We start from the raw sequence: 57,671 nt of genomic DNA, 5'->3' as shown, positions 1-57,671 counted from the left end.
GTGGCGGTTTGGGAACCGACGATCGTTATGAATCCAGCGGATTGATCAATTATTTTAAAAATGACCAGAAATTCAGTTTCTTGGGTTCTTCTAATAATATCAATTCGGTAGGATTTTCGATGGATGAAATTTTTGATTCAATGGGTGGTGGCCGAAATATGTATTCCAGCAGTGACGGAAGTTTTAATATAAACGGTCAACAGTTTGGAGGAGGAAGTGGCATAACGCAATCGAATATGATCGGATTGAATTATTCGGATAAAATAGGGAAGAAGATTGACCCGAGTGCGAGTTATTTCTACAATTCGGCCGAGACCGAAAACGATACAAGAAGCAAGGTTGAAAATCTTTTGCCGGAAAATAAATTTACGACAGAATCAGTCGGAACGACTAGGAATGTTAGTAACGGACATAATTTGAATGTGGAATTTGAGGCAAAATTAGACTCATTGACAACTTTGAGCATTCGTCCAAATTTAAGAAAAAACAATTCAAGATTTACGGCAACAAGAGCTCAAAATTCAGTTGATGAATTTGGTGAAGCCTTAAACGAAAGCAACAGTTACACCAACAACACTTCGGATAATATATCCTTTCAAAATGATTTGTATTTATATAGAAAAATAAATAAAAAAGGAAGGAGCCTTTCGTTTAATTTCAATAATGAAAACTCCAGTAATCAATCAGCCAATCAGGACATTTCATCTACTATTTTGTATAAGGAGACTGGAAATGAAACCATTAGTCGGGATTTAATTGAAAATAATGATAACATAAACGACAAATATTCGACTTCTATTACATATACTGAACCGATCACTGATTCGCTAAGTTTTTCTGTTGGTGGTCGATATACTTGGAGGAATTCGGTTAATGATACAGAAACTTTTAACTTTGACGGGGCTAATAATCAATATTCTATCCGAAATGATTCGCTTTCAAATTATATTAATTCGAACAGCAAGATTGTAAATCCGTTTGTGTCTTTGAACGTTCGAAAAAAGAACTACAGCGGAAGAATTAATTTTGGAACCGAAATTACCCGATTCGAAAACTTCTCGAATTATCTTGCTGAAAACACGGTTTTAAACAAAGATTATATTTTCCCATCCGTGAATGGATATTTTAATTACCGGTTTTCGAAATCAAAATCGGTGTATGCGAATTACCGATATTCAGTTAATTTACCAACAGCCAATCAGATTTTGCCTGTTATCAATATCTCGAATCCGTTGAATACCATTACGGGAAATCCTGATTTGGATCCAACCAAAAGACACGGTTTTTATTTCGGGTTCAATAATTATGATTATGCCACACGTTCTGGATTCTATTTGTATTCTGGCGGAACGATTTACAGCAACCAAATTGTTTCTTCAACGGTTTTTGATGATAGTGCCAAGCGAAATACTACTTTTGAAAACACAGGAACGACTTATGATAGTTACATTGGTTTCAGTTGGGACAAGTCGTTCAAAATGGAAGGGCATACTTTTAAATACAGTTTAGGAATAAGTGGAAATTTCGATTTGTCTAAAGGACTGACCAATAACCAGGCCTATGAAGCCGAAGCTTTCTCGTTGAATCCAGAAGTTCGACTGTCTTGGGAATATGGCGAGCTGTTGACGATTACACCAAGCTACAGCTATAATTTCAGAGACACCAAGTTCAAGAATTATACACTTGACGGATCATCAAATTTTACTCATAATTTTAAATTGGAAACCACTTCCTATTGGCCGAAGCATTTTGTTTTTGGAAATGATTTTGGTTATACTTACAATTCAAACATTGCCGATGGTTTCCAGAAAGATTTTTATTTGTGGAACATGAGTTTGGGGTATAATTTCTTTAATGATAAATTACTGGCAAAAGTAAAAGTGTATGATTTACTGAATCAGAACGTGAATGCCACGCGAACCATCACACCAACTGCGATACAGGATGTCGAGAACACGGTTTTAAGACGCTATGCAATGTTTTCGTTGACGTATAAAATTGAAAAATTTGCAGGAAAGAAAAAGAATCCTTGGGATGAATAGGATATTTTAGAATAGTTGTTTAACACAAATTGCACCAATTTTCACTAGTTATTTCGTGAAAATTGGTGCAATTTGTGTTTAATTCTATTTTGGTTTTATTGATAAAACTGTTTGAAATATTCCTGAATTTCCTGATCGAATGCAGGGTTTTTCAAAAGAGCCAAAGTCTGGTCTTTTATCAAAATGAAATCCTCCTGATGGAATTGATTTTCAAAATTATGATTGATAAAATCGGTCAAGCTTTGCAAAACCAATTTGATTTCATCTTCAGAGATTGCCTTGTTTTGGACGTGTCTGTTTCTAATAAGGTAAGCACCGGTATGTGTTGCGACTTCAATGACTTTTTCTATAGAAAGCTGATTTTTGGCCATCAGTTTTCCTATAAAATGATTCATTTGTTGGTTGATTAATTCTTGTATGGTCATTCGTTAAAGTTTTTTAGATTACCAGCTTCCGCCTGAACCTCCACCAGAGAATCCGCCTCCGCCAAATCCGCCACCGAAACCACCGCCTCCGCCAGAAAATCCACCACCAGATGAACCTCCGCCAAAACCGCCACGGCCAAGACTACTCAAAATAATCATGTCAGCTAAATCGAATCCGCCACCTCCACCTCGGTTTCCAGAATTGCCTCCGCCTTTGTTTTTGGCAATAATGATGATAATGATAACAAAGATGATAATGAAAATAAACGGAATCGGACTTCCGTCTGATTTGTTTCCTTTTCTCTGGCCTTTGTATTTCCCTTTTAAAACTTCAAAAATGGCATCTGTGCCTTTGTCAAGACCGTTATAATAACTTCCTGCTTTAAATTCAGGAATAATAACGTTTCGCGAAATCTCTCCACCGATTCCAGCTGTTATCCTATCTTCTACACCATATCCAGCGGAAATCCATATTTTTCTTTCTTTTTCAGCCAGAAGGATAATGACTCCGTTGTCGTTTTTTTCGCTTCCGCCAATTCCCCAAGCGTGACCCCATTTTGGAGTTAAAATACCAATATCTTCTCCTTGCAGACTTTCAATGGTAATCACCACAATTTGAGTTGTAGTCGTGTCAGAATATTTGATGAGTTTTTCTTCCAAAGCCGATTTTTCCGAAGCACTCAATACTTTTGCATAATCATAAACACTCGTCTGCAATTTGGGAACAGGTGGAATGGTATATTGTGCAAAACCGAAACTAACTTGAAGCAAGAAAGCGATCAGTAAGGATTTAAGTTTCCAATTGGAATTTGTATTTTTCATTTTTTGGAATTTCATTCTTTATCCTTTTGATATTTCGTTTGATAATTCGTCTTTGTCGCCATTAAAAGGAAAATATTGCTCTAGTCGTTCGCCAGCTCTCAAGATTCCAGTAACCAAACCGTCTTTGAATTTCCTTTCTTTGAAATTTGAAATGACAACATCTCTTGTGCAGTCCCAAAAATCATCTTCAACAACCTTGTCAATGCCTTCATCGCCAATAATTGCAAAAGTATGATCGGCAACGCCAATATAAAACAAAACACCGTTTCGCAACACTGTTGCATCCATACCTAAAAAATGAAAAACCTCCTGGGCTCTTTCGAGCGGAGGTTTTTCGGTATGGTCTTCAATGTGAACTCTTATTTCCCCAGAAGTATTTTTTTCGGCTTTACTAATCGCCCGAACAATTTCTTGTTCTTCTTCCTTGGTTAAAAAATCTTCAACTTTTGACATTTATTTTTTTTTAGAATTTTACTTCAACAGGTTTTTCTGCACCTTCAGTAGATTTGAAATAAGGTTTTTCTGGATATCCACTCAAGAACCAACTGTTTGGAATAGAAAGTACATATCCATTATATACTTGAACCGATTCGTTGAATCTTGTTCTAGCTGTCAAAATTTGGTTTTCCGTACTAGCCAGTTCATCCTGTAATTTCAAGAAATTTTCATTAGCTCTCAATTGAGGATAAGCTTCAACTGTAACCAATAATCTAGACAAACTAGAAGAAACATTGGATTGTGCTTGTTGGAATTGAGCCATTTGTTCTGGAGTCACATTACTTGGGTCAATAGTCACTGAAGTTGCTTTTGCACGAGCTTCAACAACAGCTGTCAAGGTTCCTTTTTCAAAATCAGCTGCACCTTTTACGGTATTTACTAAATTTCCGATAAGGTCATTTCTTCTTTGGTAGGCTGTTTCAACATTTCCCCATTCTTTTCCAACTGCTTGATTGTGTTTCAAGGCTGTGTTTTTGATTCCAACAACCCAAAATCCGATAATTACTACAACCGCAATAATAATTCCTACAGGTATTAACCACTTTTTCATTTTCTTTTTTTGTTTTAGTTTTTATTTGTTTTTAATGTTCTCTTTTATAATTCATTCTTAATATTCACCAACTGCACTTTTATACTTTCCAACTTGCTGATGATTTCAAATTTATCCAATGTCTTCTTTTGTCCTTCCTTCAAATGTGTTTTGGCACCATCAAGAGTAAAGCCTCGTTCTTTTACCAGATGATAAATCAATTGTAGGTTTTTCACATCTTCAGGAGTGAACATTCTATTGCCTTTTGCATTCTTTTTAGGTTTCAGAATATCAAATTCCTTGTCCCAAAAACGAATCAGGGATGCATTTACATCAAAGGCTTTCGCCAATTCGCCAATACTGTAATATCTCTTGTCTGGGTTTAAATTTATATGCATTTATCTTGTTCTGGTTCAAAGTTTAAATTATTCAATCATTAATCCAACGACTGATTCTCCTGGTTCGCTAATTTAGAAATGACAACAAATTCTGCAGCCGAAATATTTCCATAATAAAAATTCAACGGGTTCACAACTTCACCGTTTTTATGCACTTCATAATGCAAGTGTGGCGCTTCGCTTCGTCCCGTACTTCCAACATATCCTATCACATCACCACGTTTGACTCTTTGTCCGGCTCTCACCTTATATTTGCTCAAATGAGCATACAAAGTTTCATATCCAAAACCATGCCTGATAACGATGTGGTTGCCATAGCCCGAGGCAGTGTTGTCAGCCCGATCCACAACGCCATCACCCGTGGCATAAATCGGAGTTCCTGATTTTGCCGTAAAATCCATTCCGGCATGAAATTTTCGCACTTTCGTAAAAGGATCACTTCTATATCCAAAACCCGAAGCCATCTGTTTCAACTGCTCGTTTTTTACAGGCTGAATCGCCGGAATTGCCGATAGAAGCTTCTCTTTTTCCTTCGCCAATTTCAAGATTTCATCCAACGATTTTGATTGTATCGCCAATTGTTTCGAAAGCATATCAACACGTTTTGTAGTGTTCGTCACCAATTCAGAATTATTATAACCTTCTAAATCCTTATAACGGTTTACACCACCAAAACCAGCCTTTCTCTGCTCTTCAGGAATTGCCGAAGTATTAAAATAGACACGATACAAATTATTATCCCGTTCCTCCACATGCTCTAAAACTTCGTCAATCTGGTCCATTTTCTTGTTCAAGATCGAATACCTCAATTTCAAATTCTCAATCTCACGAGCCTGAAGCCTGTCCTTTGGTGTTTCAAAAAAAGGCGTATTCAATAAAACCACAAATCCGAGTACTCCAAACAAGCCCGAAGACAGCAAAAACAAAGCAATATAGCCAAACCGTTTCCTTTTCTTGGTAACGATTTTTCTATAGGCCAAATTTTCAGAATCGTAGTAATATTTTACCTTCTTCATATTTTAAAATATACTATTTTTGCACCTTCAAAAAGGTTAGTCGAACAAATTTAATAAATGTTTCATTAAAATAATTTTTTAGAGCGAAACATTTGGCATTTTTGGAAACCTTTGTTCCCGCTTTCCGTTGCAATCTTTTCTTTTTTTAAAGAAAAAAAAGAAAAGATTTTCTCTGCAAACACGAAGTGTTCACCGAACACTTATGAAAATAAGTGTAATGTGAGGTAATCGGGGCTAGAGGGAAAACCATTTGAATAAAATAACCATTCACAAAAAATATAATTCGTGCGAATTCGAGAAATTCGTGGCAAAAAAAAATAAAAATGAAATCACAAGACATTCGCAAGCAATTCTTAGACTTTTTCCAAAGCAAAGGACACCTAATCGTTCCTTCGGCTCCAATTGTCCTAAAAGACGACCCAACCCTGATGTTCAACAATTCAGGAATGGCACAATTCAAGGAGTATTTCCTTGGAAACGGAACACCGAAAAGTCCAAGAATAGCCGATACTCAAAAATGTCTTCGTGTTTCAGGAAAACATAATGATTTGGAGGATGTAGGTTTCGATACCTACCATCACACAATGTTCGAAATGCTAGGAAACTGGTCCTTTGGCGATTATTTCAAAAAAGAAGCCATCAACTGGGCTTGGCAATTGCTGACAGAAGTGTATAAAATTCCAAAAGAAAATTTATATGTTTCAGTTTTCGAAGGAAATCCAGCCGAAAACGTTCCGTTCGACCAAGAAGCTTGGGACATCTGGAAAGAATTAATCGATGAAGACCGAATCATTCTAGGAAATAAAAAAGATAATTTCTGGGAAATGGGCGACCAAGGACCATGTGGACCATGTTCCGAAATCCACGTTGATTTACGTCCGGAAGCTGAAAAAGCATTGGTTTCAGGAAAAAGTTTGGTCAACAACGACCATCCACAAGTGGTAGAAATCTGGAACAATGTATTTATGGAATTCAACCGTAAAGCCGATGGTTCATTGGAAAAATTACCAGCACAACACGTAGATACCGGAATGGGATTTGAGCGTTTGTGTATGGCTTTGCAAGGAAAAACTTCGAATTATGATACCGATGTTTTTACACCGCTTATAGAAAAATTGGAAGAAATTACAGGATTCAAATATACTACCAATGATGTCATTCTGAACGATAGTGAAGAATCTGAAGAACAAAATAAGACCAATATCGCCATCCGTGTGATTGTGGATCACGTTCGTGCCGTAGCATTCGCTATTGCTGATGGGCAATTGCCATCCAACACTGGAGCTGGTTATGTTATCCGTAGAATTTTACGTCGTGCGATTCGTTACGGTTTTACATTCTTGGATACAAAAGAACCATTCATCAACAAATTGGTGGAAGTTTTGGCCAACCAAATGGGCGAATTTTTCCCTGAAATCAAATCACAACAGCAATTGGTTACGAACGTAATCCGTGAGGAAGAGGCTTCGTTTTTGAGAACTCTGGAACAAGGGATTTTTAGGATTGAAGGATATATAAAATCTCTTGAATTGGATAATAAATTAGAGTCTGTTTTAGAAATTAAAGAAATCAATACAGACAAAGTTGTTTCAGGTGAAGTCGTTTTTGAGTTGTATGATACTTTTGGCTTTCCTAAAGATTTAACAGCTTTAATTTTAAAAGAAAAAGGATATACTTTTGACGAAGAAGGTTTCGAAAAAGCGATGTTCGAACAAAAAACACGTTCTCGTGCAGCATCCGAAACTTCTACTGACGACTGGACAATTCTAGTCGAGGGAAACACCGAAACTTTCGTTGGATACGATCTTTTAGTAAACGAAGTAAAAATCACACGTTACAGAAAAATCGATTCTAAAAAGGATGGAAAATTGTATCAGATTGTTTTGGATCACACTCCATTTTATCCAGAAGGAGGAGGTCAGGTTGGTGACAAAGGAATACTTACGAGTGCAAACGAAACCATCGAAATTTTAGATACAAAAAAAGAAAACAACCTGATTTTGCATTTCACGAAAAACCTTCCTGAAAATGTAAATGCCACCTTTATTGCTCAAGTTGATAAGAACTTAAGATCGGATTCAGCAAGCAATCACTCGGCTACACATTTGTTGCACCAAGCCTTGAGAACGATTTTAGGAACACATGTGGAGCAAAAAGGTTCGCTCGTGAGTCCGAATTATCTGCGTTTCGATTTTTCGCATTTTGCAAAAGTGACCGAACAGGAATTGCATCAGGTGGAAATGTTTGTAAACGAAAGAATCCAAGACCAATTGCCTTTGATTGAAAGAAGAGACATTCCATTCACTCAAGCAGTTGAAGAAGGAGCAATGGCTTTGTTTGGAGAAAAATACGGAGATAGCGTTCGTGCCATCAAATTTGGCGAAAGCATGGAATTGTGTGGAGGAATCCACGTGAAAAATACCGCTGATATCTGGCAATTCAAGATTGTTTCGGAAGGAGCAGTTGCGGCAGGAATCCGTCGAATTGAAGCGATTACAAACAAAGGTGTAAAAGAATTTTATACTTCACAGGAAGAAACCTTGAAGGAAATCAAGGAAGCGTTGAAAAATCCTCAAGATTCGGTTAAGGCTGTATTTTCGTTGCAAGAAGAAAATGCGAAGTTGAAGAAGCAATTGGAAGTTTTGCAAAAGGAAAAAGCAAAAAACTTAAAAGGTGATTTGGCAAAAGAAATCCAGGAAATCAATGGCGTGAAATTCCTAGCCAAGCAAGTTGATTTATCTGCTGAAGGGGCAAAAGACTTGGCTTATGATTTAGCAACTTTAGGAAACAATGTGTTTTTAGTTTTGGCTACAGCCGAAGAAAATAAACCAATGTTAACCTGCTATATCTCTAAAGAATTGGTTGCTGAAAAAGGATTAAATGCCGGACAAGTAGTTCGCGAATTGGGAAAATTCATCCAAGGAGGAGGCGGTGGTCAGCCGTTTTTTGCTACAGCCGGAGGAAAAGATGTTTCTGGGATTGAGAAAGCATTGGAAAAAGCAGTTGATTTTATAAAATAAATAAATATGAAAAAATTACTATTTCTTTTAAGCGGAATCGCACTTTTGTTTTCCTGCTCAAGTGATGATGGCGGTACTACTAATTCGGATTTCACTCTGGTAAAAAAAGCCGTTTCGGTTGAAGCAGACGGTAGTGAGGGAATGACGTTTAATTATTCTTATAACGGCAATAAAATTAACACGGTTCAGGTTTTGAACGGTCAACAAGTAAAGTATTTTTATACCGGAAATCTAATAACCAAATTAGAGCGTTATCTTACCGCTAATGGTACATTAGAAATTGAAGTTATTTATTATTATGATGCTAATGACAGACTTGTGAAAGAAGAGTCTAAATATTTTATAAATTCAAATTTGACAACTCGAAACTTTACTTATGAACCAGATGGTAGTATTTCTTTTTTAGCGTATTCAGGCGAGATTGGGAGTATTACAGAGCTGGTATCAACTGGCAAGTATTTTTTTAATGAGGATCAGGAAGTGGTTAAAATCGAAACAACCAATGTCAATACGAATAGTACATTGACTACTAATTTTACCTACGACAATCAAAACAATATATTTAAGAACGTTTTGGGTTGGGATAAATTGTTTTCTCTAACAGGCAAATACCATAACGTGGTAACGACAACCTATCTTGATGCCAACCAAGTTGTTCTTGATTCCAATTCTAAACAATATGAATATAATAGTGCAGGATACCCAACTTCGGTTATAACTACAATTGGTAGCAGTAGTGCTAAAGTCAATTATTTCTACTAAAGAAAGCTAAAAAGTATATCGTTTAATGCAATTCAGAACCCAAATACCCATTTCAAGAAGTAATCAACCAATAGATTACAATTCAAAGGTGGTGTCTTTGGGTTCTTGCTTTGCAGTGAATATTGGTGAGAAATTTCAATATTATAAATTCCAAACCACAACAAATCCGTTTGGGATTATCTTCAATCCCGTTTCGATTGAAAAGATTGTAAGGAGAATCGTTGAGAAAAGGTTTTTTATTGAAGATGATATCTTCTTCTTTAATGACAGATGGCATTGCTTTGAAGTGCATTCTGAATTGTCACATCCAAACAAAGAAGTTTTTTTAAGTAGTCTAAACGAATTAATCGATTCAATGTATCAGCAATTAATCGATTCAACCCATATCATCATTACCTACGGAACTTCGTGGGTATACCGCGAAAAAGAACAATATGAAGTGGTAGCCAATTGCCATAAACTGCCCCAGAAACAATTTGACAAGGACTTGCTTTCGATTGAAGCTATCGAAAAAGCAATTCATAATACAATCGATTTGATCCAAAAAATAAGTTCAAATTGCAACATGATTTTTACGGTTTCGCCCGTTCGCCACATCAAGGATGGTTTTGTAGAAAATCAATTGAGCAAGGCACATCTAATTACTGCTTTGCATTCTTCCATCCCCCAACTTCCAACTTCCAACTATTTTCCTAGCTACGAAATTATGATGGATGATTTGCGTGACTATCGTTTTTATGCCCCAGACATGCTTCATCCCAATCAAACCGCAATTGATTATATCTGGAAGCTTTTTGCGGAAGCATACATTACTAGTGAAAGTTTTTCTACAATGAGTGTTGTAGAAAATATTCAAAGATCGCTCCACCATCGACCGTTTAATGAAAATGGCGAGGAGCATCAGAAATTCTTATCCCAACTTCAGGATAAGATAAAAAATGTGGAGACAAAGTTCCCTCATATCCGTTTTCATACGTAATTTTTATTCCATATACTTCTAGTAAAAAAAATAGGGCATTTGCCTTATTGATTTGGTTTTCAGATAATCGCAATTTTGGAACAGGTTTAACTAACAAAATTTTTATCATGAAAACACTCAAAAAAATCAGTATTTTATTTTTAGCGACAGTATTGTCAACGGCTGTCATTTCTTGTTCGGGAGATGATGATGGCAACCCAACACCACCAACAGCACTTGAAGGACAAATCACGGCCAATGTTGGAGGAGCTAATTTTACTTCAATAACACAGGGAACAACAGCTGTGAAAGTGGCAACAGGTGGAGCATTCACAATTACAGTTCAAGGAACCGACTTGGGAGGAAGACAACTTCAATTGATACTTAATGGAGTTGATGCAACAACTGGCACCTACCAAATCAGTCAGGAGGCAGCTATTTCTGCAATCGGAAGCTATACAGAAGTAAACACCACAACCTTTACTTCTCAAACATGGGCGGCTCCAAACGGAACAGATGATGTTTCAGGATCCATCACAATCACTGAAATTTCAGATACCAACATCAAAGGAACTTTCAATTTCACAGCAAGAAATCAAGAAGATGCCAACAATGTAAAGGAAGTGACTGGAGGTTCATTCAACGTGAATTTCATGCAATTCTAAAACGGATAAACCCTAATTTATCAAAGCCCGACAGTTTCTCTATTAAAATTGTCGGGTTTGTTTTCAACCAAAAAAAATCCAGATATGAAACATCTTTTAACAGCAATGGTTTCCTGTGCTTTCCTGTCCTTCAATGCTAACCACTTGATGGCTCAAAAAGCAGAAACTCCAAATTTCACCTATAATTTCGGAGGTAAAATCGATTTTATGAAACTCACCGATTCAGGTGTTTTGGTCGTGGCAAATGGCGATGGTTTTGCCGGAATCAAGCCAGGACAAGACAAGCTTCATTTTGATTTTAGCGATTACGGAAAAGTAAAAGAAGAAGAACTTGAGTTTATTCCGCTTTCGCCTTATGTGATTGTTTCCCAAGGCGGTATTTTCAGTTCAAAGAAGAGTGTCATTGATTTTGTATCAGGAAAAAAACTTTTTGCTACCGAAGATAACGGTTGGAAAATGACCTATACCTTCAACATTCTTTTGCCACAAAACAAGCTTGTTGTAAGCGGTCAAAGAAAAGCGACTGATCAATATGCAATGGCAGTTGCGGTTTATGATTTGGCTACCGGAAAAGAAGAAAAATTCTTCAAATTAAAAGGAGCTGCGACAATAGTTACAGGACGGCCTTTGATGGTTGGCGACGGATTGATTGTGCCAACAAGCAAATCATTGATGCACATTGACACAAAAACGGGTAATGTAACTTGGGAAGCAAAAGTGGACGACATTACTTGGATGACGGCCGATGCAACAGGAAAAGAAATCTATGCTTTCGAAGAAAAACCAGGTGGCGATACAAAAATCCATAAAATCAGCAACACCGGACAAGTGCTTTGGAAAGATGCCCAAAAGGTAAAAGGAAAAGTCAGTAATTTTCAAATTCTTCCGCAAGGTTTGGCGGTCGTGAGCGATGTTGCCGATACGGGAAGTAAAAGTGTTTTTGCCGCTGCTGCAGAATCAAAAATTGGATTTATGAGTGCCATAAATGGAGAAGATTTGTGGGATAAGGCTCCAAAAACAAAAGGATATGTTCAGCATTTCTATGTAATGGAAGATGGAATTTTATTCGGAATCAGAGAAGGTGGTATCAACAAGATTTCTTTTGATGGAAAGACACTTTTTAAGAAACCATTAAAGACTGGAGAAAATATTCATACCATGGCTTTAACGCCAAAAGGGATGATTTATATCACTGATACCGATGCTGATATTATCAATCTTTCTACAGGCGAATCTATCTGGAGCAAGCCAATCAAATATAAAAAAGCCAAGTCGGTTTGCAGTACCTATGATGAAAAAGGAAAACGATATTTGATTTCTACTGGAGAAGAAATGCTTGCCATAGATGAAAATTCGGGTGACATCAGTACTTTTTGCACCTATAAATTTGAAGAAAAGGAAGCTCCAAACACTTTGCACGTTCGCGAAGGCGGATTTTTGCTGACTTCCGATCAGAATGTGATGATGCTTAATTTTGATGGATCTAAAAAATTCCACGAATACCACAGATCTCCAGGTAAGAGTGCATTTGGTGCCATCCTTTCAGGAGCATTGGCGGTAACGTCGATGGCAGTTGCAACATCGGCTGCCTATGAAGCCGGAATGAACAAAAATACTATCGGTCAATACAACGCTCGTGGACAAAATGCCAAAAACATTCAGGATAATTTTACTCAGATTGCATCGGCTTCGTTTGCCGAAATGAACAAACGTTTCAAGGCAACTGCAGCAACCGAAAATGCACAGTTTATCTTGACAAAACTGGATGATGGTGTAGGTTTGGTGAAAGTTCATAAAGATTCGGGAAAAAAGGAAAAAGAAATTGTTCTGAAAGATAAAAAACCAAAATATGTGGTAGATGAGGTTGCTGGACTTTTGTATTACAGAGCAAACGACAAATCAATATACGGTTATGATTTAATGAAATAGTGTTTAGGGTGGTTGAAAGTCCTTTTTCATAATGGAAAGATGTGTAGGATCATTTTTTCAGACCTGAAAAGGGCTTTCTCCTTTTGTAAATAGTAAAGAGTAGGAAGATGGTTGTGATTCTGATTTTAATAATAGTTGCATTATTGACTACTATTTTTTTTATGAATAGGAGGTATGGAAAAATGCAGGAGATTCATCTTCAAAAAATTGAAGATTTACATTTGATTATTTTGGAATTGACGAGAAACCAAAGAGTCAATCAGGAAAAGATTCGATTGGCAGATGATTTTAAGGAGCATTTCAAGGACTCAAGATTGATATTGAACGATAAAATTTTATCCCTGCAACACGAATTCCTGGAAATCATTTCAAAAAAATAATCTAATGTGATGTTATTTTTTAATTTGAATGCTGAAGTTTTATATATTTAATAAATTTTAACAAAATCAACCTTGTAAAAACCATGAAAATATGAGAAAACTTTACATTTTACTTTTTATATTTTTCAATTCATTGAATTTTGCACAAGGTTTGACTGTACAGAAGATTGACAGCCTGAAAAAGGCAACTACGAAAGGAGATGTCAAAAACAGATGCAATTCACTTTTACTGTTGTCCGATGAATACAGCAACACGGATTTGAATGTTGCCTTGCGGTATGCAAAGATGTCACTAGAAAATGCAAAAAAAGCAAAGAACGATACGCTGTTGGCAATTTCCTATAACTCGATCGCCAATGCCTATCAGTACAAAAGCAAGCTCGACTCGGCTTTGATTTTCCATCAAAAAGCATTGCATCACAGAAAGAAAATCAAGGATACTATTGGTATGGCCGATTCCTATAATAACCTCGGAATTGCCTATGATTCAATGGGTTTGTTTTCGGAATCGTTGCACAATTATTTTAGGGCTCTTTATTTTTATGATAAGAAAAAAGACCTTGAAAAACTGGCAATGACCTACACCAATATCGGAATCATCTATAAAACCCAGAAGGAATATCAAAAGACATTTCAGTATTATAAAAAGGCAAACGAGTTATATAAAAAAGTAAAATCTGATTTTGGAATTACGGTTTCATCTGGAAATTTAGGTTCCATTTTAATCGATTTTGGAAAATACGAAGAGTCTATAAAATATTCTCAAATTGCCAAGGAAGGCTATGAAAAGATGGGTTATGACCGATATGTAGGCTATCCGGTTTCAAATATTGCAGTGGTTTATGATAGTTTGCATCGATTTGAAGAAGCCAATAAAAATTATATCGAAGCCATAAAATTACACGAAAAATATCTGAATTCCTACGAGGTTGCAAATATTTGCAATGCTTATGCAAAATGCCTCATCAAGCAGGAAAAATTTCAGGAAAGTATTCTGATTTCGAATAAATCAAAGGAATTTTCGAAGAAAGTAAATGCTTTTTTTCTGGAAGTAAATGCCAATCAAAATCTGGCAACAGCCAATTCTAAACTTGGAAATTTTGAGGAAGCCTATAAGTATTCCAACCTTTACACGACGGGAATCGACAGCCTGTTTAAAACCGAAAAAACCAAGGCAATTTTTGAACTCGAAACAAAATACAACACCGAAAAAAAGGAAAAATTACTAATTCAAAAAGAAGCCGAAGCAAAACAGCGAAACGCCTTGCTGATTGTATTGTCAATACTTGTAATCTCGGCAATTTTGTTGGGTTATCTTTTCTACCGTCAGCAAAAATTAAAAAACAGGCAACAAGAACAGGAGTTTCAACTCAAATCGGCCATTGCACAAATTGAAACCCAGAACAAATTACAGGACCAACGATTGAGTATTTCGAGGGATTTGCATGATAATATTGGAGCCCAGCTGACTTTTATAATTTCATCTGTGGATAATATCAAGTATGTTTTTGATTTAGAAAATACTAAGCTCGACGGCAAGTTGCAAAGCATCAGCAATTTCACAAAATCAACAATCGTAGAACTTCGCGACACGATTTGGGCAATGAACAACGACGAAATTTCGTTTGAAGATTTGAAGATGAGGATTTTTAATTTTATCGAAAAGGCAAAAATCGCAACCGAGGAAATTGAATTCAAGTTTAATATCGATGATAATTTAAGCCAGCAAAAATTCACTTCCGTAAAAGGGATGAATGTCTATCGGACAATTCAGGAAGCCATCAACAACAGTATTAAATATGCGAAAGCGACTGAAATTAGGATTGATGTAAAAAGCATTGACGATAAAATAAACATCATTATCTCCGACAACGGAATTGGTTTTGATGAAAATGCTATTGTTCCAGGAAATGGCATTCAAAACATAAGAAAACGTATAAAAGATATTGGAGGAACTTTCACTTTGCAATCGGAATTAGAAAAAGGAACAACCATATCCTTGACAGTTCCAAAGTAAAATGGATTAAAAATTAAAGCAAATGATAAAAATAGCAATCGCTGATGATAATTCTTTTTTGATCAAAACAGCACAGGAAAAACTGTCTTTTTTTGATTTGGCAGTGAAATTAATTGCTGTTGATGGAAAGGATTTAATCGATAAGCTTGAAATCAACCACAACATAGATTTGATTTTGATGGACATCGAAATGCCTGAAATGAACGGAATTGAAGCCACAAATTTCATCAAAAATAAATACCCTCACATCAAAATCCTGATGCTTACCGTTTTTGATAACGATGAAAACATCTTCAATGCCATAAAAGCTGGAGCCGATGGATATTTGCTGAAAGAAATCAACCCGAAGGATTTGCATCAGGGAATTCTGGAAACCTTGAATGGTGGTGCCGCTATGCATCCATCAATTGCATTTAAAACCTTGAAATTACTTCGAAATCCACAAGATTTTGAAAATAGGGAATGTCAGGAAGAAATTAAATTGTCCACACGAGAAATAGAGGTTTTGGAACAATTGAGTAAAGGATTAAATTATAATACCATTGCTGATAATTTAATTCTATCGCCAAGTACGGTCAGGAAACACATCGAAAACATCTATGCAAAACTGCAAGTTCACAACAAGCTTGAAGCAGTTCAGAAGGCGAAAAGCAATAACTTAATCTGAAAATTATAAAACTTGATTGCTTCTTTTTTTTCTTATTTTTATAAAAAAATAAAAATGAAAAGAATTCTAATTGGAGTAGCGATTATTGTTGGCGTGATTTTGTTGTTCAAATTTTGCGATTTCAAGAAAGACGAATCCAATATTGAATATAATTCGGATCTTATCCAACAACAAATCCTAAATGTTGGAAAACTGGTTGTCACCGAAGGTCATTTCTCCGAAGTACTCACTTATAAAGACCAAGATAAGTATTTGATGGATTTAATTTCGTTCGAGAAAAAAGCACTGATAGTTGTCAATGCAGACGTCACGGTTTCCTACGACTTACGTCAAGTTAAATATGATATCGACGAAAAAAACAAAGTCATCACGATTACAAATATCCCCGAAGAAGAAATAAAAATCAGTCCCGATATCAAGTTTTATGATGTCAATCAAAGCCGATTCAACCAATTTACGGGAGACGATTATAACAAAGTGAACAAGACCGTAAAAGCAAATTTGGCGAAGAAAATCGAAAAATCTACTTTAAAATCCAATGCCAAAAACCGCTTGGTCAGCGAATTATCAAAGATATTAATTCTTACAAATTCTATGGGATGGACTTTGAAATTTGAAGGGAATGTGATTGAAAAAGAAGGCGATTTGAATAAAAATATTAAAGGATAATTCCACACAGATTTACACAAATAAAAATTTGCGTTTATTTTTTTAAAGAAACATTTTTAGCTTTTAACGTCCAAAGCGTCACGCAAAGCATTTCCCATCATCATAAAAGCGAGAGTGAGAAACATAATGGCAAGTCCAGGAACCATTGCCAAATAGGGTTTTCCTAGAATAATATAGCTGTAGTGGTCCTTGATCATGCCACCCCAACTTGGAATTGGCGGTTGTGCTCCAAGTCCGAGGAAACTCAAACCACTTTCTACCAATATGGCTGATGCAAAATTGGCAGCCGAAATAACAATTACAGGAGCCATAATGTTAGGAAGGATATGGTTGAATATGATTCTGAAATTCCCAAAACCCAAAGCTCGTGCGGCCGTTACATATTGCATTTCTTTTACGCTAATGACTTGACCGCGAACAACCCTTGCCACTTCGACCCACATGGTTAATCCAACAGCAACAAAAACCTGCCAGAATCCTTTTCCAAGTGTCAGTGTAATTGCAATAACCAATAAAAGTGTGGGAATAGACCAAATTATATTGACAAGCCACATAACGAAAGCATCTGTTTTTCCGCCGAAATAACCGCCAATTGCTCCAAAAAATATTCCAACAATCAAGGAAATAAAAACCGCAACAAATCCGATGGATAATGAAACACGCGAGCCAATCAGCATCCGACTCAAGAGGTCTCTTCCGTATTTGTCGGTTCCGAGGCGAAAGGTCTGGGTTCTTATAAACTCGTTTTCAACTTCCTTTATGCTTTTATATCCAGAAAATTTATCCAAATTAATTTGTTTGCTCATGTTTACTGATGGATCATCGGAATATTCAGTATATTCAATACTGTTCCCTACTATTTTATAATTCTTTATAGGGATTTCAGTAACCGTATTCGGAAATCCAAACAGATAGTTTGAAAATGAGGTTTCAGGTTTTTCATCTAATGGAATAGAAAGCATTTTCACTTCAAATCCTGGACTTTTAGAATGTATGGAAAGATGCATCTGATTGGCATTTTCAGAATTGTCTGGTGCAAAAACGTAAGCAAATAGTGAAAGAAAAATCAATAGAGCGATAAACCAGAAACTAAAAACGCCCCAAAAATTCTTTTTGAATTTTTGGAGCGCGATAGCTGTTAAAGATTGGGTTCTATTTGTCATTAAATAACTTTATAGAGAACCAACTAATTTACCTTTCTTTGCTTTAGAAGGCAATTTTGCTTTCACTACATTTTTAGATTGCATGTCGCTTAAAACATTTAATGCTTCTTCAACATACACGTCTTTGGATAGGCTTTCGTGCCAACGTACTCTTTTTTCCTTGAACAAACTGTCTTTTTCCATCATAGCCATTTCGTTTGGCAATGATTTAAATTCTAGTTTATTTTTATAATCAGAAATCGGTTTGTATTTTTTGGCTTCAGCATCAAGATTTTCTTGTTCTTTCTTGAATTTATCCAGCTGCAAGCTGTAAACATTTTCATCTCTACGTTTACTGATCCATTTTGCATTTTCGTCAATCAATTGAAATTGCGGATTTTTTGCCAATCTGTTTTTGCTGTTTGCAATCACGGCATCGTAATTTTCAATTTTCCAAGGTTCGAATTTGGCTGCGTCAATCTTGTCCCAAGGCATTGCATTTTTCATGTCGCGTTCTCCGATTTCAATGTGTGAAAATCGATCTGGCATGTTCACGTCGCTGCTAACGCCTTTCAATTGAGTAGATCCGCCGTTGATTCTATAGAATTTTTGAGTGGTTGTTTTCAAAGCTCCCAAATCGCCAACAGAGCTGTTCCTGATAAAGTCGTTCAATCCATAAACATTCTGAACAGTTCCTTTTCCATAAGATTGTTTGCTTCCAATGATTACACCTCTTTTGTAATCTTGGATTGCAGCGGCTAAAATTTCTGAAGCCGAAGCAGAGAAGTTATTGATCATTACAACCAAAGGTCCATCCCATTGAATTCTACTGTCCTTGTCGGACAAAACTTCTTTGTTTTTGCCAGTAGTTTTCACCTGAACAATTGGACCTTCTTTGATGAATAATCCAGCAATGTCAACAACTGTTCTCAAAGAACCTCCGCCATTGTCACGAACATCCATCACAATTCCTTGAACACCTTCTTGTTTTAGTCTTTCTACTTCGATGGCTACATCTTTTGCAGCATCTCTATCATCTTTATTTTCAAAATTGATATAGAATTTTGGAAGATAAATGATTCCGTATTTCTTGCCATCTTTTTCTACAACGCTCGATTTTGCATACGTTTCTTCAATTTCAACTTCGTCACGGATGATGGAAATTACTTTGATTGTTCCGTCAGATTTTTTAACCGTCAATCGAACTTCGGTGTCTTTTGGTCCTTTGATTTTCTTTACCACATCATCAAGACGCATTCCAACAATATCAACAGGTTCTGCATCGCCTTGAGCAACTTTCATCACAACATCACCGGCTTCCAATTCTTTTCCTCTCCAAGCCGGACCGCCAGAAATCAATTCTGTAATTTCGGTAAAATCATTTTTCTTTTGAAGGCGTGCTCCAATTCCGAAAAATTTACCACTCATGCTCACGTCAAATTTTTCTTTGTCGTCTGGAGCCATATAGTTGGTGTGAGGGTCAAAACCTTCGGCAATTGCATTCAAATAGATTGAGAAATAATCGTCGCGGTTCAAATCTTTCATGAAACTATACAATTCATTTAAAGATTTTAAAGAACTTTCACGCGTTTCTTTTTCCAATTCTTCATAGCTTTTTGGGCCTTCTTTATCTTTTTTGGCTTTTTCGGCTCTCTTTTTTTCTGATGCTGTCAAAGAGTCATTTGCCTTTTCAAAAACGCCATTCTTTTTGTCTTCCTCATACTTTAATTTGTCGTTCAAAGAAGATAGAGTTGATAGTTTTATTTGTTTACGCCATCTATCTTTAAGTTCTGTTTTATTAGCAGCGTAAGGCGTTTTTTCATAATCCGTATTGATTTCTTCATCGATGGTATAGTCAAAAGGCTTGTCGAGAATTTCTTTGTAGAAGGCTTCGCTTTCCTTTGTTCTTTGCATCAAACGGCTGTAAGTCAGATCAAAGAAAGATAGATCCTTGTTTTTGATTTGATCATCTAGCAGCGTTTCATATTTTGCAAATTCATCAATATCCGATTGAAGGAAAATCCTTTTAGAAGGATCCAATCCCATGATGTATTCCGTATAAACACCTTTCGAAAAATTATCGTCAATGTCTTTTGGATCATAATGTCCTTTTTCAACAATGAACGTTAACAATTCAATCAGCATTTTATCTTTTTCCGGGTCGTTTTTTTCTTTTAGGGGAAAAAAGCTCAATAGGGCGATTGACAATATTGCAACAACTCCTATTATTTTATAGTTTCTTTTCATAAAGCTCCAAATTGCATTCATCAATTTTTTTTAAATCTAATTTTCATCTAAATTAAGGAAAAACTATGCCAGTTGTCGCAATGTCCCTATAATTTTTTGTTAAAGATGCTAAAGTACTAACTTCCTATTAAAAATGCTTATTTTAGCCTAAATTTTTGCATAGAATTAGGACTTGAAAAATTATCTTAAGATGGATATAAATGAAAAATAAACCTTTAATTTTAGTAACCAACGACGACGGAATTACAGCTCCTGGAATCAGGACTTTGATTGCTGTAATGCAGGAAATTGGAGAAATTGTAGTGGTTGCACCAGACAAGCCTCAAAGTGCAACGGGACATGCCATCACGATCAATAATACTCTTTATTTGAATAAGATTTCAGATGATAACTCGCCTTTTTTGGAATACAGCTGTTCGGGAACTCCGGTTGATTGTGTTAAATTTGCCGTGAATGAAGTCTTGAAGAGAAAACCAGATTTGTGCGTTTCGGGAATCAATCACGGATCGAATTCTTCTATCAATGTGATTTATTCGGGAACGATGAGTGCTGCTGTCGAGGCTGGAATCGAAGGAATTCCAGCAATTGGATTTTCGTTATTGGATTATGACTGGAATGCCGATTTTGAATCGGCCAAGAAGTTCATTAAGAAGATTGCCTTGGAGGTTTTGGAAAATGGTTTGCCCGAAGGCGTAATTTTGAATGTAAATATTCCGAAGTTGAAAGAAAAGGAAATAAAAGGTATAAAAATATGTCGTCAGGCGAAAGCGATGTGGATGGAACGTTTTGATAAGCGAAAAACACCACAAGGAAAGGATTATTATTGGCTTACGGGTGAGTTTGTAAATCAGGATAAAGGAGAAGATACCGATGAATTTGCATTGGAAAAAGGTTTTATATCGGTGGTTCCCGTGCAATTTGATTTGACGGCCCATCACGCTATTCAAACATTAAATACTTGGAAGTTAAATGAGAAAAATTGATTTGTTTTATGGTGTTATAATTGGTTTGATAACTTCTTTTGTCGGAGTTTTTCTGTTTGTGTCATTGTTTACCGATTATGATTTTCAAACGGCAATCCAAGCGACAAAAGCGGAAGGCAAACTCGGGAAATTGATAACGGTAGGTGCTATTTTGAATCTGGTTGTTTTCTTTTTGCTATTAAAGATGAATAAGGAATTGATGGCGAGAGGTGTGGTTTTGGCTATGATTTTGCTGACGATTGTCACGATATTGGTCTAGGTTAAGGCTCAAGGTTTAAAAAGTGCCTAAAGTTTGTTTTTCTAGCCCTGATGGAAGTGGTCTCGTCTTTTGGGACGAGAGGAACGTACAGCAGGAACATTGATGGAGTAGAAGCCTACTGTTTTGCTCCTAAAAATAAAAAGTAAAAAGATGAAATATTATATCATTGCCGGTGAAGCTTCGGGCGATTTGCACGGTTCGAATTTGATGAAGGCGTTGTACAAGGAAGATGCTCAGGCTGAAATTCGGTTTTGGGGTGGCGATTTGATGCAAAAAGCGGGTGGGACTTTGGTGAAGCATTATCGAGAGCTTGCTTTTATGGGTTTTATTGAGGTGGTTTTTAATTTGAAAACGATTCTGAACAACATTAAATTCTGCAAAAAGGATATTGAAAATTTTAATCCAGATGTGATTATTTTTATCGATTATCCTGGCTTCAATATGCGGATTGCAAAATGGGCAAAGGAAAGAAGGATCAAGACACATTATTATATTTCGCCTCAGATTTGGGCTTGGAAGGAGAATAGGATCAAGGACATCAAGCGCGATTTTGATAAATTGTATGTGATTTTGCCTTTTGAAAAGGATTTTTACGAGAAGAAGCATGGTTTTCCTGTTGAGTTTGTAGGTCATCCTTTGATTGATGCGATTCACAACAGAACTTCGATGGACGATGCGACTTTTAGAAAAGAAAATAATCTTGATGAAAAGCCAATTGTAGCCTTGCTTCCAGGAAGTAGGAAACAGGAAATCTCCAAAATGCTTTCGCTGATGTTGAGCGTTGTGAAGGATTTTCCGGATCATCAGTTTGTGATTGCTGGAGCTCCAAGCCAGGAATATTCATTTTACAGTCAGTTTTTGAAGGATGAAAATGTACATTTTATAGCCAACAAAACATATGATTTGTTGAGTGTTTCACATTGTGCTTTGGTAACTTCCGGAACGGCAACTTTGGAGACGGCTCTTTTTAAAGTTCCTGAAGTGGTTTGCTACAAAGGCAGTTGGGCTTCCTATCAGATTGCGAAGAGAATCATCACGTTGAAGTATATTTCTCTGGTGAATTTGATCATGGACAAGGAAGTTGTGACGGAATTGATTCAGGACGAATGCAACTCCAAAAACATTAAAAGAGAATTAGGGAAATTGATGCAACCAGAATATAGAAAACGACTTTTGAAGCAATATAATGAGCTTGAAGAAAAGCTTGGAGGCGTTGGTGCGAGTGTGAAAACTGCCAAAATGATTGTTGATAATGTTAAAGCCTAAAATTGAAAAATTGAATTTGTAAGATGTTTTAATACAGTTGGTTAAAATAATTTTTCCGTTCTTTTTCGTTAATTGCTAACAAAAAAATAACGTTAAAACTTATGCTTTACTCGTTTTTTTTAGTAGTTTTACAATCTCGAAATAAATACTGCGTTATATCTGTAGTATCAAAATCCTTAAATTCTTTCGGAATTTTATTTCATAAATCTAATAGCAACAACTATTTGGTTTTGCTAGAAAAATAAAAAAATAAAATATGATAAATTCAAAAAATCTACTTCTAACGGCTGTTTTATTGTCAATTACTTCCTTGAGTTTTGGGCAAATCATAACTTCAAAGAAGGAAGCTGTAAAGAAAGGGGTTTATCAAAAACCAGAAGACAAAAAGAAAGAATCGGAAGCTATGGCTTCGCTTTCTAAAAAAACAGAGACTGCTGTTGCTTACCAAGAAGTGAAACAACCGGAAGTGAAATCGACTACAAAAGGCACTCCAAAACCCAAAAAATATTCTATCGACAAAAGTGAACCGGACGACAAGGATTTGCTTATTTCGCCTCCGGAAAATTACCTTGCCATGCAGATGATTAATAATGCGATGGAATTTCTAGGTGTTCGATACCGTGGTGGAGGAACAACTACTGCTGGAATGGATTGTTCTGGAATGGTTACTGCTGTTTTTGATATTTTTGATTTGAAATTGCCAAGAAGTTCTCACGAAATGGCAACTGTTGGTGAAAAAATCGACGAAAAAGAAGCCAAGAAAGGCGACTTGATTTTCTTTAAAACCAGTAGAAGAGGAATTAGTCACGTTGGTATAATTACAGAAGTAACGGATGATAACGAAATAAAGTTTATACACTCTTCGACTTCACAAGGTGTTGTTGTTTCTTCAATGAATGAGGCTTACTACAAGAAAACTTTCGTTCAAATCAATAGAGTTCTACAATAAAATTATCACACATCTAAAATATTTTGTTATTTTAGATGAATGAAAGTACTGCAATTTCCTTTAGCTAGAATTACGCTGTTTTTTATAGCCGGTATTTTATCCGCTTTTTATCTGAAGCCTGATTTATCGAGCGTTTTTTTGTTTTTGGGTTTTTTCTCCGTTGTTTTTATTCTCTCTTTCTTCTTATCAATAAAGAAAATCAATCAGAAGATTCACTTTGCGATTTCGACTTATTTGCTTTCTTTTTTAATTGGTGCAACTACTTTGGTTGTTCATAATGATTATTTCGATAAGGAGAATTACATTCATCTTGTCGCCGAAACAGATAGAGAATATACGATTGCAGTTACTCTAAGAGAGAAATTAAAGACGACCAGCTATAATGAACGTTATGTAGCAACTGTGAATTATATTGACGGAATCAAGACGAACGGCAAAATATTGCTGAACATCAGGAAGGATAGTTTGAAGCATAAATTGGAAATTGGTTCTAATTTGCTTCTAAAGGAAAACATCTACAAACACAAGCATCCCTACAATCCCGACCAATTTGATTATGGGAAATATCTTGAAAATAAATCCATCCTTTCGCAGGTTTATGTTGATGTTCAGGAAATCAAGATTAACGATAAGATCACCAAAAATCTGTGGTATTATTCTTCGAAATTAAGAAATAGGATCATTGAAAATCTTGAAAAAAGTAATTTTAATAATACCGAATTGAATATTGCAGTTGCTTTGATATTGGGACAAAAGCAAGATATTTCTCCCGAAGTGATGCAGGATTATCAATATGCCGGAGCTGTTCATATTTTGTCGGTTTCGGGTTTGCATGTTGGTTATATTTTACTTTTTTTAAATTTCTTGTTAAGGAGAATACCAAAGACAAGAGTTGGAAATCTGACAAAACTTTTCCTCATCATTTCGTGTTTGTGGTGTTTTGCCATTATTGCGGGACTTTCGCCATCGATTGTGAGGTCGGTGACAATGTTTTCTTTTATTGCCATTGGAATGCATCTCAGGAGGAAAACCAATATTTTTCATACCTTGATTGTTTCGATGCTACTGATTTTGATATTCCAGCCATCCTTTCTGTTTGATGTTGGATTTCAGTTGAGCTACTTTGCCTTGTTTTTTATTCTTTGGTTGCAACCCATTTTGAGTGGCTTTTGGAAACCTGAAAATAAGGTTTGCAAGTATTTATGGGACATACTCACAGTTTCTTTTTCGGCTCAAATTGGAACTTTCCCTTTGAGTATCTATTATTTCCATCAATTCCCAGGCTTGTTTTTTTTAACCAACATGATTATTCTGCCTTTCCTAGGTTTTATAATGGGACTTGGTATGGTTGTAATGATTTGGGCTTTGTTTGGTTTGGTTCCATTAATTTTTGTCAAAGCATTGGAATATAGCATTTTTGGACTTAACTGGATTATCAATTGGATTGCTTCTTTTGAGAGTTTTATTTTTAGGGATATTCCGTTTAATATTTACATGGAAATTAGTTTGTATGTATGGATTGCGATGTCGGTTCTTTGGATGGAAAAAAGAAGTTTTAAGCGATTGGTTTTTGTTTTGTCGGCATTTATTTTATTTCAGATTTCACTCTTCGGAACCAAATATCACACTGAAAACCAAAATGAAATGCTGGTTTTTCATTCCAGAAAAAATTCCATTTTTGTGGAGCGAAAAGGAAAACAATTAAAGGTTTTTGCAAACGACAGCATTTTGAAAAATTTGGAACAGGACAAAAACCTAAAATCATTCACAGTAGCCAATTTTATTGAAACTATTAAAAAGGAAAAGAGTAGTAATTTTTATTATTTCAATCAGAAGAAAATTTTCGTAATTGACAGTTCTGGTGTCTATCCGAAAAACATTAAGCCCGATGTTGTCCTATTGATTCAATCTCCAAAAGTGAATCTCGACAGATTTCTTTTGGTTCATAAGCCGGAAATTATTGTAGCCGACGGTTCTAATTATAAGACTTACATAGAAAGGTGGAAGGCAACCTGTGAGAAGCAAAAAATCCCTTTTCACGCAGTTGGTGAAAAGGGATTCTATAGAATTGAATAAACTGTTATTTTTTGTTGGCAAGAATTTGATTGGCTCCAGCCAACCATTTTTCTGGTCCACCAGCTACATAACCTGTACTTCCTAATTTTTCGAAGCTCACTTTTTTATCTACCATAGTTGGCGTTACCATCCAAACCGTTGGATAACCTCGAACAGCAAACATTTGTTGCAATTCGTTATTTTGTTTGGTTAATTCTGGCGAAAGTTGTTTTCTTCTCGGAAAATCTAAATCTACCAAAACAACATTTTCTTTGGCCCAAGTTGCAAATTCCGGTTTCGTGAAAACCTCTTTCTGCAAACGGATGCACCATCCACACCAATCGCTTCCTGTGAAGAAAAATAATAAAGGTTTTTTAGTTTTAATGGCAATTTCCGATGCTTTGTTCACATCTGTGTGCCAAGTCAATTCCTGGGCTTCGATGGTCATCGAACCAAGAACTAAAAGTAATGTTAGAACTATTTTTTTCATTTTATAATTTTTAAAAATTAGCTTTCAAAAACGATGCCGTTAAATTATCTAACTCCGTGCATTAGTTTTTTTAGAATTGGATTTAAAGAAATTACCAATAGACCGGCTACTGCTGGAACAATAGTAAATATCAAGAAAAATGTTGATAGAGAATATTCGTTAGTTATATTTTCAATTTGTCCACCCAAAACCGCGGCAAGTTTGTTCCCTATTGCAATAGCCAAATACCACATTCCAAACATAAAGGCAATCATTCTTGCTGGAACCAATTTAGATACATAAGACAAACCTACAGGAGATAAAAATAATTCACCAAGTGTATGGAATAAATATGCAAGAACCAACCATAGCATAGAAACTTTTATACCGGTTGCAACACCGTAAGATCCAAATGCCAGTAATCCAAATCCGATTGCCATAATAATTAGTCCTAAACCATATTTCACGGCTGCAGGAGGATTGTATTTGCTATCCCATAATTTTGAAACTGTTGAAGCGAAAGCAATGATAAAGAAGGAGTTTAAGATGGAAAACCAACTTGGATCTATCTCTGAAGCTTCTTTACTAAATTCATTATTAAGCATCCAAATTGCGATACCCCAAATAATTAAAAAAGTGATTGCCAAAACAACATTTGACACTAAAGCTTTCTTCCAAGTTTGTTTTGCAAGAAGGATTAATACCCATGAAATGATAACTAAAGGTACAACAGTTAGAAGTGTATTGATAGTATTGAAAATGGTTAATGAAGATCCTTCAAGTGTTCTGTCAACATTATCACGAGCGAAAATCACCAAAGATGAGGCACCTTGTTCAAAAGACATCCAGAAAAAAACGGTAAAGAAGGCAAAAATAATTACAGCAATCATTCTGTGTCGTACAATTGTGGTGTAACGCATCAATCGAGAAATAACTAAATAAAGGAACAGGAATAAAGCAACTAATATCATAAATATAGAACCATCCAAACTGCCAATTTTAAAGTTGAAAAGATTGATTCCGCCAATTTTAGACAAAGGATCATTAAAAGCATAAAGAAGACCAATCACGGTTGTAACTGCTATTAAAATAAAGTCAACAGTGGTGTAAGGATTTGGTTTATCATCCTCATTTTTGGACAAGGCAACTCTTGCTGATTCTTCGGCTTTCTTTTGTTTAGACGGAACCTCTCCTATGTCGCCAAAAAGAGGTTTTGCTAACCAAAATTGTATGGTTCCCAGAAGCATAAAAATTCCAGCTAAGCCGAATCCCCAATGCCAACCTAAATTTGCTGCCAAATAGCCACAAAGCATCATTCCGAAAAAAGCTCCTGCATTTACACCCATATAGAAAATTGTGTAAGCTCCGTCTTTTTTCTCCGGAAAAAGCTTGTACATCTCAGACAAGATTGAGGTCATATTAGGTTTAAAAAATCCTGTACCAATAACTAAAAGGCCTAAACCTAGATAAAGCATAAATGGTGTATCTAAAGCCATAGCCGCGTGACCGAGTGTCATTATTATCGACCCAATGACTACAGCCCAACGGTAGCCAATGAACCTGTCGGCTATGATTCCACCAAAAATAGGGGTAATATATAAAAGCATTGCATAAGTTCCGTATAAAGCACCAGCATTTTCAGCACTCCAACCCCAGCCTGGATTGTCTCCTGTTAGGGCAGCAGTTAAAAATAATATTAATAGAACCCTCATTCCATAGAAAGAGAATCGTTCCCACATTTCTGTGAAAAATAAAACGAATAATCCCGAAGGATGTCCTAAAACTTTTGATTTGAAAAAATCTGGGTTTCCAGCTTCTGTAGTCATTTAATTTAATTTTAAAAAATATTTTGGATGCGAAAGATAATCAAAAAATAATTAATTTATACGGCTGTGCTTACTTAGCTGCTTTTTTCTCAAGAGGTCTAATAATCATTTTGTCATAAATGGCTAAAGAGATGATTGAAAATATACCAATTCCCACAATCACAAACCATATTTTGTTTGGATTATAGGTTTCCCAAAGCATATTGGTCATATCCCAATGGCTCATTCCTAATTTTTGTTCGGCTAAAGCAAAATATTCGTTTTTTGAGAATGGAAAATGTATCTGATTGATATCAATACTTTTAGAAGATGCTAAATCTGTAAAAGATTGTTTCACGGTTGTCCAATCAATTGTTTCTGCTTTTAAATTAAATTGCTTTTCAAAGCCAGAAATAGACATGTTTAATGCTTTGGATCCTTTTTCTATAAACTCTTCTTTGGTTACAACTTCGGGCATTTCAATGTTTCTACCTGCCATTTCTTTTTTCAATAGCGATAATTTATCGGACCAGGACTGATAAAGGCTTCCCGAAATAATGCTTGTAACAAAGTAGCTTGCTGCAACAGGTAGAAAGTAAGTTCCTTGGTACAAACCTTCTTTCCCTTTTGGTGTAATCAATGCAATAAATGATGATACGGTTGGACTGCTCATCATTTCACCAATAGCAAAAATCATCGTTCCAATGATAGTAAACCAGACACTTCCTGAATAAAATGTTAAACCGATACCAATTGTTGCAATTATGGCACCACGGATTACCGCATTGATATGACGCATTTTAATAACAAAAAACGATATCGTAATCTGGAAAAGTATGATCATCAATGAGTCGATATTTGTAAACCATTCGGGTTTTACCTGACCGTCTTGTGTTATTAAACTTCCTAAAGCAGGAAGCTTTTCATTTAGCCAATTGCTAATTGAAGCAGAGTTTACCCAGTCTTCTATAAAATTCGGAAGGGTATTAAATAATTGGTTAAACATCGTCCAGAAACCAATCATTAATAAAAGTAATATTCCTAATCGTACATCTTTAAGGGCTTCGAAAATACCTAAAATAGATTCTTTAATGGCTTCAAGAATGGAATTTTTTGGTTTTTCAACCTTTGGTTCGTTATAAAAAAGCAATAAAAGAATAAGGTTTATACCAATTACAATTGCGGCCTGGACAAAAATAATCTTCCATCCGTAAGTAGTTCTTAATCCGGAAGACATCGCAGGACCGATAAATCCACCAATGTTTACCATCATATAGAAAATGCCAAATCCCATAGTTCCTGTTGTTTCATCGGTGTTTCGAGCTACAATTGCTGACGCTACAGGCTTAAAGAATGCGGCACCAACAGCAACAAGTAGGAAAACCATATAGACACTCCAATAGGTGTTTACTTCACCTAAAAGATAATAACCCGAAATCATAATGATATAAGAAATGATTAAAGATACCTTGTAGCCTATACGGTCGGCAATTACTCCAAAAATCAAAGGAAGAAAGTAAAGTATCCCGACAATGTTCCCCATGATATTTCCTTTCTGGATGTGATCAAAACCTAAACCACCGGTATCAGTTGACCCTACTAAATAAAGTCCTAAAAGTGTATAAATTCCGTACCAAGCCCAACGTTCCATAAGTTCCATAAAACTGGCTATCCAGAAATTTTTATTAAAAGATTTAATTGTAGTAAATAGTGAAGTTTTAGTATCTGACATTTTGAAAATTAGATTTTAATTGAAAAGATATAGACCATAAAAAGCGACCCAAAAGTCGCTTTTTATGATGAATAGTAGGATGTTATTTTACTTCTTGCATTAGTTTTCTAATCAAAGGCGAAACAATGATAAGCAACAAACCTGCTACCAAAGCATAAATTGCCAATTGATAATATCCTTCAGTGTAACCTTGTAATTTTGTCAATAAGGTTGCATTTTCGTCTGGTGAAGACATTCCTGCTCCAAGTAATCCAGCAGCATATTGTCCGTAAGCACTAGCCAGAAACCACATTCCCATCATCATTCCCGAAAGACGTTTTGGAGAAAGTTTCGTCATAATGGATAACCCAATTGGGGATAAACATAATTCTCCAAAAGTGATAATCAAATAGGCAAAAGTGAAAAGATTTAAAGAGGTTATTCCTTCACTGTCGGCGAAAAAACGTGTGTAATAGAACGTGTAAAAAGAGGCTGCTAGGAATAAAAATCCGATTCCGAATTTCATTACGGTATTTGGTTCAATTTTCTTTTTAGCCATTGCCAGCCAAATCAAACCAACAATCGGACTGAAAATGATAACAAACAAAGAGTTTGATGTATTGTTTACAATGTTCGGATTAATTTCGAAGAACAATAAGTTATGATGAAGGTTGTTTTTTGCAAATAATGCCAATGAACCACCACTTTGCTCGAAAAATGCCCAAAATACAACAGAGAAAAGAATAAAAACAAATGCAGCAATCAGTTTTTTTCTTGCTCTTTCATCACTTTCTTTAAACGTTTCAAATAAGAAATACAATACTGCCAATGGTCCGATGGTGTACATGAAATAATCGGTATAATCCGTATTCTTAATCATCATAAAAATCAAGGGAATGCTAAGTAACGAACCTACATAAACTGCAATTTCACGAGTAGTTCTTTTAGTAGGTTCTAGGTTAAGAAGCGGAGAGTTTCCAATTGGTCCCAAAGATTTTTTTGTATAAATAAAAGTAATCAATCCAATAACCATTACAATTGCAGCAGACAAGAAAGCATAACTCCAGCCGTAATCAGGACTAGTTCCTAAATAAACACAAACAGCTCCACCAAGTAAAGCTCCGATATTAATTCCAGAGTAGAATAATCCGAAACCAGCATCACGTCTGCTATCTCCCTCTTTGTAAAGTTCTCCAACCATCGACGAAATATTTGGCTTGAAGAAACCAGTTCCGATGATTGAGAGTGTAATTCCTAAATAGAAGAATTCCTGTGGAGAAAAGGCAATGATTAAGTTTCCAAGAATCATTACAGTTGCACCAAAAAGAAGCGATTTTTTAAAACCTAAAATTTTATCAGCAAAAATTCCTCCGATAAAGGTAAAAGCATAAACGAAAGCCTGAATGGCACCGTACTTTAAATTGGCTTCTTTGTCAGATAAAGCCAAACCTAAAATTTGGTCGGCCATAAAAATGGTCAAAACACCACGCATTCCGTAAAAACAGAAACGTTCCCACATTTCCACCAAAAACAAATACCATAATTGCTTTGGATATTTGCCTTCAAAATTTTGAATTTCTTCTAAAGTTGGGCCTGCATTTGCAGATGACAACGGGTAATTGTTTTCCATTTTATGTTGTTTTTGTTATCGTTATTTCATGGCAACAAATTAATTGATGCCTTTTTCTCTCATTACTTTATTTAAATTTTTCACCAATGCAAACATCAGCAAAGTAGCAAACATCAAGAGCCCAAAGTTGACCCAGAAAAAGTTTGCTTTATCATCGTAAGTGTCCCACATGCTGGCCAAAACACCACTCAATTTATTTCCAATAGATGTAGATAGAAACCAGCCACCCATCATTAATGCAGTTATGTTTTTTGGAGATAATTTTGAGACGATCGATAATCCCATCGGACTCAAAAATAATTCTCCAATTGTGATGATTCCGTAATTTGCAACAAGCCACCAAACACTTACTTTTTCTGTTCCGTTGCTTCCAATATTTACCGCGGCAACCATAACCAAAACAGATAGTGCCGAAATTAATAATCCGAAAGCAATCTTAGTTGGTGTTGAAGGCTCTTTTTTCTTGCTTCTTAGATAAGTAAAGAAAGCTACAATCAACGGTGTCAAAATAATCACCCAACCAGGATTTATTGATTGGCTTAAATTGGTTGCCCAAACGCTAATTTTCGTTCCTTCTTCTGGTAGTTTTTCGGGAGCTACATTTCTAAAATAGACTGGATAATCTATTGTTTTCTTTACTTCTCCGTTTTCTTTTTGCAAACGAAATTGCTCATCGTATAACTCTGTTTCGGCTTTTGCGTAAGTTATTTCCTTTGATTGTACTAATGTCGAAAATACTTTTTCAGTGGTTCCTGTAACTTGTCTATCGGTATATCTATCGGCCCAAGTTGTGAGTGCCGAACCGTTGAGTTTGAAAACCGCCCAGAATAAAATCACGACTGCAAATATGGAAAGTAAAGCTCCAATTGGTCTTTTCTCGTCAGCTTTTGCCTTGAAATATAAGCTTGCATAAAAGTAAATTACAGGAATACATGCAAATATAAAAGCATCGGTACTGTCCGAACCAAAAATAGAACTGTCCAGATTGACTTCAGATTGAACTCCTTTCAAAAACCATCCAATGATTCCAAAAACAACCGATGGAACCAATATGAAAAGAACGATTTTATAAAAAGGCATGTCGCCTTCCTGTGTTCCTTTTTTCTGGTCGAAACCAGTATAATGTTTCGTGCCTAGAAGAAAAACGACAACGCCAATAAACATCCCAATTCCGGCCGCCATAAATGCATATTGCCACCCTAAAAGGATTTGCAAAGCGGCACCAAAGAAGTTGCAGATAAATGCCCCAACGTTGATTCCCATGTAGAAGATGTTGTAACCTTCGTCTTTCTTGTCTCTATATTCGTCAGTAGAGTAAAAATTACCTAACAGTGTAGAAATATTCGGCTTGAAAAATCCGTTACCCACAATTACAAGCGTCATTGCAATATACAACATGGTCAAACTATGGATGCCCATCATAAAATAGCCGGCACCCATCATCAATCCGCCCAAAACGATTGATTTTCTGTAGCCTAAATAACGGTCGGCCACCAAACCTCCGATAAAAGGAGTGAGGAAAACCAAGGCGATAAAGGTTCCGTATAAGTCCGAAGCTTCTTTTTCGGTCATGGCGAAACCGGCTTCAACATCTTTAAGATAGAGCGTGAAAACTCCAATCATCAAATAATAGCCGAAACGTTCCCACATTTCAGATAAGAACAAATAGGGTAGGGCTTTAGGATGCGATTTCCACATAATTATAAATTATCTTTAATAAAGTTGGTCATTTTTGTATAAAGGTGCAATCTAGTCTTTCCACCGTAGATTCCGTGGTTTTTGTCGGGATAAATAGCCCACTCAAATTGTTTGTTGGCTTGAACCAAAGCTTCCACCATCAACATTGTGTTTTGAACGTGAACATTATCATCGGCAGTTCCGTGGATTAAAAGATATTTTCCTTTCAATTTGCTTACGTGATTGATCGGAGAGTTTTCGTCATATCCTGAAGCATTTTCTGCTGGAGTTTGCAAGAATCTTTCGGTGTAAACCGAGTCATAAAAACGCCAATTCGTTACTGGAGCAACAGCTATTGCCATTTTGAACACGTCATTTCCTTTTAGGATACAGTTCGAAGACATGAAACCTCCATAACTCCAACCCCAGATTCCAATTCGGCTGTTATCTACATAATTGTAGTTTCCAATCACTTTCGCAGCGTCAATTTGGTCTTGAGCTTCCAAGTTTCCTAAATCTTTGTAGGTCACTTTTTTGAATTCGGCACCTTTAAAACCAGTTCCTCTTCCATCCACACAAGCCACGATATAACCTTGTTGGGAAAGCATCATATACCACATGTCATTAATATCCAACCAAGAATTTGTAACTTCTTGAGAACCAGGTCCTGAATATTGGAACATCAAAACTGGATATTTTTTTGAAGCATCAAAATTCTTAGGCTTGATCATCCAAGCGTTCAATTTGTGTCCTTTTTCTGTAGTAAATTCAAAGAATTCCTTTGAAGGCAAATCGTAGGCTTTCAGTCTTGAAGAAAGTCCGTCGTTCTTTTTGATGGATTGTACTTCTTTTCCTGTTTTGGCATCATTTAAAGAATATTGGGTTGGTGTCGTAGCATTTGAAAAAGTATTAATGTAGAAATCAAAATTCGGACTGAAAGTAGCGGAGTTTGTTCCCGTTGCAGAAGAAAGTCTTTTTTTTCCGCTTCCGCTTAAATTAATCGAATAAATATCTCTGTTGATCGAACCATTTTCTACGGATTGATAAAAAACTGTTCCCGATTTTTCATTCAAACCATAATATTTCGTGATTTCCCAGTTTCCTTTTGTAATCTGATTTTTCAATTTTCCAGTTTTGTCGTAATGGTAGATGTGGTTGAAACCGTCCTTTTCACTCGTCCAGATAAAGCTGTTGTCTTTCAAAAAAGTAAGATTGTCTGTAATGTCAACATAAGCCTTGTCTTTTTCATTCAAGACCACTTTTGCAGTTCCAGAAGTTCCATCTACGAAAAGCAAATCTAGATTATTCTGATGTCTGTTGATGACTTGGGTACTCAAGACATTGGCTTCGTTCGTCCATTTTATTCTTGGTATATAAAAATCATTGTAGTTTCCAAGATTGATTTGCTTGGCATTATTTGCTTTTAAATCATAAATATGAAGCGAAACCAAAGCATTTTTTTCTCCTGCTTTCGGATATTTGAAAACCTGCTGAACAGGATATAAACCTTGGTTGTAAAGGTCCATCGAAAACTCTGGAACTTCAGTTTCATCAAAACGGATATAGGCAATTTTATCACTCGAAGCATTCCAGTCGAAAGCTCTTACGAAAGCAAATTCCTCTTCATAAACCCAATCCGTGATCCCGTTGATGATGGCATTTTTCTTTCCATCGGTTGTGATTTGTTTTGAAGTTTTGTTTTGAAGATTATACACAAATAAATTATTGTCTTTTGCATAAGCGATTTGAGTTCCGTCAGGCGAAAAAGTTGGTTCCTGAACTTTGAAATCAAATAATTTAGTCAATTGTTTTGAAGTAATGTCGTATAAATAATAATCAGCAACGAATGAATGGCGGAAAATTTGTTCCGATTCGCACGCCAATAAAATTTGATTTTCCTTTGAATTGAAGGTGTAACTGTCAATCATCGGAAGACCTTGATGATTTTTAGTATCAATTAAAGTCGAAACTTTCTTCAAAGTTGCATAATCATACAAGTCGATTTGCATACTTCTCGAAGCTCTGTCAAAGTTTAAAACTGTGTATTGGTTGGTGTTTTTTAAGGCTTGGAGTTCGTCCATTCCTTCGGTTCTAAAAGCTCCACCCCAAATTTCTTCCAAGGTGAGTTTTTGTTGAGCTGTAGCTGATAAGGAAACCAGTAAAAATAAGAATAAAGACTTTTTGATGCTGTTCATTTTCGGTATGTTAAAAAACGTTCAATTTTAGTGAAAAAAAAGCAATAAAGACTATTTTTTTCTGTTAAAAGCGTTTTTACAGAAATCGGATTTGTTGAATAAATTTAAAAAGAGCCATTGCTTAAACCGCAACAGCACCTTTAATATGTGGATGAGGTTCATAGCCTTCTAAAGTGAAATCCTCAAAAGTAAAGTCTAAAATGTTTTTCACATTTGGGTTAAGCACCATTTTTGGTAAAGGTTTTGGCTCACGCGATAATTGAAGTTCAAGCTGTTCGAAGTGATTGTTGTAAATATGAGCATCTCCAAAAGTATGAATAAAATCTCCAGGTTCTAAATTGCAAACTTGAGCAATCATCATCGTTAGCAAAGCATAAGAAGCAATGTTGAAAGGTACTCCCAAGAAAATATCGGCACTTCTTTGGTACAATTGGCATGATAATTTTCCGTCGGCTACATAAAATTGAAAGAAAGCATGACAAGGAGGCAAGGCAACTTTTCCGTTGGCTACATTTTCTGCAAATGATTTTGTAGTATCCGGCAAAACGGATGGATTCCAAGCGGAAACCAACATTCTACGGCTGTTTGGATTTGTTTTTAAAGTTTCAATCAATTCCGTAATCTGGTCAATTTCTTCGCTGTTCCAGTTTCTCCATTGATGACCGTAAACAGGACCTAATTCTCCTTCTTCATTGGCCCATTCGTCCCAAATTTTTACTCCGTTTTCCTTTAGATAAGCAATATTGGTTTCGCCTTTCAAAAACCAGAGCAATTCGTATATGATGGATTTTAAATGTAGTTTTTTGGTCGTGACCATCGGGAAACCTTCGCTCAAATCAAAACGCATCTGGTAGCCAAAAACGCTTTTGGTTCCTGTTCCTGTTCGGTCTCCTTTTTGTGTTCCGTTTTCTAAAACGTGTTTTACAAGGTCGTGGTATTGTTTCATATTATTTTATTTTTGCCACAAAGGCTCGAAGGCACAAAGTTTTATTTTATTAAACTGTAAACTGTAACTGTAAACTGTAACTGTAAACTGTAACTGTAACTGTAACTGTAACTGTAAACTGTGACTGAATACTAAATCTCTCTTCTCGAAATTTCGTCTCTTATCTTCGCTGCTTTTTCATAATCTTCATTTTCAACGGCACCTTGAAGCAACTCGTGTAATTCTGACAAGCTGTGTTTTGCATAGGTTTCGCCTGACTGATTGGTTTCTTCTTCCATTCCGAAGGTTTCCGGGTCCGAGAGGATGTCGTCGTTGTCCTGTGAAGGATTATCAGACTCAAGCGGATTTGCTTTTAGATAAATTCCGGCCTTGTCCAATATGTTTTTATAGGTGAAGATTGGTGCCGAAAATCGCAAGGCCAATGCAATCGCATCTGAAGTTCTCGCATCGATGATTTCCTCGATTTTATCTCTTTCGCAGATGATGCTGGAATAGAAAACGCCATCCACCAATTTATGAATGATTACCTGTTTGACAACAATATCAAAACGGTCGGCAAAATTCTTGAACAGATCGTGTGTCAAGGGACGTGGCGGTTTTATTTCCTTCTCTAAAGCAATGGCAATAGATTGTGCTTCGAAAGCTCCAATGACGATTGGTAGTTTTCGGTCGCCGTCAACTTCATTCAAAATTAGAGCATAGGCTCCGTTTTGTGTCTGGCTGTATGAAATTCCTTTTATGGTTAGTTTTACTAAACTCATTTTTGAATTTTAGATTTTAGATTTTAGATTTCAGAATTGTGATAATATTCTGAAAAAAAAATCGAGTTGTTTTGTTGTTAAATCCTGCAAGGTTTTTGAAACCTTGTAGTTGTTTTTGTTTTATACCTACAAGGTTTTGAAAACCTTGCAGGAAATCTGCTACTTGCCAAAAATTATGGATAACGATTGGCGGTTTATGCTTTCCTCTCTAGCCCTGACTGGAGGGAATCTCGTTTTTTGGAACGAGATGGAAGGAAGGCAGGAAAATGGATTCCAAAGAAGCCTAAACCTTTCGCTCCTAAAAATAGTAATCAGTATTCAGTTTCAGTTGGCAGTTGATGTGCTAAAACGTGAAAATTGTGGACTGAAAACAAAAAAAAAGGGCTATCTAAAAGTGGATATTTCTATCTAGATTTAGATAGCCCTAATATGGGCACAATTTAAAAAATTATTTACGAATTATTCGCTTTGAATTCTTTTAATTTTTGAGTCAGTTTTGGAACAATATCGAAAGCATCTCCTACAACTCCGTAATCGGCTACTTTGAAGAAAGGTGCATCGGCATCTGAATTGATGACCACTTTTACTTTAGAGGAGTTGATTCCGGCAATGTGTTGGATGGCTCCAGAAATCCCGACAGCGATGTAAAGATTGGTGGCTACAGGCTTTCCTGTTTGCCCAACGTGTTCACTGTGAGGTCTCCATCCAAGATCTGAAACGGGTTTAGAACAAGCAGTTGCCGCTCCAAGTACCGAGGCTAATTCTTCCAACATTCCCCAGTTTTCAGGACCTTTTAAACCACGACCTCCAGAAACTACCACTTCTGCATCGGCAATGGTTACTTTTCCTGAAGTTTTGTCAACTGATTGTACTTTTACACCAAAATCATTGTCGCCAATGGTTGGGTTGAAGTCTTCTTCGGTTAAAGAAGATGCACTTTCGAAAACACCGTAAGAGTTTTTGGCAAGTCCAAGAACTTTTGCATCGGTAGTGATTTCGGTAATATTGAAGGCTTTGTTTGAAAAAGCGTTTCTTTTTACTTGAAATGGTGAAGTACTTACTGGAAGTCCGACAACATTTGAAGCATAACCAGCTTCCAAAGAAACGGCAACTAGTGGAGCCAGATATAAACTATCTGTAGTTGAAGAAAGCAAAACTAATTTTGCACCTTCTTTTTGAGCGGCTTGCTTGATTACATCTGCATACGCTTTTGCTGTAAAACCTGATAGTTTATCGTTGTTTACTTTTAATACTTTATCTACTCCGTATTTTGATAGGTCAGAAACGTTTGCTGTGTTTACCGTTACAGCTGTTACAGTTGTTCCTAATGATTCAGCTACTTTTTTTGCGTAGGAAGCCAATTCGAAAGCTACTTTCTTGAATTTTCCTTCTGCTGATTCCGCATATATTAATATTGACATAGTCTTAAATTTTAGATTTTAGAATTATGATTTTAGATTTTGGAACAATCTTAAATCACTTTCGCCTCGTTGTGTAATAAATTGATTAATTCATCCAGATTATCCGCACTTACTAGTTTCACCGCTGATTTTGGTGCTGGTTTTTCGAATTTTACTGCTTTTGTATTGTTGTTTGCAGCAACTGGTTCAAGTACAGTCAAGGCTTTAGTTCTTGCTGTCATGATGCCTCTCATGTTTGGGATTCTCAAGTCTTTTTCCTCAACAAGACCTTTTTGTCCTCCAATAATTAAAGGTAAAGATGTTGCAACGGTTTCTTTTCCACCGTCGATTTCTCTTGCAGCTGTCGCTGAAGTTCCATCTACTTTTAATTCTGTGCAAGAATTCACGAAATTGTATCCTAAAATTCCAGCTAACATTCCTGGAACCATTCCGCCATTGTAATCCAAAGATTCTTTTCCGGCTATAACTAAATCATAACCACCATTTTTAATTACTTCTGCCAATTGTTTTGCAACGAAAAAACCGTCAGTTGGATTTGCATTTACACGAATTGCTTCGTTGGCTCCAATTGCCAATGCTTTTCTCAAAGTTGGTTCCGTATCAGGGCCTCCAACGTTTACCACCGTAACATTTGCTCCTTGTTGTTCTTGAAACCAGATGGCTCTTGTCAATCCGAATTCGTCGTTAGGGTTGATTACAAATTGAACGCCATTGGTGTCAAATTCTGAATCGCCATTGGTGAAATTAATTTTTGAAGTAGTATCAGGAACGTGACTGATGCAAACTAATATTTTCATCTTTTTTATAATTTAGATTATCGTATTTCGGTGACGAAAATACAACTATATTTTCAAAAAAGAACTATGCGTGCATAATATTTTTGTGAATTATAACGTTTTCGTAGGTGGTTTTATGACAGATTTAGTAAAATCAAACCATGAAGGGCTTTATCGATATTGTCAACGAAAGAATCATCTGCTTAATGATGCTAATTAATTTAAACTTAATTATGCTTTTATATACGTTTTAATTTTTATTTTTGCGTTTCAAAATTTAAGAAGATAATAAACTGATATATGAAAACAATCCAATTTAGAGAAGCTATTTGTGAAGCGATGAGTGAAGAAATGCGTCGTGATGAATCTATTTATTTAATGGGTGAGGAAGTTGCCGAATACAATGGTGCTTACAAAGCTTCAAAAGGAATGTTAGATGAATTTGGACCAAAAAGAGTGATTGATACTCCGATTGCCGAACTTGGTTTTGCCGGAATTGCAGTTGGTTCAGCAATGAACGGTAACCGTCCGATTGTGGAATTTATGACGTTTAACTTTTCATTGGTTGGTATCGACCAGATTATAAACAATGCGGCAAAAATGCGTCAGATGTCGGCCGGACAATTTCCAATGCCGATGGTTTTCAGAGGGCCAACAGCTTCTGCTGGACAATTAGGAGCAACACACTCACAAGCTTTTGAAAACTGGTTTGCCAACACTCCAGGTTTGAAAGTTGTAGTTCCGTCAACTGTTTACGATGCAAAAGGATTGTTGAAGTCAGCCATCCGTGATAATGATCCGGTTATTTTTATGGAATCTGAGCAGATGTATGGTGATAAAGGTGAAGTTCCAGAAGGAGAATACACAATTCCTCTAGGAGTTGCTGATATTAAAAGAGAAGGGAAAGATGTAACAATCGTTTCATTTGGTAAAATCATCAAGGAAGCTCATATTGCTGCTGACGAATTAGAAAAAGAAGGAATCTCTTGCGAAATCATCGATTTGAGAACCGTTCGTCCGATGGATTATGAAACCATCTTGACTTCTGTTAAAAAAACAAACCGTTTGGTAGTTTTGGAAGAAGCTTGGCCATTTGCAAGTGTTGCTTCGGAAATCACTTATATGGTTCAGGAAAAAGCATTCGATTATCTAGATGCTCCAATCCAAAGAATTACAACTGCAGATACACCAGCTCCTTATTCTCCAACTTTGTTGAAAGAATGGTTGCCAAATTCTGGAGATGTTGTAAAAGCGGTTAAAAAAGTAATGTATAAAAAATAATTAGATAATTTTATCCACTAGAAAAGCTGTTAATTTTACAATTATCTAATTAACACAATTTCTAGAATTTCAATTATCGAAATAACTATATTTGAGGCTTCATCAGGGAACAACTTTGATGAAGCTTTTTTTATTTCCGATGTTGCAAAAACATTTGTAATTCGTAAGGTGTTTTTGATTTATAAATGTGACTTTTAGACGATAAATTTCTATATGAAGAATATATTTTTAGGACTATTTTTATTGCTAGCCAATTTTTTGATAGCCCAAACAAAAGTGAGTGGTGTTGTGTTGGATGAAAATAAACAACCGGTTCCTTATGCAAGTGTAGCTTTTTTAGGTACATCCGAAGGAATGATTACCAACGAAGACGGACGTTTTTATCTTGAATCTCCTCAAAACAGAAAAACTCTTTCCATCTCCTTTATCGGTTATACAACTCAAGAAATTCAACTCGAAAAAGCGGTAACCTACGATATGAAAATCGTGCTGGTTTCTGGAGAAGAATTAGCCGAAGTAAAAGTATATAGCGGAAAAACATCCAAAAAGAACAATCCAGCCATTGATATCCTCCGAAAAATATGGGCTCGAAAACGCAACAACGGTTTGCGTCAATTCAAGCAATATGAAATGGAAAAGTATGAAAAGGTAGAATTTGATATGAACACGATTGATAGTGCTTTTATGAAAAGCCGTGTGTTCAAAGGAATGGAGTTCGTGTTCAATTCTATTGATACTTCAAGCGTTACCGGAAAAACCTATTTGCCAATTTTTATCAATGAAGCACTTTCAAACGTGTATGGAGATAATGTTCGTGGAAAGGTAAAAGAAATTCTGAAAGCCAACAAAAATTCAGGCTTCAATACCAATCAGCAGATTATCGCTTTTATCAAGGATTTATATGCAGAATATGATATCTATGACAATTACCTGAAATTTTTCGACAAAGCTTTTACGAGTCCACTTTCTCGAACAGGAATTGATGTCTATAATTATCGATTGGTTGACAGTGCTTTTATCGATAAAAAATGGTGCTACAATATTGTTTACTATCCGCGTCGTCCAAATGAACTGACTTTTAAAGGCGATTTTTGGGTAAACGATTCCACTTGGGCGATTAAAGAGATTAACCTTCAGGCTTCAAAAAGTGCCAACATCAACTGGGTCAAGGAAATTTATATCGAACAGGAATTTGAAGTGTTGAATGATTCCGTTTTTCTCTTGAGAAGAGATTATATGATGTCCGATTTTGCCTTGAATAAAAAGGAAAAGTCGCGAGGTGTTTATGGGAAAAGAACCACGATGTTCCGAAATCATGAATTCGATAAAGAAAAACCAACTGATTTCTACAAAGAGGAAGTCAATTATTATGATGATACGGTTTATACTCGGGACGATGATTTTTGGGAGGAAAACCGCTTTGAAAATCTAAATAAAGATGAAAAGGGTATTTATAAAATGCTTGATACCTTACAGACCAATAAAAAATTCAGGCAACTTTATGACATTGTTTCAATTTTGGGAAGTGGTTACATCCAAAAAGGGAATTTTGATATAGGTCCTATATTTTCAACCTTCGGTTTCAATGAAGTTGAGGGAATACGAGTTAGAGTTGGTGGTCGAACCTATTTTGGGCCAAATGACATGTGGCGTCTTCAAGGCTATACTGCCTATGGTTTTGATGATAATAAATTTAAATACGGAATTTCTGGAAAATGGCTCTTGAACCGCAAAAACAGATTAATCATTTCTGGAGGAAATAGAAGAGATGTGGAGCAAATTGGTGCCAGCCTAACCACGACAAACGATGTTTTGGGTAGAAGTTTTGCCTCATCAGCACTTTTTACGACAGGAAATAACGGAAAATTAACCAATATCAACCTCACTTCTGTTGCATTAGAAATAGAACCTGTTCGAAATTTAACTCTTCAAACGGGATTTTCCTATCGAACATTAGAATCGGCATCCAATACTTTTAGTTTGGATTATTATACCGATGATAGTTTTACAACCACAAGGGGCGATGTAAAACAATCCGAGCTCAACTTCCAAATTGATTATACACCAGGACGAAAAACCGTTGGTTATGGTGTGGAAAGAAGTATTGTAGATAATCCTTTTCCAAGGTTTTTTGTAAATTATAGCCAAGGTTTGAAAGGCGTTTTGGACAGTGATTTTAAATATGAAAAGATCCAGTTTTACTACAAACAACCTATCAATATTGGAGGAATTGGTCGATTGGATTATATTATGGAACTCGGAAAAACATTTGGAGATGTGCCACTTGGTTTGATGAGTATCGTTCCGGGAAACCAAACGTATTTTGTGATTGAAAACACCTTCAACTTGCTTGATTTCTATGAATTTCAAGCAGATACGTATGCTACTTTTCAATTGCAACACAATTTTGGCGGACGAATTTTTTCTAGAATTCCGCTGTTGCGAAAATTAAACTGGAGGGAAACTATTGGTTTTAAAGGGGTTTACGGAACTATCAGTGAGGGAAACAAAGCTATCAATGCTTCAGGATTGGTATATCGAGCTCCAGAAGATTTCTATTGGGAATACAATGCCGGAATCGGGAATATCTTTAAAGTATTCAGAATCGAATTTGCTTGGAGAGGAAGTTATATCACACCACAAACCACTAATTTCGGAATAAAAGGTTCGTTTGGATTCCATTTCTAAACTTAACGAAACTTTACGCTAATTCAAAAGTGATTAAGAATCTGTAAATTGGAAAATAATTTTCTTATTTTTGAATATACAAAAATTGCCGATTATGGATACGACCGCCCAAATTAAAAAGAATTTGATTGCAAGGATAAAGAATTCAGAGGACTTGAATTTCCTTAGTGCTTTGCAAACTATTTTTGATTCTTCTGAACAAGCACTGTATAAATTGTCTGCCGAGCAACAATCTTCAATTGAGGTTTCGAGAAATGAAATAAAAGAAGGAAAGTTTCGTGAAAATGAGGAAGTAATTTCCAATATGAGGCAATGGCTAAAAAAGAAATAGTCTGGTCCAGTCTTGCAGAAATACAATTGCAAACCGTACTTGAGTTTTATTCTGAAAGAAATGGAAATTCAAATTACAGTCTTAAACTTTTAGACGAAGTTGAAAATCTATTGGAAACTATTTCCCATTCAGAACTTATCGGTAGATTGACTTCAAATAAATATACACGCGTTATTCCTTTAAAGACCTATTTGATATTCTATGAGGTAAACAATGACAGAATTGAAATCGTAGCTTTTTGGGATAATCGTCAAGATTCAGAAAGCCGAAAAGTCAAGTAATTCTTTTAGTTTCTAAATTTCTTGAACCTTTGCGAACCTTTGTGACCTTTGTGTCTTCGTGGTTAAAACATTATGAAAGAAGCACTAGATTTTCTGCTACAAATAGACCCCGTTTTTAAACGAATCATTGATCAATACGGATTACCCATCATTCCAAAACGACCTCAAGGTTTCGCAACTCTTGCCCTATTAATTCTCGAACAACAAGTTTCCATCGATTCTGCGAAAGCAACCTTTATCAAATTAAATAATAAAGTAAGAGAATTTCATCCACAGGAATTACTTTTATTATCTGACGAAGAATTTAGAAATGCAGGAGTAAGCCGTCAGAAAACCAGCTACATCAAAGCATTGGCGACAGCCATCCTCGATAAAGAGCTCGATTTGGAAAGCCTTCCCGAAAAACCAAGCCATCGAGTCCGCGAAGAACTCATCAAGATAAAAGGAATCGGTAACTGGACCATTGATGTCTATCTGATGTTCTGTCTTCAAAAGCCCGATATTATTCCGCTTGGCGATATTGCCATCGTCAACACCCTGAAAGAACTGTTGGATATCCACGATAAAATGGAAATGGAAGCTCATTCTGAAAAATGGAGCCCACATCGTTCACTTGCAAGTTTCATTTTGTGGCATTATTACCTCGAAAAAAGAGGTAGGAAAGTAAATTATTAATTTTATTTTTAATGAAAATCGCATAAAACCGTATATTTTTTTTAAGAATATTCATAAAATAGTTTCCAAAATTATTCAATCTATTTTATTGTTGAACTATTTTAAATTTGAGCAATTTAGCCCGATTTATTTACATAAAAATTATACACATATAACACCATTTTTTTGTTGTAGAACACCAATGTTTGCTTACTTTTGCAGTCTGAAATTTAGAAAAGTAAAACAAGTAAAATGACAGCAGACAAACTAACAACTTTCGATGTTTTGATCGAAATACCAAGAGGAAGCAGAAACAAATACGAATACGATTTTGAAATAAAAAGAATGCGTTTTGACAGAATGTTATTTTCGTCGATGATGTATCCTGCAGATTACGGATTTATTCCAGAAACATTAGCATTAGATGGAGATCCTCTAGATGTTTTGGTTTTGGTAAACGAACCAACTTTTCCTGGATGTGTAATGGAAGTGAAGCCAATTGGAGTTTTCCACATGGCAGATGACAAAGGACCAGACGAAAAAATCATCTGTGTGCCGGTTTCTGATCCAATTTGGAATTCTTTGGAAAACCTGTCCGACATCAACCCACATTTATTAAAGGAAATTGAACACTTTTTCCAAGTATATAAAGACCTTGAAAACAAGAAAGTAGATGTTGAAGGTTGGGGAGATGTAAATGAGGCATATTCCATTATCGCAGAATGCACCAAACGTTTTGATGATATTCCGAACAAAGCAGAAGGTTTGTTCAGCATCAAGTAGTTCTAAAACGATTCATATTACCATGATAAAGCAACATTCGAAATTCGGATGTTGCTTTTTTTTGCTAGCAACTTTCGAGGTGGAAAGCAATGATACGGCAGTTCTGCATAAGATAAATTTTAGTATAAACAATTTGATACTGCTAATCTGATAAAAAAAGCAACATTCTATTATAATGTTGCTTTTTTATTTATATGTGTTTTGTTATATTTACATAATATTAACAAATACCAAAAAATATTTATATGGAATCATTCATGATTTATGTGCCGTTAGTAATGGCATTTATTGGGTTGGCCTTTATGGCTTTCAAGAGATCCTGGGTTTTAAAACAAGATGCCGGAGACGGTAAGATGAAAGAAATTTCAGATTACATTTACGAAGGTGCCTTGGCTTTCCTGAAAGCGGAATACCGATTATTGGCCATTTTCGTAGTTGGTGCAAGTATCGCTTTAGCAGGAATTTCATTCGTTGTCCCAACAACACATATCCTAATTGTAGTGGCTTTCGTTTTCGGAGCCTTTTTTTCTGCCCTTGCAGGAAATATGGGAATGAAGATTGCCACCAAAACAAACGTTAGAACCACCCAAGCTGCACGAACAAGTTTGCCTCAAGCCTTGAAGGTTTCCTTCGGTGGAGGAACCGTGATGGGGCTTGGTGTTGCAGGTTTGGCCGTTCTGGGACTTACAGGATTTTTCATCATTTTATTCCATTATTTTATGGGTGGCGTTTGGACGTCAACCGAACAAATGACCATCGTTTTAGAAACATTGGCAGGTTTCTCTCTTGGAGCTGAATCCATTGCCTTGTTTGCCCGTGTGGGTGGAGGTATCTACACAAAAGCGGCCGATGTGGGTGCTGATTTAGTGGGTAAGGTAGAAGCAGGGATTCCAGAGGACGATCCTCGTAACCCTGCTACAATTGCAGATAACGTGGGAGATAACGTAGGTGACGTTGCAGGAATGGGGGCCGATTTATTCGGTTCGTATGTAGCAACAGTTCTAGCGGCAATGGTTCTAGGAAACTATGTTATTAAAGATATGGGCGGAAGCATTGCTGATGCTTTCGGCGGAATCGGACCGATTTTATTGCCAATGGCAATAGCTGGTTTCGGAATCCTTTTTTCGATCATTGGAACCATGTTGGTAAAAATATCAAGCGATGATGCCAAAGAAGCACAAGTTCAAAAGGCATTAAATATTGGAAACTGGGTTTCTATTGTCTTGACAGCAATTGCTTGTTATTTCTTAATTGACATGATGTTACCAGAAACGATGAAAATGTCCTTCTTCGGTGAGGGATTACAAGAAATTTCTTCAATGAGGGTTTTCTATGCATCCTTAATCGGATTGTTTGTTGGCGGAGCCATTTCATCCGTAACAGAATATTACACAGGATTGGGTACAAAACCAGTCTTGGCAATCGTTCAAAAATCATCAACTGGTGCTGGGACAAACGTAATCGCTGGTTTGGCAACGGGTATGATTTCTACTTTCCCAACCGTAATCTTATTTGCTGCAGCAATATGGTCCACTTATGCTTTAGCAGGTTTCTACGGAGTGGCACTTGCGGCTTCTGCAATGATGGCGACAACGGCGATGCAGTTGGCTATCGATGCCTTCGGACCAATTTCGGATAATGCAGGTGGAATCGCCGAAATGAGCGAATTGCCTAAAGAAGTTCGTACAAGAACTGACATCTTGGATTCTGTTGGAAACACGACAGCTGCAACAGGAAAAGGTTTTGCAATCGCTTCAGCAGCCTTGACATCTTTAGCTTTATTTGCCGCTTATGTAACCTTTACAGGAATCGACGGAATCAATATTTTCAAAGCTCCCGTATTGGCAATGTTGTTTGTCGGTGGAATGATTCCTGTGGTTTTCTCTGCCTTGGCAATGAATTCCGTAGGAAAAGCAGCAATGGATATGGTCTATGAAGTTCGCCGCCAGTTCAAGGAAATTCCTGGAATCATGGAAGGAACGGGCAAGCCAGAATACGGGAAATGTGTGGAGATTTCTACAAAAGCCGCTTTACGCGAAATGATGCTGCCTGGAATCTTGACGATCGGTTTCCCAATTGCAATTGTACTTTTAGGGAAACTGGTTTATGCCGACAACAACCAATTGATTGCCGAAATGCTGGGAGGTTATATGGCAGGAGTTACCGTTTCAGGCGTGCTTTGGGCAGTTTTTCAAAACAATGCAGGTGGAGCTTGGGACAATGCCAAGAAATCTTTTGAGGCTGGAGTATTGATCAATGGTGAGATGACCTACAAAGGATCTGATGCTCACAAGGCAGCCGTTACCGGAGATACCGTTGGAGATCCGTTCAAGGATACTTCAGGACCATCAATGAACATCTTGATCAAATTGACTTGCCTAATCGGGCTCGTAATTGCTCCAATCTTGGGTGGTCATGACGCTGTATCAAAAACGGAAGAAATTGAACTGATACAAATGATAGATGGACTGCAACCAGCACAATCCGTTTCAAAAGAAGTATCAGTTGACAAGACCAATACCGACGGAAAAGTAAAAGCAATCGTTACTATCACCACAGTTACCAACGATGAAGCACCTGTAACCACAACCGAAACAGTTGAAGGTACAGAAGCAGAAGTTGATGCTAAAATAGAAGAGTTGAAAAAGAAATAATTGCCCCAAATTCTTTGAGGAATGCCCTGCGAAAGTAGGGCATTTTTTGTTTGCCATAACTCCGATTTTTGTTCGAGAATAATGGAAAAAAAGGCTCTAGTGGTTTCAAAGCTTTGGGATTAGAAGATTAAAAGATTGAAAGATTTGGGATTAAGGATTTGGGAATTGAGTATTAAAGGATTTAAAGATGTAAGCGGTGATTGTGATTTATTCTTACCGCAAAAATGCGGTGATAAAATGGGATAATTACCGCATTATTTTTTATTTGCGGTAATTATGTATATTCATCAAAGAAAAGACAGGACAAAATTCACTTGTGATGTGAGTTCAGAAGGGGTTGATCGGGGTTCCGAACTGGTCACGGGTAGTCCCGAACCGGGTTTTTGGGATATGATGTTGGGTGATTTTGTTGAGGTCAGTGCTTGTGTTGAGGACTTTGGAGCGAGGGATGTTAGCGATGGTTTTTAAGAGTTTCTAATAGATGTTCTTTTAATTTCATAAATTGAGGGTTGGGATCATTTACTTGGAAAGATTCATTTTTAGAATTATAGTTAATTGCTGAAAAAGTTATCAAATATTTTTTAAAACATATTTCAAAAACAATATTTTGATATTCTAATACATTTAAATAAAATAATGCCGATTCCAATGAATAGATGATCGAGTGTTTGATTATTGCCGGTTGTTGTTCAAACGAAGTCAAATATTTGTTGATTGTTGAAATATCTATATGACTATATTTACTCAAAATGCCGTATAATTTTCCACAGGTAGGCAAGACTTTTTTTAGATGATTAATTGATCTTGTAGGTGATACTATATCTGATGATTTTAATACATGCGTTTGAGAAATTGTAAACGCATAAGCTAACTGCTCTAAAAACAATCTTATTAATGTTAAACTTTCATAATAATATCCAAATTTTATATGAAAGTGAATGGATTTTATAGTTGTTGTTAGCCGTCTAAAAGTTACATCGGCCGCAAAATCAGAAGTTGTTCCATTATCATCGAAACTAATTTCATTTAATTTTTTAATTAAGATTTCGCATTCAATTTTTGCAAAGTTTATAACTTCTTGAATTATATCAGATTTTTTTTCAGAAGATGATTCATTTTCACCAAAATCTGACAAGTATTTTTTTAAAACATTATCTACAGATGAGTTACCCAAAGCTAGTGTGAGTTGGGAAGCTAAAAGATACTTTTCTTCTTCGTGAGTAAAATTGCTTGGAACTAATATTGGTGTAAAGCCAGCCCACAATACATTGAAATCTCCAAGGTCTAAATCATAATCATTTCTTCCAAAATTTTCCATAATTGTTTAGGTGTTTAATAAATAACCTCGATGTGCGAAGTCTCCTGACTTAGTCCCGCATTATTTTCAACTCATTCTCGCTGTTTACATTGAGCACTTTTAGATATTGGAGGAGTGATGTGACGGTTGCTAATTTTTCTTTTCAAATCGTTCGAACTCCATTCCTAAAAATTTTAATTTACTTGCAAAAGGAAGAATAACTAATCCGAAAAGTGCTCCTCCCAAAGCTAAATCAGTCGCATCTATATCTATAACTTTAAACTTTTTCAGTATCCCAATAAATAAAATTAATAAGGCCAAACCCCAGCAAAACCATTTGAAATTGTCGATTGTGTCTTCGGTTTTCTTTTGGTTTTTTTCAACACGCTCACTTATTCTAGCTCTTTTTTGCATTATGAAATCAAATTCTGTTTCATCTAAAACCGTTTTTTCAACAATTTGCTCATTTTCAACATTAAAATACAACCTCTTGATTTCAAAAAATGGGTTATAGGGAATTGGAAAAACTAAATAGGTTGGAACTGTAGAATCGCCCAAATCCGTTAGATACTTTAAAAGTTGATTTCTGCCAAATTTAATATTCAGATTATTATTTTGCGATTTGATTTCAAAAAGTAAGATTGGAATTTTAGTTTCAGGATCTATTATAGCCAAATCAACCCTAAAATTTCCAATTTTATATTCGACTGCAAAACTATTTTCTGGATAACCGTGTGCTTTTAAATATTCAATTAACTTTTTTAATGTGTCTTTTTCAAGTTCCATATTGTAGTTATTTTGGTTTGCAATGTCGAATAACTTATATAAAGTGTGCTATTATCTGGCTTACCAACCCAAATATAGATTGCCTTGTCAAGCAAACATCATTATATCTCTTTTCAAATATAAGATATTTACTTCATAAACAATCAAAAGCAATTTGATTTACAGTAGTATACAAAAAAAATGCCTCGCAAAAAACGAGGCATTTCCTTAAAAGTATATGATTTATTACTACTAGAAAATTCCCAAATAGAAAGCATCAGCTCCTGTTTGCAATTTCGCACCAACGCTATATCCTGTTGGAGAAGTAGAAGCTGGATCAAAGATATAGATGTTACCTTGGCCAGAAAGTGGTGTCAACGCCATGAATAATTTTCCTTCAATAACGCTAGCCCATTGGTATTGTCTCAACCACATACCGAAAGGAATATCTAATTTCACAGCCGTTTTGTTGTTTAGGTCAACTCTTACCAAATGCCAGTTAGAACTTGCACTGTTTCCTGCATCTGTGTTCAAAACAGGTACATATCCAATTCCGTTACCTACATAAAACCATCCTGTGTTGGCTTCTGCACCGTGACCTAGCAAGGTTTCGATGTTGAAAGATCCATAAGAAGCATCATATTGACCGTTCTTGATTTTCACAATCGTGGCATCACCAGAAGTAATCAACTGGAAGATGTCGCCGTTTTCGTCTTTATGAGCAACTGGAGTTCTGTATCCGTTTGTAGAACCAGCTACACCACTGATGGCTGTAGATCTGATTGTTGTTGGGTTTTGCAAAGATGGGAAATCCAAAACCAATGTTTCTGCATCAGCATAAACCATTGTCGTGTTGGCGTTTGTGATTGGATCAAACTTTTGCTTTCCTGCACCATAATAGATTTTTCCGTTAGAAATAACCGGAGCATCAATACGGAAAACAAAGATTCCTTGAGACGCTTCTGCCTCATTCCATGGGAATTCAAAAGAAGTATTTTGCGTAACGCTCATCGTCTGAAGGTTGATGGAAGCCAAAATAATGGTTGCCTTTGTTCTTAAATAAACACCATCGTTGTTGTACAATTTTTCCGTTTGAACGTGGTGAATCATTGCTGTATTGTCGTCGATTTTTGTCCAACGAGGATTGGTTGTTCCCATAACCGCTTGAATATCGGTGTTTAGCAATTGGCTGTAGTTCTGACCTCCGTTGTATTGGTATTTTGCCACAGCTCCACCACCATAATTAAGGTTGTATAAAGTTTGTCCGTCGTTAGATGTATACACTCTTGCCGTTCTTGTAGAAGGCACTTCGAAACCAAAACCTGCAAAAGAAAATGTTTTTTCAGGGTTCAACATTTCTTCTACGGTTGCACCTTGAGAATAGGTTGCAGATTCATCTGTAGAACCTTGACCTAAAACCAAATGATACACTCTTGAAGCAGATGGATCTGGCGTTACTGGAGTTCCTGTGCTATCATCATCACTACATGATATAGAAGTTACAAGTAGTCCTGCAACTAGGCTTAACTGAAATAATTTTTTGAAATTCTGAATCATAATATAAGGGGTTATTTAAGTGTTAATAAAATTCATTTATAAAATAGTATACGTGAGTTTGGTATAAAATCCTCTCCCTGGCTTTTGAAGGGCATAATTGTCAAATATCTGGCGGTTGAAAATGTTCTTTGCATCAAAACTCAAGGTTAATTTCCTGTTTGGGAATGTATAGGCAAATCCAGTATCGTTGGAAGCTTGTGTCGGTATAACGGTTTTTCCGAAGCCACCAAGAGTGTTACTGTGTCTGAAAAAAGCATGAACATAAAGAAGGTTGTAATAAAAAGAGAATCGAGATCCTTTTTGAAAAAGGTCGGTATGATCGGTCCTTAAATTATAATTCATTGTAGAATAAGGTGTGTTGGCAAGTCGCTGATAGGTTGGACTTACTGGGTTTCCATTGGTGTCATAGGTAACTTCATAATCCCGTGCATCAAAAATCGATGTGTTAGCCGTGAAAAAGATTTCTTTATTGTAGTTGTAATTCAGCTCCAAGTCGAAACCTTCGGTGTAAATCTTACCAACATTGGTGTTCGAGAAAAATTCCTCCAAATTGCCTACAGGAAATTTCATGATCAAATCCTTCGTGTCTCGGATAAATACATTTCCTCTAAAACCAAAATTGTGTTTTTTCCAAGTGAGGTTGTCTAGGGCAAGACCAAAGTTGTAATTGTTGCTTTTTTCAGGTCTTAACAATAATTGACCGTTCAAGTTTTCCGAAACGATTCCAAAAAGCTCTCCAGATTCTGGTAGTCGAATTGCTTTTTCGGCAGAACCAAAAATTGATAATTTTTTAGTAACATCAAACGAAATGGCGGCTCCATATCCTAAATCATCCGAATTTATATCGGTTGTAACCAATATTAAGGTCGAATTCGAATTGTTTCCCGATCTGTTTCGGATGGTAGAGCTACGGTTCATCAGGTAGGACTTGGCAAACAAAGTGGTTCTTAAACGGTTGTTGAAGGCACTGTTTTCATACGAAAAAGCAATGATGTTTTTCATGTATTTTCGCTCTTCCATCATAGCATTTTCAATTGGCGGAAGCATCGGATCATCGGATGTTCTTGAGAAAGTGTTTAATAAATGGTTGATCTGGAAACTGTTGTTTGGTGTAAAGCGATACCTTATGTTGGTTCGTGTATTGATGTTTTTATCGATGTCTTCCTGCAAGGTTGGCAGTCCAGCTTCGGCTCCAGATGCCCAAACATCAGGATTGTTGAAGTAATTTGTTGGATGTCCGAGCCAGCTGTATTGTGTGGCGATGGTGTCAACCGTTTTTCGGTTCAATTCAGAAAAAGATCCGAAAACACTCACGTCAAGCTTGTCAACAATATTTCTTTTGGAATAATCCAGGTTGATCATCTTGGTTTTCTGTTCCGTAAATCGATTCCCGTAAACAATTTCCATCGTAGCACCATTCTGAATTTGCTTGTCCATATTGGAGAACAAGGCACCGATCATAAGTTTGTCGGCCCATTTTACATTGGTATAGCCAACTTCGGCCCTGCCTCCTTGAGAACGGTATCGGTCATGAAAGCGTTTTGCAGTAATATAAACATCGGGAGTTCCGGGAGCCAATTGTACAGCAACTTCTCTTCCCCAAACATCATAATCGTTATCGGCATAATTAAAAAAGCCTGAACCTCTCACTGTAAATCCCGTTTTTTCATCCCTAAAACTTCCATTGATATCTGCCAAATAAGTACCAAAAGATCCGCCAGATACCGAAGCTGTTAGGTTTGTTGCAGTTGAGTTTTTCATCACGATGTTGATGGCTCCACCCATTGCATCATCAGACAAATGTGCTGGAACAACACCTTTATAAATTTCTACCCGCTGGATTAAGGAAGGAGGGATGCTGTTGAGTGAAAACGAAGGTCCAAAATTTCGAATCGGAACGCCATCAATAAAGATTTTAACAGAATTTCCTGATAAACCGTTAAGGATATAATCGGCATTTGAGCCCAAACCACCTGCTTGTCTAACCCGAACACCAGCGGTTCTGTCCAAAAGCTGATTGGTTTGTATGGATTGCAATTCGGCATTTTTGGTTTCAATGACGTTAACGGCAAATCCTCGTTCTTCGATTTTCTTTTTAGTTGATTTTGATACAACCGAAACATCCTGTAATTCCAGTGTTCCGGCTCTTTTGATTGTATTGTTTATTTGGGTATTTGAGGAAGAAACACTAATCTCTATCGATTTGGTTTCGGCTTCAATAGACGAAATCTGAAGGGTGTATTTTCCGTAAGGAACATTCGAAAAAGAATAGTTTCCGTTTTCGGATGTCACCACTTGCTGTTTAAAACTGTTGTTCTTTACTAAAACCGTAACGCTAAAAGCAGGTTCGTTGTTGTCTTCAAAAGCAATCCTTCCAGAGATTGTTCCGTTTTGAGCCATCGAGAAAAAACTGCACAGTAAAATTAAAAAGCTACATTTTCTTAAAACAAGCATGTCCGAATAAGTTTGGAGCAAAAATATGGCTTATTTAGACTTAATACAAATAAAAATATAAGGTAAAGCAAGAAATGTCAAATAGGATCTATTTTTTTAAAATAAATAAAGATTCGTTGATAATTTAAAGTAAAAATTGGTGGATTGATAATTTAAATAGAATAAATTGAGCGAATGATCGTGAAAACTGGATTAGTGGGGTTGATTAAGAGGATGGTTAGGGTTTTAGCTGTTGAAGTTGCATTCTCAATGTAATTCGAAAATTTATCCAATTGATATGACACAAAATTTGACCAAATTACAGTAAAGTGCATTATTTATATTTTGATAAAAGCTCGGAACTGGTTTTAAATTTTCCAGATTTAAAATTACTTTCAGATTGATCAATTCTTGAATTTAATTCAATGAATGACATGGGTTCTAATTTTTTGTCGGCTTTCTTCTTAAGCAAATTTTCAAATTGAGCAATTAATTCCTCACTTTGAAGTTTCAGAAACTCTTGTACAAATTCAATTTTTCTTGTTTGCAAATCCATAGCATTGTATTTTAATAGCATTTTTGCATTGTGTAGATTATTCCAGAGGCCAATTTTTTTCTAATCCTTCATTCGCAATTTTTTTTTCTTGTTCATCATTAATTTTATACTTTTTTGTCACTTCAGATTTATATTTTTTTAATAATTCTTTCGATAAAATTTCAATTTCATCGTATTCTTTTTTCATTTGTATTTTATCCAGTTTAAGATTCAAAACGCTATCTTCTTTTGACCTTCTAAAAGAGTTAGCCTTGTCTTCTGCTATTACAATTTCTTTGAATAATTCTTTCCTTTGATTTTCACTTAAACCAAATTTATCGTCTGATTTTACAGTTTCTATTTTAATATTTTCAGATGTCTTTTTTTCATTACAAGAGAATAACGATAGACTAATTATAATGATTGATATTTTTACTTTAATAATTTTCATAGGATACATTTAATATTAATTCTTAATTTATTTATCTGCCTCTATTTGAATATTCTGTTTTACATTTTGTGATTCTGGAGGAAAGAATTTACTAGTGAACAAATTTATCAGAAAACCCAAAACTGCTATTATAAAACCAGCAATTAATATTTTTCTTCCCAATTTATTATCAAATTTTTTAGATCGTAAATCTAAATCCGAAATTTGATCTGACTTAGATTGTCTTTCATCTTCTTTTTTTAATTTAATGCTTTGCTTTTCCAGATAGTTAAGCCAACCCCCAGCTTTTTGAACATCATATCCTTTTTGAGTTAGCCAAATTAAAGTACGTTTTCCTTTTCGATCAATTAAATTATGACTTTCAGCTAATTTTAAAATATTATCTAATTCTCTTGGAGTTTCAAACTCAAAATCTGGTTTAAAGTGACTTTGCTCAATAATAACACATTCAGCAAATTTTGACTTATTAATTACCCATTCAATTACTCTATCTTCTTTTGAAAATTCCATAGATTAATTTGTTTTTATTTTTGCTACGTAATCTATAGACTTTAGGACTACTTGTAATTGTTAGATGCGATGTAGCGAAAATCTACGAAAAACGATAAGATTGTCTTCATCAAATAGATTATTTCCTTCAAATATAAAATAATTATCTTTTGTTTATTAGAATTTGAAAATCACTTTTAAATTTGTTGGACTTTCGATAATTAACTAGCAAAAAAAAGCCCCGAAATTCGAGGCAAATATTTTCTAAAACAAACCATTCAATTCAGCATCAATCCTGTTCAGGATATTCCCTAAATCTTCCGGATTATCTACAAAGTTTATATTATCAACATCTATAATCAAAAGCTTTCCTTTGTCATACGTCTGAATCCAAGCTTCGTATCTTTCGTTCAAACGACTTAAATAGTCAATTGAAATTGAATTTTCATATTCGCGTCCCCTCTTGTGAATTTGCCCTACAAGATTCGGAATCGAACTTCTCAAATAAATCAACAAATCGGGTGCTTCAACCAAACTTTCCATCAATTCAAACAACGATGAATAGTTGCTGAAATCGCGGTTGGTCATCAATCCCATGGCGTGAAGATTGGGTGCGAAAATGTGTGCATCTTCATAAATCGTTCGGTCCTGGATGATTTTCTTGCCACTTTCGCGAATCTGCAACACCTGACGGAAACGGCTGTTGAGGAAATAAATCTGCAAATTAAAGGACCAGCGTTCCATCTGATGGTAAAAATCATCCAGATAAGGATTGTCAACAACGTCTTCAAAATGTGGTTCCCATTTAAAATGTTTGGCCAATAAACGCGTCAATGTCGTTTTTCCGGCTCCGATATTTCCTGCTACTGCTATGTGCATTATGGTATTGTGATTTTATAATTGGTAATTCCGTGGGCTGTAAAAATAGATAAAATTTGGTCTTTGTAGTAAAAACTTTCAAAGCTTTTGTCAACATTTTCGAGGATATATTTTTTATCGTTCCTTAAATCTAGGATATGCAACTGACCTTCATTTGAATAAAGCAACTGCCTGTCGCCAATAAATTGCAGACGTTCAAAAGCATCCACTTTCCCAATGGTGGTAATCTTTCCGAAGACATCACAAATGTTCCAGTTTCCTTTTTCATCAATCCATTGAAAATAATTAAAATCCGAATCATAGTAGTTCAGATTTTCCTGAAAAGGTGAAGCCAGAGGCTGTAAAGTGTTTTTTAGATAATCATACAAACCCAATTGCTGTGTGAGGCTGTTGTAAATCCAAAAACGATTTTGGGAAGCAATTCCCGTAGCTGAAACTATTATAGGAGTTGTATTTTCAGAAAAGTTGACCCTCTGTGTTTCGTTCAGCTGATTATCGAGTGTTACAATCGTATTGAAATCTTCATAAAATAAAAGCAGTTTCAAAGGATTTTGCAAATCTACTCGGGTGATTTTTCCCAACGAAAGATTCTTGTATTCCAACGATTGTCCGTCTTTTTGCTTGAACAAAACATTGTTTTTTATGAAATATTGAAACCCAAACTTGTCAATTCCCACAAACTTATCAACCACAAGGTCAACCGATTCATATCGGGAAATCAATAATTTTTGTTCCTGACTTGAAGCGATAGTCGAAAGCAGCATAAGGAAAAGTAAAAAGAGGTTTTTCATATCGTGCTAAAGTACAATTAAATTTTTTTTCTGTAAAATAGCAGACAAATTTTGTAAATTGGATGTATCAAAAATGAGATTCTACATTTAACAAATCATTTGTAACAAAGCCTGAGAACTTTCGTCATATTTGTCGTTGCTAAAAAAAATCATTGCTATGAAAAAAATATTTTTTGCTTTTATTGTTACACTTGGAATTTTTGAGGTTCATGCTCAAAAAGAATTTCAAGGAATGGCCGTTTATGAGTCTAAAACCAGTACGGCCGATATGAAAAACCAGATGGGTAAAAACAAGGAGATAACGCCCGAAATGCAGAAGCTGATTGAGGAAAGGATGAAGGGAATGTTTGAAAAAATATTTGTATTACATTTCGACAGGTCGTCTTCAGTTTATAAGGAGGAAGAAAAACTAGATGCAATGGGAGGTCAAGGCCAAGGCGGAATGCGAATGATGTCCTCGATGATGGGTGGCGGTGGAACCTTCTATAAAAATGTAAAGGATAAAATGTATTCTGTTGACAAGGAATTTATGGGAAAAGAATTCCTGATACAAGATTCCCTGCCACAATTGCAATGGAAAATGGAAAGCGAAACCAAGCAAATTGGCGGTTATACATGTTATAAAGCAACTGCTTCTAAACCTGTAAATATGTCGGATTTTAGAAATTTCCGTCCAAAAGACCAAAGCAAAGAAGCTGGAAAGGAAGAAAAAA

General features: G+C 35.9%; 52 protein-coding genes (2 of these 52 cut by a window edge). 25 read left to right on the top strand and 27 right to left on the bottom strand.

The window, feature by feature from the left end:
- On the top strand, positions 1–2,042 hold the 3' portion of the coding sequence (locus J2X31_RS01970) for an outer membrane beta-barrel protein (RefSeq protein ID WP_310023972.1). 730 nt of this gene lie to the left of the window's left edge; only the last 2,042 of its 2,772 coding nucleotides appear in the window; its start codon lies beyond the left edge, outside the window; it ends in the stop codon at positions 2,040–2,042.
- Positions 2,043–2,137: 95 nt separating this feature from the next.
- Here the strand turns inward: J2X31_RS01970 and J2X31_RS01965 are convergent, their stop codons facing one another.
- The 6 genes from J2X31_RS01965 to J2X31_RS01940 are packed head-to-tail and all read right to left on the bottom strand — an operon-like array spanning position 2,138 to position 5,730.
- Complete coding sequence (locus J2X31_RS01965) at positions 2,138–2,467, bottom strand: hypothetical protein (protein WP_310023969.1); 330 nt, start codon at positions 2,465–2,467, stop codon at positions 2,138–2,140.
- A gap of 18 nt (positions 2,468–2,485) precedes the next feature.
- Complete coding sequence (locus J2X31_RS01960) at positions 2,486–3,289, bottom strand: TPM domain-containing protein (protein ID WP_374725204.1); 804 nt, start codon at positions 3,287–3,289, stop codon at positions 2,486–2,488.
- Between the two features lie 18 nt (positions 3,290–3,307).
- Positions 3,308–3,742: a TPM domain-containing protein gene (locus J2X31_RS01955; protein WP_310023966.1), complete on the bottom strand. Its 435-nt coding sequence runs from the start codon at positions 3,740–3,742 to the stop codon at positions 3,308–3,310.
- A 10-nt stretch (positions 3,743–3,752) separates the two neighbouring features.
- Entirely contained in the window at positions 3,753–4,337 is a 585-nt protein-coding gene (locus J2X31_RS01950; protein ID WP_310023963.1) for a LemA family protein, read from the bottom strand.
- Between the two features lie 44 nt (positions 4,338–4,381).
- On the bottom strand, positions 4,382–4,714 hold the full coding sequence (locus tag J2X31_RS01945; protein WP_310023961.1) for a MerR family transcriptional regulator: 333 nt from the start codon (positions 4,712–4,714) through the stop codon (positions 4,382–4,384).
- Between the two features lie 38 nt (positions 4,715–4,752).
- Positions 4,753–5,730 (bottom strand): M23 family metallopeptidase, encoded by a 978-nt coding sequence (locus J2X31_RS01940; protein ID WP_310023958.1) that lies wholly within the window; start codon positions 5,728–5,730, stop codon positions 4,753–4,755.
- 323 nt (positions 5,731–6,053) lie between these two features.
- Here J2X31_RS01940 and alaS point away from each other — a divergent pair, with 323 nt between their 5' ends.
- The 9 genes from alaS to J2X31_RS01895 all read left to right on the top strand — a co-directional run bounded on the left by alaS (position 6,054) and on the right by J2X31_RS01895 (position 16,797).
- Positions 6,054–8,750 carry an alanine--tRNA ligase gene (gene alaS, locus J2X31_RS01935; protein WP_310023956.1) on the top strand — a complete coding sequence of 899 codons (2,697 nt, stop codon included), beginning with the start codon at positions 6,054–6,056 and terminating at the stop codon, positions 8,748–8,750.
- A gap of 6 nt (positions 8,751–8,756) precedes the next feature.
- Positions 8,757–9,512 carry a hypothetical protein gene (locus J2X31_RS01930; RefSeq protein ID WP_310023954.1) on the top strand — a complete coding sequence of 252 codons (756 nt, stop codon included), beginning with the start codon at positions 8,757–8,759 and terminating at the stop codon, positions 9,510–9,512.
- A 25-nt stretch (positions 9,513–9,537) separates the two neighbouring features.
- Positions 9,538–10,491, top strand: coding sequence for a GSCFA domain-containing protein (locus J2X31_RS01925; RefSeq protein ID WP_310023953.1), 954 nt, complete (start codon positions 9,538–9,540; stop codon positions 10,489–10,491).
- Positions 10,492–10,598: 107 nt separating this feature from the next.
- Positions 10,599–11,135: a DUF6252 domain-containing protein gene (locus tag J2X31_RS01920; RefSeq protein WP_310023952.1), complete on the top strand. Its 537-nt coding sequence runs from the start codon at positions 10,599–10,601 to the stop codon at positions 11,133–11,135.
- An 84-nt stretch (positions 11,136–11,219) separates the two neighbouring features.
- On the top strand, positions 11,220–13,064 hold the full coding sequence (locus J2X31_RS01915) for an outer membrane protein assembly factor BamB family protein (RefSeq protein ID WP_310023951.1): 1,845 nt from the start codon (positions 11,220–11,222) through the stop codon (positions 13,062–13,064).
- Between the two features lie 161 nt (positions 13,065–13,225).
- Entirely contained in the window at positions 13,226–13,444 is a 219-nt protein-coding gene (locus J2X31_RS01910) for a hypothetical protein (RefSeq protein WP_310023950.1), read from the top strand.
- A 91-nt stretch (positions 13,445–13,535) separates the two neighbouring features.
- A complete protein-coding gene (locus J2X31_RS01905) occupies positions 13,536–15,461 on the top strand; it encodes a tetratricopeptide repeat-containing sensor histidine kinase (RefSeq protein WP_310023949.1) in 1,926 nt (641 codons plus the stop codon).
- A gap of 22 nt (positions 15,462–15,483) precedes the next feature.
- The gene (locus tag J2X31_RS01900; RefSeq protein WP_310023948.1) at positions 15,484–16,128 is read left to right on the top strand and encodes a response regulator; all 645 of its coding nucleotides are present in this window, start codon (positions 15,484–15,486) and stop codon (positions 16,126–16,128) included.
- A 54-nt stretch (positions 16,129–16,182) separates the two neighbouring features.
- Positions 16,183–16,797, top strand: a complete 615-nt coding sequence (locus J2X31_RS01895) for a DUF4230 domain-containing protein (RefSeq protein ID WP_310023947.1) — start codon at positions 16,183–16,185, stop codon at positions 16,795–16,797.
- A 56-nt stretch (positions 16,798–16,853) separates the two neighbouring features.
- Here the strand turns inward: J2X31_RS01895 and J2X31_RS01890 are convergent, their stop codons facing one another.
- The gene (locus tag J2X31_RS01890) at positions 16,854–17,960 is read right to left on the bottom strand and encodes an ABC transporter permease (RefSeq protein ID WP_310023944.1); all 1,107 of its coding nucleotides are present in this window, start codon (positions 17,958–17,960) and stop codon (positions 16,854–16,856) included.
- A gap of 9 nt (positions 17,961–17,969) precedes the next feature.
- On the bottom strand, positions 17,970–20,207 hold the full coding sequence (locus J2X31_RS01885; protein WP_310023942.1) for a carboxy terminal-processing peptidase: 2,238 nt from the start codon (positions 20,205–20,207) through the stop codon (positions 17,970–17,972).
- A 179-nt stretch (positions 20,208–20,386) separates the two neighbouring features.
- On the opposite strand from J2X31_RS01885, the gene surE reads away from it, so the two are divergent.
- From surE to J2X31_RS01860, 5 genes are all read left to right on the top strand, one after another.
- On the top strand, positions 20,387–21,169 hold the full coding sequence (gene surE, locus J2X31_RS01880; protein ID WP_310023940.1) for a 5'/3'-nucleotidase SurE: 783 nt from the start codon (positions 20,387–20,389) through the stop codon (positions 21,167–21,169).
- The gene (locus J2X31_RS01875; RefSeq protein WP_310023939.1) at positions 21,156–21,428 is read left to right on the top strand and encodes a hypothetical protein; all 273 of its coding nucleotides are present in this window, start codon (positions 21,156–21,158) and stop codon (positions 21,426–21,428) included. The genes surE and J2X31_RS01875 overlap by 14 nt, the downstream gene beginning before the upstream one ends.
- Positions 21,429–21,578: 150 nt before the next feature.
- Positions 21,579–22,694 (top strand): lipid-A-disaccharide synthase, encoded by a 1,116-nt coding sequence (gene lpxB / locus J2X31_RS01870; RefSeq protein ID WP_310023937.1) that lies wholly within the window; start codon positions 21,579–21,581, stop codon positions 22,692–22,694.
- A gap of 256 nt (positions 22,695–22,950) precedes the next feature.
- On the top strand, positions 22,951–23,643 hold the full coding sequence (locus J2X31_RS01865) for a C40 family peptidase (RefSeq protein ID WP_310023935.1): 693 nt from the start codon (positions 22,951–22,953) through the stop codon (positions 23,641–23,643).
- 39 nt (positions 23,644–23,682) lie between these two features.
- Positions 23,683–25,719: a ComEC/Rec2 family competence protein gene (locus J2X31_RS01860; RefSeq protein WP_310023934.1), complete on the top strand. Its 2,037-nt coding sequence runs from the start codon at positions 23,683–23,685 to the stop codon at positions 25,717–25,719.
- Positions 25,720–25,723: 4 nt separating this feature from the next.
- Here the strand turns inward: J2X31_RS01860 and J2X31_RS01855 are convergent, their stop codons facing one another.
- From J2X31_RS01855 to J2X31_RS01820, 8 genes are all read right to left on the bottom strand, one after another.
- On the bottom strand, positions 25,724–26,188 hold the full coding sequence (locus J2X31_RS01855; protein WP_310023933.1) for a thioredoxin family protein: 465 nt from the start codon (positions 26,186–26,188) through the stop codon (positions 25,724–25,726).
- 44 nt (positions 26,189–26,232) lie between these two features.
- On the bottom strand, positions 26,233–27,993 hold the full coding sequence (locus J2X31_RS01850) for a peptide MFS transporter (protein WP_310023932.1): 1,761 nt from the start codon (positions 27,991–27,993) through the stop codon (positions 26,233–26,235).
- A gap of 70 nt (positions 27,994–28,063) precedes the next feature.
- Positions 28,064–29,704 carry an MFS transporter gene (locus J2X31_RS01845; RefSeq protein WP_310023931.1) on the bottom strand — a complete coding sequence of 547 codons (1,641 nt, stop codon included), beginning with the start codon at positions 29,702–29,704 and terminating at the stop codon, positions 28,064–28,066.
- Between the two features lie 82 nt (positions 29,705–29,786).
- Complete coding sequence (locus tag J2X31_RS01840; protein WP_310023930.1) at positions 29,787–31,313, bottom strand: peptide MFS transporter; 1,527 nt, start codon at positions 31,311–31,313, stop codon at positions 29,787–29,789.
- 39 nt (positions 31,314–31,352) lie between these two features.
- A complete protein-coding gene (locus J2X31_RS01835) occupies positions 31,353–33,011 on the bottom strand; it encodes a peptide MFS transporter (RefSeq protein WP_310023928.1) in 1,659 nt (552 codons plus the stop codon).
- A gap of 2 nt (positions 33,012–33,013) precedes the next feature.
- Positions 33,014–35,185: a S9 family peptidase gene (locus J2X31_RS01830; RefSeq protein ID WP_310023927.1), complete on the bottom strand. Its 2,172-nt coding sequence runs from the start codon at positions 35,183–35,185 to the stop codon at positions 33,014–33,016.
- A gap of 121 nt (positions 35,186–35,306) precedes the next feature.
- Positions 35,307–36,131, bottom strand: coding sequence for a thymidylate synthase (locus tag J2X31_RS01825; RefSeq protein ID WP_310023926.1), 825 nt, complete (start codon positions 36,129–36,131; stop codon positions 35,307–35,309).
- Positions 36,132–36,262: 131 nt separating this feature from the next.
- Complete coding sequence (locus J2X31_RS01820) at positions 36,263–36,892, bottom strand: bifunctional nuclease domain-containing protein (RefSeq protein WP_310023924.1); 630 nt, start codon at positions 36,890–36,892, stop codon at positions 36,263–36,265.
- A gap of 175 nt (positions 36,893–37,067) precedes the next feature.
- Here J2X31_RS01820 and J2X31_RS01815 point away from each other — a divergent pair, with 175 nt between their 5' ends.
- On the top strand, positions 37,068–37,304 hold the full coding sequence (locus tag J2X31_RS01815) for a hypothetical protein (RefSeq protein ID WP_310023922.1): 237 nt from the start codon (positions 37,068–37,070) through the stop codon (positions 37,302–37,304).
- A 40-nt stretch (positions 37,305–37,344) separates the two neighbouring features.
- Here J2X31_RS01815 and J2X31_RS01810 read toward each other — a convergent pair whose 3' ends face one another.
- Together J2X31_RS01810 and J2X31_RS01805 are read right to left on the bottom strand one after the other, a co-directional pair.
- Entirely contained in the window at positions 37,345–38,313 is a 969-nt protein-coding gene (locus tag J2X31_RS01810; protein WP_310023921.1) for an electron transfer flavoprotein subunit alpha/FixB family protein, read from the bottom strand.
- 50 nt (positions 38,314–38,363) lie between these two features.
- On the bottom strand, positions 38,364–39,110 hold the full coding sequence (locus tag J2X31_RS01805; RefSeq protein ID WP_310023919.1) for an electron transfer flavoprotein subunit beta/FixA family protein: 747 nt from the start codon (positions 39,108–39,110) through the stop codon (positions 38,364–38,366).
- A 279-nt stretch (positions 39,111–39,389) separates the two neighbouring features.
- Between J2X31_RS01805 and J2X31_RS01800 the strand changes: the two genes are divergently transcribed.
- The 8 genes from J2X31_RS01800 to J2X31_RS01765 all read left to right on the top strand — a co-directional run bounded on the left by J2X31_RS01800 (position 39,390) and on the right by J2X31_RS01765 (position 48,229).
- Positions 39,390–40,370, top strand: coding sequence for a pyruvate dehydrogenase complex E1 component subunit beta (locus J2X31_RS01800; RefSeq protein ID WP_310023916.1), 981 nt, complete (start codon positions 39,390–39,392; stop codon positions 40,368–40,370).
- Positions 40,371–40,583: 213 nt separating this feature from the next.
- Positions 40,584–43,058: a DUF5686 and carboxypeptidase-like regulatory domain-containing protein gene (locus J2X31_RS01795; protein ID WP_310023913.1), complete on the top strand. Its 2,475-nt coding sequence runs from the start codon at positions 40,584–40,586 to the stop codon at positions 43,056–43,058.
- 94 nt (positions 43,059–43,152) lie between these two features.
- Entirely contained in the window at positions 43,153–43,389 is a 237-nt protein-coding gene (locus J2X31_RS01790) for a hypothetical protein (RefSeq protein WP_310023912.1), read from the top strand.
- Positions 43,371–43,670, top strand: a complete 300-nt coding sequence (locus J2X31_RS01785) for a type II toxin-antitoxin system RelE/ParE family toxin (RefSeq protein WP_310023911.1) — start codon at positions 43,371–43,373, stop codon at positions 43,668–43,670. The genes J2X31_RS01790 and J2X31_RS01785 overlap by 19 nt, the downstream gene beginning before the upstream one ends.
- Before the next feature lie 72 nt (positions 43,671–43,742).
- The gene (locus J2X31_RS01780) at positions 43,743–44,345 is read left to right on the top strand and encodes a DNA-3-methyladenine glycosylase family protein (protein ID WP_310023908.1); all 603 of its coding nucleotides are present in this window, start codon (positions 43,743–43,745) and stop codon (positions 44,343–44,345) included.
- Between the two features lie 231 nt (positions 44,346–44,576).
- Positions 44,577–45,107, top strand: a complete 531-nt coding sequence (locus J2X31_RS01775; protein ID WP_310023907.1) for an inorganic diphosphatase — start codon at positions 44,577–44,579, stop codon at positions 45,105–45,107.
- A 245-nt stretch (positions 45,108–45,352) separates the two neighbouring features.
- On the top strand, positions 45,353–47,761 hold the full coding sequence (locus J2X31_RS01770) for a sodium-translocating pyrophosphatase (RefSeq protein WP_310023905.1): 2,409 nt from the start codon (positions 45,353–45,355) through the stop codon (positions 47,759–47,761).
- Between the two features lie 276 nt (positions 47,762–48,037).
- Positions 48,038–48,229, top strand: coding sequence for a hypothetical protein (locus tag J2X31_RS01765; protein ID WP_310023903.1), 192 nt, complete (start codon positions 48,038–48,040; stop codon positions 48,227–48,229).
- On the opposite strand, the gene J2X31_RS01760 is transcribed toward J2X31_RS01765, so the two are convergent.
- From J2X31_RS01760 to J2X31_RS01720, 9 genes are all read right to left on the bottom strand, one after another.
- Positions 48,213–49,079 carry a hypothetical protein gene (locus J2X31_RS01760; RefSeq protein ID WP_310023902.1) on the bottom strand — a complete coding sequence of 289 codons (867 nt, stop codon included), beginning with the start codon at positions 49,077–49,079 and terminating at the stop codon, positions 48,213–48,215. The genes J2X31_RS01765 and J2X31_RS01760 overlap by 17 nt on opposite strands.
- 129 nt (positions 49,080–49,208) lie before the next feature.
- Positions 49,209–49,844 carry a putative endonuclease domain-containing protein gene (locus tag J2X31_RS01755; RefSeq protein ID WP_310023899.1) on the bottom strand — a complete coding sequence of 212 codons (636 nt, stop codon included), beginning with the start codon at positions 49,842–49,844 and terminating at the stop codon, positions 49,209–49,211.
- Between the two features lie 231 nt (positions 49,845–50,075).
- Positions 50,076–51,380: a hypothetical protein gene (locus J2X31_RS01750; RefSeq protein WP_310023897.1), complete on the bottom strand. Its 1,305-nt coding sequence runs from the start codon at positions 51,378–51,380 to the stop codon at positions 50,076–50,078.
- 36 nt (positions 51,381–51,416) lie between these two features.
- Entirely contained in the window at positions 51,417–53,834 is a 2,418-nt protein-coding gene (locus J2X31_RS01745; protein WP_310023896.1) for a TonB-dependent receptor, read from the bottom strand.
- A 313-nt stretch (positions 53,835–54,147) separates the two neighbouring features.
- The gene (locus tag J2X31_RS01740) at positions 54,148–54,369 is read right to left on the bottom strand and encodes a hypothetical protein (protein WP_310023894.1); all 222 of its coding nucleotides are present in this window, start codon (positions 54,367–54,369) and stop codon (positions 54,148–54,150) included.
- Between the two features lie 37 nt (positions 54,370–54,406).
- Positions 54,407–54,799: a hypothetical protein gene (locus J2X31_RS01735; protein WP_310023893.1), complete on the bottom strand. Its 393-nt coding sequence runs from the start codon at positions 54,797–54,799 to the stop codon at positions 54,407–54,409.
- Between the two features lie 27 nt (positions 54,800–54,826).
- Entirely contained in the window at positions 54,827–55,309 is a 483-nt protein-coding gene (locus J2X31_RS01730) for a hypothetical protein (protein WP_310023892.1), read from the bottom strand.
- Between the two features lie 243 nt (positions 55,310–55,552).
- Positions 55,553–56,167, bottom strand: coding sequence for a deoxynucleoside kinase (locus J2X31_RS01725; protein WP_026704466.1), 615 nt, complete (start codon positions 56,165–56,167; stop codon positions 55,553–55,555).
- On the bottom strand, positions 56,167–56,958 hold the full coding sequence (locus J2X31_RS01720) for a hypothetical protein (protein WP_310023890.1): 792 nt from the start codon (positions 56,956–56,958) through the stop codon (positions 56,167–56,169). Before J2X31_RS01720 ends, J2X31_RS01725 begins: the two co-directional genes overlap by 1 nt.
- 157 nt (positions 56,959–57,115) lie before the next feature.
- Here J2X31_RS01720 and J2X31_RS01715 point away from each other — a divergent pair, with 157 nt between their 5' ends.
- Positions 57,116–57,671: the 5' portion of a GLPGLI family protein gene (locus J2X31_RS01715; RefSeq protein ID WP_310023889.1), read on the top strand. Its footprint extends 338 nt past the window's final position; 556 of the gene's 894 nt are visible here — the first part of the coding sequence; its start codon is at positions 57,116–57,118; its stop codon lies beyond the right edge, outside the window.

This window comes from Flavobacterium arsenatis, assembly GCF_031456785.1.
In the GTDB taxonomy this organism is placed as follows: domain Bacteria; phylum Bacteroidota; class Bacteroidia; order Flavobacteriales; family Flavobacteriaceae; genus Flavobacterium; species Flavobacterium arsenatis.
This window is presented reverse-complemented; position numbering and strand designations above follow the sequence as displayed.

Coding starts and splice junctions, on each gene's coding strand:
- J2X31_RS01845 (WP_310023931.1), bottom strand. CDS start 29,704: ATGTCAGATACTAAAACTTCACTATTTACTACAATTAAATCTTTTAAT.
- J2X31_RS01775 (WP_310023907.1), top strand. CDS start 44,577: ATGACAGCAGACAAACTAACAACTTTCGATGTTTTGATCGAAATACCA.
- J2X31_RS01745 (WP_310023896.1), bottom strand. CDS start 53,834: ATGCTTGTTTTAAGAAAATGTAGCTTTTTAATTTTACTGTGCAGTTTT.
- J2X31_RS01900 (WP_310023948.1), top strand. CDS start 15,484: ATGATAAAAATAGCAATCGCTGATGATAATTCTTTTTTGATCAAAACA.
- J2X31_RS01740 (WP_310023894.1), bottom strand. CDS start 54,369: ATGGATTTGCAAACAAGAAAAATTGAATTTGTACAAGAGTTTCTGAAA.
- J2X31_RS01940 (WP_310023958.1), bottom strand. CDS start 5,730: ATGAAGAAGGTAAAATATTACTACGATTCTGAAAATTTGGCCTATAGA.
- J2X31_RS01825 (WP_310023926.1), bottom strand. CDS start 36,131: ATGAAACAATACCACGACCTTGTAAAACACGTTTTAGAAAACGGAACA.
- J2X31_RS01820 (WP_310023924.1), bottom strand. CDS start 36,892: ATGAGTTTAGTAAAACTAACCATAAAAGGAATTTCATACAGCCAGACA.
- J2X31_RS01730 (WP_310023892.1), bottom strand. CDS start 55,309: ATGGAATTTTCAAAAGAAGATAGAGTAATTGAATGGGTAATTAATAAG.
- J2X31_RS01910 (WP_310023950.1), top strand. CDS start 13,226: ATGAATAGGAGGTATGGAAAAATGCAGGAGATTCATCTTCAAAAAATT.
- J2X31_RS01805 (WP_310023919.1), bottom strand. CDS start 39,110: ATGAAAATATTAGTTTGCATCAGTCACGTTCCTGATACTACTTCAAAA.
- J2X31_RS01875 (WP_310023939.1), top strand. CDS start 21,156: ATGAGAAAAATTGATTTGTTTTATGGTGTTATAATTGGTTTGATAACT.
- J2X31_RS01770 (WP_310023905.1), top strand. CDS start 45,353: ATGGAATCATTCATGATTTATGTGCCGTTAGTAATGGCATTTATTGGG.
- J2X31_RS01925 (WP_310023953.1), top strand. CDS start 9,538: ATGCAATTCAGAACCCAAATACCCATTTCAAGAAGTAATCAACCAATA.
- J2X31_RS01840 (WP_310023930.1), bottom strand. CDS start 31,313: ATGGAAAACAATTACCCGTTGTCATCTGCAAATGCAGGCCCAACTTTA.
- J2X31_RS01885 (WP_310023942.1), bottom strand. CDS start 20,207: ATGAATGCAATTTGGAGCTTTATGAAAAGAAACTATAAAATAATAGGA.
- J2X31_RS01860 (WP_310023934.1), top strand. CDS start 23,683: ATGAAAGTACTGCAATTTCCTTTAGCTAGAATTACGCTGTTTTTTATA.
- J2X31_RS01835 (WP_310023928.1), bottom strand. CDS start 33,011: ATGTGGAAATCGCATCCTAAAGCCCTACCCTATTTGTTCTTATCTGAA.
- J2X31_RS01780 (WP_310023908.1), top strand. CDS start 43,743: ATGAAAGAAGCACTAGATTTTCTGCTACAAATAGACCCCGTTTTTAAA.
- J2X31_RS01920 (WP_310023952.1), top strand. CDS start 10,599: ATGAAAACACTCAAAAAAATCAGTATTTTATTTTTAGCGACAGTATTG.
- J2X31_RS01815 (WP_310023922.1), top strand. CDS start 37,068: ATGGATAACGATTGGCGGTTTATGCTTTCCTCTCTAGCCCTGACTGGA.
- J2X31_RS01945 (WP_310023961.1), bottom strand. CDS start 4,714: ATGCATATAAATTTAAACCCAGACAAGAGATATTACAGTATTGGCGAA.
- J2X31_RS01905 (WP_310023949.1), top strand. CDS start 13,536: ATGAGAAAACTTTACATTTTACTTTTTATATTTTTCAATTCATTGAAT.
- J2X31_RS01810 (WP_310023921.1), bottom strand. CDS start 38,313: ATGTCAATATTAATATATGCGGAATCAGCAGAAGGAAAATTCAAGAAA.
- alaS (WP_310023956.1), top strand. CDS start 6,054: ATGAAATCACAAGACATTCGCAAGCAATTCTTAGACTTTTTCCAAAGC.
- J2X31_RS01735 (WP_310023893.1), bottom strand. CDS start 54,799: ATGAAAATTATTAAAGTAAAAATATCAATCATTATAATTAGTCTATCG.
- J2X31_RS01760 (WP_310023902.1), bottom strand. CDS start 49,079: ATGGAAAATTTTGGAAGAAATGATTATGATTTAGACCTTGGAGATTTC.
- lpxB (WP_310023937.1), top strand. CDS start 21,579: ATGAAATATTATATCATTGCCGGTGAAGCTTCGGGCGATTTGCACGGT.
- J2X31_RS01855 (WP_310023933.1), bottom strand. CDS start 26,188: ATGAAAAAAATAGTTCTAACATTACTTTTAGTTCTTGGTTCGATGACC.
- J2X31_RS01830 (WP_310023927.1), bottom strand. CDS start 35,185: ATGAACAGCATCAAAAAGTCTTTATTCTTATTTTTACTGGTTTCCTTA.
- J2X31_RS01965 (WP_310023969.1), bottom strand. CDS start 2,467: ATGACCATACAAGAATTAATCAACCAACAAATGAATCATTTTATAGGA.
- J2X31_RS01785 (WP_310023911.1), top strand. CDS start 43,371: ATGGCTAAAAAAGAAATAGTCTGGTCCAGTCTTGCAGAAATACAATTG.
- J2X31_RS01950 (WP_310023963.1), bottom strand. CDS start 4,337: ATGAAAAAGTGGTTAATACCTGTAGGAATTATTATTGCGGTTGTAGTA.
- J2X31_RS01895 (WP_310023947.1), top strand. CDS start 16,183: ATGAAAAGAATTCTAATTGGAGTAGCGATTATTGTTGGCGTGATTTTG.
- J2X31_RS01850 (WP_310023932.1), bottom strand. CDS start 27,993: ATGACTACAGAAGCTGGAAACCCAGATTTTTTCAAATCAAAAGTTTTA.
- J2X31_RS01865 (WP_310023935.1), top strand. CDS start 22,951: ATGATAAATTCAAAAAATCTACTTCTAACGGCTGTTTTATTGTCAATT.
- J2X31_RS01955 (WP_310023966.1), bottom strand. CDS start 3,742: ATGTCAAAAGTTGAAGATTTTTTAACCAAGGAAGAAGAACAAGAAATT.
- surE (WP_310023940.1), top strand. CDS start 20,387: ATGAAAAATAAACCTTTAATTTTAGTAACCAACGACGACGGAATTACA.
- J2X31_RS01960 (WP_374725204.1), bottom strand. CDS start 3,289: ATGAAAAATACAAATTCCAATTGGAAACTTAAATCCTTACTGATCGCT.
- J2X31_RS01720 (WP_310023890.1), bottom strand. CDS start 56,958: ATGAAAAACCTCTTTTTACTTTTCCTTATGCTGCTTTCGACTATCGCT.
- J2X31_RS01795 (WP_310023913.1), top strand. CDS start 40,584: ATGAAGAATATATTTTTAGGACTATTTTTATTGCTAGCCAATTTTTTG.
- J2X31_RS01800 (WP_310023916.1), top strand. CDS start 39,390: ATGAAAACAATCCAATTTAGAGAAGCTATTTGTGAAGCGATGAGTGAA.
- J2X31_RS01790 (WP_310023912.1), top strand. CDS start 43,153: ATGGATACGACCGCCCAAATTAAAAAGAATTTGATTGCAAGGATAAAG.
- J2X31_RS01765 (WP_310023903.1), top strand. CDS start 48,038: ATGTATATTCATCAAAGAAAAGACAGGACAAAATTCACTTGTGATGTG.
- J2X31_RS01915 (WP_310023951.1), top strand. CDS start 11,220: ATGAAACATCTTTTAACAGCAATGGTTTCCTGTGCTTTCCTGTCCTTC.
- J2X31_RS01930 (WP_310023954.1), top strand. CDS start 8,757: ATGAAAAAATTACTATTTCTTTTAAGCGGAATCGCACTTTTGTTTTCC.
- J2X31_RS01755 (WP_310023899.1), bottom strand. CDS start 49,844: ATGGAACTTGAAAAAGACACATTAAAAAAGTTAATTGAATATTTAAAA.
- J2X31_RS01725 (WP_026704466.1), bottom strand. CDS start 56,167: ATGCACATAGCAGTAGCAGGAAATATCGGAGCCGGAAAAACGACATTG.
- J2X31_RS01890 (WP_310023944.1), bottom strand. CDS start 17,960: ATGACAAATAGAACCCAATCTTTAACAGCTATCGCGCTCCAAAAATTC.
- J2X31_RS01750 (WP_310023897.1), bottom strand. CDS start 51,380: ATGATTCAGAATTTCAAAAAATTATTTCAGTTAAGCCTAGTTGCAGGA.